Source organism: Nonomuraea sp. NPDC004186 (assembly GCF_053603495.1).
Genome location: NZ_JBSGFQ010000038.1, coordinates 1 through 54798 on the forward strand (window position 1 = coordinate 1; position 54798 = coordinate 54798).

Consider the following 54798-nt stretch of genomic DNA (forward strand, 5'->3'; position numbering starts at 1 on the left):
TGTGGCCGGTGTGCTGGGCGAGGTGAGCGTCAGCGCCGGCCGATCCAAGACCCGTATCGGGGCCCGTTACCGCCGCATCGCCCGGCGACGCGGTAAACCCAAAGCCCAGGTCGCATGTGGCAACACCATCCTGAGCATCGCCCACACCCTGCTGTCCGATCCTGCCCTCGACTACGAGGAACTGGGCGTCGACTACTACGACACCCGCGTACACCACAAACGGCAGATATCCAGCCATATCCGCGGGCTGCAACGCCTGGGCTACCGCGTCACCCTCGAACCCGTCGACACCGGCGGAGCGGCCGCCTGACACTCACAGCACTCCAACCGAAGAGTCAGACCCCGATCTCAGCGGCGTGAACGCCGCTGAGATGTTGCCACGCGTTGGCTAACGCCGTGTTTTCGGGCCAGAACCCGCAGGAAGTGCAGACCGGCGGGCGCCCTTATACGCGGGTGAAGGATTTTCCACCCGGGTGGAAGATCCTCCGCTCTGGATGCAAAACACCATACCCATGCCAGACCGATCGCTTTGTGCCGCGAGCCATTTCCGGGTTTCGGCCATCCGACCGCATGCCAGGCAAGGCCGGCAATACCGGAGGTATCCCGGACCTCAGCCGGCCATACGGCCCCTGCCTATTCCTCACACATAGGCTCGGTTGGTGCTGACCTTCGCCTTCGATGTCGGGGAAACCATCGTTCGCGACGACCGGCGACTGGGTGGACATCCCCGCCACACGCTGAGGCGGCGGGTGGTGAGCCGGTTCTCCGGACCTTGACGTGCAGCGTCGCAGCTTGCCATAGCCGTTCATCCAGGCATGAGGCCGTCTTCGCCCGGCGACGGCGCCATCAGCACGCCGCACCATGTGTCGGATCCAGCCGATAAGGTCCTCGCGTCCGGAACGGAACGTCATCGGAGAAGTGAATGATGGCCCGCCATACTCCGCCTCGGCCGGTAGCTGTGGAGGAACTCTTTCCCGAGCTGAAGCCGCTCGGCAGAAACGCGCTCCGGCTGCATCCGCGTGCGGGAAACCCGTCGTACGAGGACAGTTCTGTCGGAGGGCCGCTGAGGTGGCCGGCCGATGAGCCCTGGCCGTGGTGCGCCGAGGACCACTACTTCGACGACGGTCTGGAGGACGCCACCCGCCACGAGGCGGTGGTGCCCATGGTGCCGGTCGTGCAGCTCTACGCGGCGGACGCGCCCGGTGTGCCGTTCCCGCGGGGAAGCGATCTGCTCCAGGTGCTGTGGTGCCCGTTCAACCACGGGGAGGAGCCCGCCGAGCGCTGCCCCCTGCCGCAGGTGCACTGGAGGAACGCGGCTGACGTCCGCCGGGTGCTCGTCACACCCCCGGCACCCGCTGACGCTCTTGAGGGCCACGTTCCCATCCCCTGCGTGGTGCACCCGGAGCAGGTGACGGAGTACCCCGACTGGGACGACATACCGCAGGAAGTGCACAACGAGATCGACGACCGGCTGCGCCGGTTCGAGGAGACTGCCGGGTGGTCGTACTTCTACCACCTCAGTGCGGCCCCCGGAACCAAAGTCGGCGGTCATCCGCACGGATGGAACGGCCCGACGACCTGGCTCAGTTGCGAGAGGTGCGGGCAGCCCATCCAGCATCTTCTGACCGTGGCCTGTGATGAGTTCGACGGGGAGTCCTGGCGGACCTGGCTCCCGGTGGAGGACCGGCCCGACGACGACAGCGGGCCGGAGATCTACCTTTCGAGGTCCGAACGAGCCGAGGCCGCGCACAATCCGCCCGGCCTGATGGTGTCGGGCGGGGGCAGTGTCTACCTCTTCGAGTGTCGTTCCTGCCCCGATCGCCCAGTTGAGCACCTTTTCTATCTCAACTGAGCAAGACGAACAGGATTGGGCCTGCGCCCTCCGCCCGAGTTGGCCGCAATGCCCGCCAGAGCAGCCCGGTTCGGGCGGGTGGTGTCCTCGGGGCCAAAGATCCCGCCCTTTTCAGGTGGCGCGGAAGTCCGCGATGATCTCGTCGAGCTGGCGCAGGGCTCGCTCGACGCGTACGGGATCGGCGTAGTAGGGGTCGTCGGGCACCGGGAGCGACGACGCGAGGCCCCAGCCGCGGCCCCGTGCCCACGTGGCGTCGTCCACGCCGAGCGTCTCCCGGTAGACGTCCCGAGCCGTCGGAGGCAGGAACGTCCACGCGGGCAGCAGGTCCACGGCGGGATCGCCGACGGCGAGCGTGCCGAAGTCGATGATGGCGCTCAGCCTGCCCTCGACGGTCAGGAGGTTCCCGGGCGCGAGGTCGCCGTGGATCCACACCGGCGGGCCGCCCCAGGCGGGGGCCGCCAGAGCCGCCTCCCACACGGCCGTCACCGCGCCGGTGTCGACGAGCCCGCGTAGCGCTTCGATCTTGGGGCGTACGCGGGCCTCGACGGCCACCGAGTCGCGCTCGTCGCCCATCGGCACGCCCCGGAACGCGTTGCTCCACGAAGGCCCGGGGCCGCCGGCCGCGTCGATCCGCTGCAGCGCGTTCACGAACCCCGCCAGCTCCTTGGCCGCCTCGACGGGATCGGCGAGGTCTTCCGTGGTCTCACCAGGCAGCCACCGATAGACCGACCAGGGGAACGGGTAACCCTCGCCGGGCTGGCCCTTCGCGAGCGGCTCGGAGATCGGCAGCGGCAGGTGCGGGGCGAGCTGCGGCAGCCATTCGTGCTCGCGATCCACCTGGCCGACCCACCGGGGATAGCGCGGCAATCGTACGGACATGTCCGGGCCGAGCCGGAACGTCGTGTTGTCCATTCCGGACCGCGGCACGGGGGAGAGGGGCAGATCGGCCCACCGGGGGAACTGCGCCGCCAGCAGACGGCGTACGAGAGCCTCGTCGATCAGCAGGTCGTCAGGGTTGGGCGTCGACACGGACGGCTCCTTCTGATGGAGGAGTGCGAGCAAGCTCGGGAGGTTGTCAGGGGTGGGCGTCGACACGGACGGCTCCTTCTGATGGAGGAGTGCGAGCAAGGTCGGCAGGTTGTCAGGGTTGGGCGTCGATACGGACGGCTCTTTCCGGGGGAGAGGTGCGGGAAGGGCGCAAGACAGGGGCGAGCAACGTCAGCAGCACGACCACGCACGTGATCAGCGCGAACGCGGCGGGGTAGCTGAGCGCGCCCGCGACCCAGCCCGTCACGGCCGGGGCGATCAGGCCCGACAGGTACGTGATCGTCGCGACGCCCGCCACGCCCTCGCCCGGAGTCGTTCCCGCGTTGCCCGCCGCCGCGATCACGAGTGGCACGATAACCGCGATCCCCAGTCCGACCAGGGCAAACCCGGCGATACCGAGCGCGGGCGTGCGGGCCGCGACCACCAGGACGCCGCCGACCGCCGCCACGGCACCGCCGGCCCTGACCGTCGCCGCCGGACCGAGCCGGCGGATGACATGGTCGCCCAGCAGTCGCGCGCTCGCCATGCAGAGCATGAAGACGGTGTATCCGGCGGCGGCCAACCCGGGGCCGGCGTCGGTGACGGCGGTGAGGTAGACGGCGGACCAGTTCGAGCTGGCCCCCTCCGCGAACGTCGCGCAGAATCCGACCAGCCCGATCACCAGGATCCCTCGCGTGGGGAGCGCGAAGCGCCGTGGCGCAGGCGCGTCGCGTACGGAACCCGTCATCCCGCTGTCGGGGAGAAGACCGCGCCCGGCCGCCGCCCCGAGGCCGAGTAACGCGAGCGACATGACCCCGAGGTGGATTCGGGCGTCGATGCCCGCATGCGCGGCCAGGGCGCCGAGTCCGCCGGCGGCCAGGCTGCCGACGGACCACATGCCGTGCAGCCCCGACATGATCGAGCGGCCGAGATGCCGTTCGAGGAGGACGGCGTGCGCGTTCATGGCGACGTCGCACATGCCCGCCGACGCCCCGAACAGCAGGAACGCCCCGAACAGCCACACGGGCGACGGCGAGAGCGCGGGGAGGGCCAGGCCCGCGCACCACAGCGCGAGGAGGACGCGTGTGGCGGCGCGGTTGCCGAAGCGGTAGGCGAGGCGGCCGGCCATCGGCATGCCCACGAAGGCGCCGATCGACGGGCACAGCAGCGCGAGGCCGAGGGCGCCTGGGCTGAGGTGCAGGTGCTCCTGGATCCAGGGGATGCGCGTGGACAGGCTGCCGGCTACGGCGCCGTGCGCGACGAAGACGGCCGCGATGGCACGTTGATGGCTCATGGCCTGAAAATTATCAGGCAGGCTTCCTGATGAAAAGAGGTTTCAGGCAGGGTCCCTGATTATTATGAGGACCGTGAAGACCGCCACCCCCGCTCTGGCCCGAGCGATCAACGACCGGCTGGCCCTCGACCTGCTGCTGGAGCACGGCCCGCTGACCGCGCCGCAGCTCCGCACGCTGACCGGGTTGTCCAGGCCCACCGTGTCCGACCTGATCGAACGGCTCATGGCAGGCGGCCTCGTCGAGGTCACCGGCGAGAGCGGCGAGGACCGGCGGGGCCCGAACGCGCGCCTGTATGGACTGGTGGCGGACCGGGCCCACGTGGCCGGGGTGGACGTACGGCGCGACGCCGTCAACGTCACGGTCGCCGACATCACCGGGCGAGTGGTCAGCGAGGCCAGCACGACGATCGGCGCGAGAGCCGACCTGGCGGCCCTCATCGCAAAGGTGGTCGGGGGCGCGGTGGGGCGACGCGCGCTGGACACGGTCGTGGTCGGCGCGCCGGGGCTGGTCGATCCGCGTCACGGGGAGCTGGTGTCACCCAACGACGTGCCGGGGTGGCGGCCCGGCATGATGGGGTCCGTACGCGAGCGCCTGGGCGTGCCCGTGGTCCTGGAGAACGAGGTCAACCTGGCCGCCATCGCCGAGCTCCGCACCGGAGCGGCCGCCGGGAGCGAGGACTTCGTGCTCCTCTGGCTGGACGACGGAGTGGGAGCGGCGGTCGTGCTCGAGGGCCGGCTGCGCCGGGGTGCGTCGGGCGGCGCGGGGGAGATCGGGTTCCTGGAGGTCGGGGGCGTGGCGTTCTGCGAGCTGTTGAACGCCGAGATCATACGGAGGTTCGACCGGGACGAGCTCGCCCGGCGGATCGCCCAGGGTGCCTTCGCCTACGCCACCCTCCTCGACCCGGGGCTCGTCGTCCTCGGCGGGACGACGGGGCATGAGGATGGGGATGTGCTGGCCGAGCTGGTGGCCGACCACCTGCGCGCCCTGGCCCCGGCGCCGACCGAGGTCCGCGCCAGCACGGTCATGGGCAACGCGGTGCTCCAGGGCGCCGTGCTGACCGCCCTCGACCTGACCCGCGACCGCGTCTTCGGCTGACGCCTCTGCCATATCCCGCCTGATGGCCAGACTGCGGCCGCGTCTTTGGCTGACGAGGCCACATCCCGCCTGATGGTCAGCCCGCGACCGCGTCTTCGGCTGACGCCTCGTGTCCCGCCTGATGGTCAGAGCGCAGGCGCAGGATCGGGCCGCGTTTGCCGCGCGGGCCGTTGACCCACCGCGCCTCGCCCGGAAGGGCTGCCCCACCCCGAGGTACAGGACAAGGCGGGCGCTGGCGGTCCGGGCGGAGACCCCGGTCGAGGGTGCGTGGCAGTGGATCAGCGACCCATTGAACAGGCGGCTGTCAGGCGAGGGCGGTGATCAGGCCCATGGTCAGGGCCGTGCGCTCCGCGATGTGCTCCACCAGCACGTGCTCGTGCCGCGCATGCGCCCCGTCCCCCACCGCGCCCATCCCGTCCAGCACCGGCCGGCCCAGTGCCGAGACGAAGTTCCCGTCGCTGGCGCCCCCCACCGACACCTCGTCCAGCAGCCATCCGAACCCGGCCGCCACCTCCCGCGCCTCCTTGAACAGCCGCTGGGAGGCCGCGTTCGGCGTCATGGGCGGGCGGTTCCACTCCCCGGTGGCCGAGATGGTCACCCGGGGGTCCGACGCCTTCAGGCCGGCGAAGACGTCGTCGATGCGTCCCATCTCCGCCGGATCCGTGACGCGTACGTCGATTCCGCAGCTCGCGTCCCCGGCCGTCACGTTCCGCCCGGTGCCGCCGCTGATCAGGCCGACGTTCACGGTGGTGCCGCGCTCGCGGGATCCGGCCTGGGCCAGGGTGGTGACGATCTCGGCCAGGGCGTGGATGGCGCTCGCCCCCGCGTACGGGTCGAGCCCCGCGTGCGCCTCCACGCCGGTCACGCTCACGTTGAACAGCCCCACGCCCTTCCTGGCGGTCTTGAGCGCTCCCTCCTGGGATGCCTCGAAGACCAGGGTCGCCAGCGTGTCCTCGCTGGCCGCCTCGATGTGCGCGCGGGAGGCGGGGCTGCCGATCTCCTCGTCCCCGTTGAAGAGGTAGCGCACGCTCGGATGCGGCAGCCCGAGTTCGCGCAGCCCGCGCAGGGCCCAGATCGACTGGACGAGGCCCGTCTTCATGTCGAACACGCCAGGCCCCGTCGCCTTGCCGTCCACCACCGCGAACGGCCAGGCGGCCAGCGTCCCGGTCGGCCAGACGGTGTCGTAGTGGCTGAGCATGAGCACGGTGCCGGGCGCGGTGCCCCGGTAGGTCAGCTCCAGGATGTCGCCGTAGGACCCGCCGTCGTGCAGGACCTCCTCGTCCGGCGTCCCGAGGCGTTCGACGGCCCGGCCGCGGATCTCGCGCAGCCCCTTGACCAGCATGGCCTTGTCGTAGCTGTGGGTTTCCAGCTCCACCGTGGCCTTGAGGTCGTCGAGCATGGCCGGGAGGGCCTGCCGGGCCCAGTCGGTGATCAACACGAGGTCCTTTCTAAGGAATCGGCGCTCCGGGGCCGAGCGGGATGCCGAGCCACCAGAATGCGAAGAACAGCAGCGTCCAGACGACGAGCAGGGTGAACGAGAGCGGGATGGTCATCGAGGCTAGTGTGCCGATCCCGGCCGAGCGCCGGTAGCGCTGGAGGAAGCCGAGCGCCATCACGAAGTACGGGCTCATCGGCGTGATCGCGTTGGTGCACGAGTCGGCGATGCGGTAGAGGGCCTGGGTGTATTCGGGCGGAATGTTCAGCAGCATCAGCATCGGCACGAAGACGGGGCCGACGAGCGCCCACTGCGCGGACCCGCTGGTCACCACCAGGTTGATCAGGGTGACCACGACCAGGATGCCCAGGAACACCACGGGCCCGCTCACCCCGGCCGACTTCAGCAGGCCGGCCCCGTCGATCGCGATGATCTCGCCGATGCCGGTCCACTTGAAGTACGCCAGGAACTGCGAGATCGCGAAGAACAGCACCAGGATCGGCGCCATCTCGCGGAACCCGTGGGCCATGAAACCGGGGATGTCCCGGCTGCCGGTGATCGTCCCGGCGGCCTTCCCGTACGCCCACCCGACGGCCAGGAACGCCAGCGCGAGGAAGATCGCGATGGAGGTGAGCAGCGGCGACTGCACGATGCCGCCGTCCTTGCCGCGTAGCGGCGACCCGGCGGGCAGCACGGCCGCCACCACGGCGGCCACGTACACCACGAGCGCGATCAACGCGGCCCGCAGCCCCTTCCGCTCCGAGACGCTGAGCGCCAGCGCGCCCAGATCCTCGTCGAAGGAGGTGGAGGAGCCGGTGGAGCCGGTGGAGCCGGTGGAGCCGGGGGAGGCGGGGGAGGTGGAGGAGGTGGAGGAGGTGGAGGAGGTGGAGGAGGTGGAGGAGGTGGAGGAGGTGGAGGAGGCGGGGGAGGGCTCCGGGTCGATGGGCATCGACTCGACCCGGCGCGCCAGCACGCGCTCGGTGACCAGGGTGATCGTGGCGGCCAGCACCAGGGAGGAGGCCAGCGAGAAGAAGTAGTTGGCCAGCGGCGTGACCGTGTAGGCGGGATCGACGGTGTGCGCGGCGGCCGTGGTGAGCCCCGACAGGATGGCGTCGGTCGGCGTGATCAGCGGGCTGGCGTCGTAGCCCGCCGAGATCGACACGAACGCCACCACGATGCCCAGGATCGGGCTGCGCCCCACCGCGCGGAAGGCCAGCGCGCCGAGCGGGATGAGCACGACGTACGCGGCGTCGGAGGCCACGTGCGCCACCATGCCGGTGAACGCCAGCGCGAACGTCACCCACTTCGGCGACACCCTCGACACCCCGGAGCGCAGCACGGCGGCCAGCAGCCCCGAGCGCTCGGCGACCGCGACGCCGAGCATGACGACCAGGATCGTGCCGAGCGGCGGGAACGAGGTGTAGTTCGTGACCGCGTCGCCGACCATCATCCGGACGCCGTCGGCGGACAGCAGGTTCTTGGCCACGACGGTCTTGCCCGTCGCCGGGTTGACCGCCGACACCCCTGCCGCCGCCAGACCCCAGCTGACCAGCGCCAGTAACGCGGCCAGGATGACGAACAGCCAGAACGGATGGGGCAGCCTGTTGCCCAGCCGCTCGATCCCGCCCAGCACCCGGAGGAGGCCGTTCAGGGACCGCGAACCTGTCACCGTCTCGGACGCGCTCACGGGCACGCCTCCTTCCCGCATTTCGGTCAACCATTACACGCGGTAAGGAAGCGTCCTGACAAGAGTAAGGTCAAGAGACGGCGACAACCGGCTCCCGGAGCGGCAGCCGTACCTCGAACCAGGTCTCGCCCGGGACCGAGCGCACCTTGATCTCCCCGCCGTGCCGCCCGGCCACGATCCGGTACGAGATGTCCAGGCCGAGACCGGTGCCCTGACCCACGCTCTTCGTCGTGAAGAACGGCTCGAAGATCCGGTCCTTGATCGCCTCGGGCACGCCGGGGCCGGTGTCGCCGATCTCGACGATGGCCTCGTCCTCGTCGTGCGCCGTGCGGATCGTGAGCGTGCCCCCGTCGCCCATCGCGTCGAGCGCGTTGTGGATGAGGTTCGTCCAGACCTGGTTGAGTTCGCCCGCGTAGCAGGGGATGGGCGGCAGCGTGCGGTCGTAGTCGGTGGCCACCGTGATGCCCGGGGGGATCTTGCCGCGGAAGATCGCGACCGTGCTGTCGAGCAGGTCGTGCACGTCGGCCTGCTGGAACGGCGCCCGGTCCATCTGCGAGTACTGCTTGGCCGAGCCGATCAGCGACGTGATGCGCTCGGTGGCCTCGGTCACCTCGTTGAGCATCTGGGAGATCTCGATCGCCTTGGCCAGCCACTGGACCGCCGAGGGAGCGCGCTCCTCACCCACCTTGGTGCGGATCTTCTCCAGCGCCTCGGGCGTGAACCCGGCAATGACCAGCGCGGGAGCCAGGTCCCACGCGTCCTCGATGCCCAGCTCGTCGAGCGCGTCGCCCAGCTCGTCCTCGGCGTCGGACGCCTCCAGCGGGCTGCGCTGGGGCAGCTTGCCCAGGTTGTCCGTGCAGGACTCCTGCCACTCGATCATCATGCGCAGTTTCTCCGGCGGGATGCCCTCCTCGGCGAGCTGGGCGAGCTGGAGGCGCGAGGTCTTGATCAGCGAGCGCAGCTCGCTCGCGGCGCGCACCGCCGCGGCGGCCGGGTTGTTCAGCTCGTGCGTGAGCCCGGCCGTGATCGTGCCGAGCGCGGTCAGCCGCTGCCGCCGGTCGATGATCTCCCGCTGCATCCGGCCGCCCGACAGCATGCCGTCGAGCAGGTGCATCGCCATCGGGAACCACTCGGCCACGATGTAGGCGAACTTCTTGGCCGGCAGCATGAACATCCGCGTCGGCGCGGTGGTCCGCAGCGTGTGCTGGTACGTCTGCGGCGCCCGGTCGCCGAGGTAGGCGCTGGTGGCGCCGCCGTAGACGCCGGGCTGCGACGTGCGGGGCATCGCCACGGTCCCGGCGCTGACCGTCTCGCTGATCATCTGGATCTCGCCCTCGAGCAGCACCGCGAAGCACTCGGCCGGGTCGCCCTGCTGGAGGATCACCTCGTCCTGGCCGAACGTGCGCACCTGGCCGCTGTTGGCCAGCTTGGTGAGCTGCTCGTCGTTCAGCCGCTCGAAGAGGAAGAGTTTGCGCAGTTCATCGATGTCGATGTTGGTCATTGCTTCTCCAAGTAGCGATGCACGAGCGCGACGGCCATCGCGCCCTCGCCGACGGCGGAGGCCACTCTCTTGATCGAGTCGGCGCGTACGTCACCCGCGGCCAGCACCCCGGGCACGTTCGTCTCCAGGAAGTACGGCTCGCGCCGCAGCGGCCAGTTACGCGGCCGCTTCCCGCCCTGCACCAGGTCGGGCCCGGTCAGCACGAACCCCTTCTCGTCGCGTTCGACCGTCTCGCCCAGCCACGACGTGTACGGCTCGGCCCCGATGAACACGAACAGCCACTGCGCGTCGACCGTGCGCTGCTCGCCCTTGGTCGAGAGCGTCAGCCGCTCGAGGTGGTCGTCGCCTTCACCGCCGACGACCTCCGTCTGGAGGTGCACCTCGATGTTGGGGATCGCGGCGATCTGCTCGATGAGGTAGTGCGACATGGACTTCTCCAAACCGTCACCCCTCACCAACAAGTTGACCTTGCTGGCGAATCCCGACAGGTAGACGGCCGCCTGCCCGGCCGAATTGGCCGCGCCCACGATGTACACGTCGGTGTCCTGGCAGGACGGCGCCTCCGTCAGGGCGGCGCCGTAGAAGACGCCCCGGCCGGTGAACTCGTCGAGCCCCGGCGCGTCCAGCCGGCGGTAGGTGACGCCGGTCGCCAGGATCACCGCGTGCGCGGCGATCTCCCCGCCGTCCTTGAACCCGACCACCCGCGCCTGCCCGCGCGGCTCCAGCGAGACCACCTTGCGCGCGGTCAGCAGCTCCGCCCCGAACTTCAGCGCCTGCCTGCGCGCCCGGTCCGCGAGCTGCTGCCCGGAGACGCCGTCGGGGAAGCCCAGGTAGTTCTCGATCCTGGAGCTCTGCCCCGCCTGGCCGCCCGAGGAGTAGGCCTCGACCAGCACGGTCCGCAGCCCCTCCGAGGCGCCGTAGACGGCCGCGCCGAGCCCGGCCGGCCCGCCGCCGACCACGATCAGGTCGTAGAAGTCGGTGGCCGGCGTGGTCGACAGGCCCACCGCCGCCGCCAGCGTGGCCTGGTCGGGCGACTCCAGGGTGGTGCCCTCCGCGGTCACCACGAGCGGCAGGTGGCAGCCCTCGCCGGCCGCCTTCACCAGCTGCTCGCCCTCCGGGTCCTCCGACAGCATCCACCGGTACGGCACGTGGTTGCGGGCCAGGAAATCACGAACCTTGTACGACTGAGCCGACCACCGGTCGCCCACCACCCGCAGCTCGGAGCGCTCGATCCGGTCCGTGCGCATCCAGGCGTCGAGCTGGCCGTCGATCACCGGGTAGAACTTCTCCTCCGGCGGGTCCCACGGCTTGAGCAGGTAATGGTCCAGATCCACCACGTTGATCGCCTGGATCGCGGCGTCGGTGTCGGCGTAGGCGGTCAGCAACACCCTGCGCGCGTACGGATACAAGTCCATGGCGGCCTCGAGGAACTCCACGCCGTTCATCTGCGGCATGCGGTAGTCGGCCAGGATGGCCGCCACCTCGTCACCCCGCAGCCGCATCTCCCGGACGGCCTCGATGCCGTCCCGGGCCGCCTCGGCGCGGACAATCCGGTATTCCTGGCCGTAGCGGCGTCTCAGGTCGCGGGCCACCGCCCGTGAGACGCCCGGATCGTCATCAACGGTAACGATGACCGGCTTGTCCATGTCTTCTCCCCACTCGTCCCTACTGGAAGCATGTCATGTGCGGGGGAGTCGGTAGGCACTCGCTCATATCATGGTCGGATGCGTACACGCGATCGCATCATCGACGCCGCCGAGCAGGCGATTCGGGAGTTCGGCATCGCGGGTGCCACCACCAAGCGTATCGCCCAGCAGGCCGGCTGCTCCGAGGCGTTGCTCTACAAGCACTTCGCCGGCAAGGAGGCGCTGTTCCTCGCGGTCCTGCTGGAGCGGCTGCCCGCGCTCGGCCCCGCGCTGGAGCGGCTGCGGAGGAGCACCGGGCAGGGCGACCTGGCCGGCAACCTGGCCGAGTTCGCGCTGATGGCGCTGGAGTTCTACACCAAGGCCGCGGCCATCGCCTCCGGCCTGCTGGCCGACCCGTCGCTCATGGCGGGGTTCAGGGGCATGCTGGCCGCCAGCGACATGGGCCCGCACCTGCCGATCCGGGCGCTGGCCGAGATCCTCCGGGCCGAGCAGCGCGGCGGCCGGCTCGACGAGGGGATCGACGCCGACGCCGCCGCGTCGATGCTGATGGGCGCCTGCTTCCACCGGGCGAACCTGACGTACTACGTCGAGCTCCCGGAGGCGGACGAGCCCTGGGCCGCCGCGATCGCGCGCACGCTGGTGCGGAAGTGACGCCCGTTACGCGATGACGCGGCTCTCGCCGCCGTCCACCAGCATCGAGATCCCGTTCACGAACGAGGCCCGCTCGCTGGCCAGGAACGCCACCACGTCACCGACCTCCTCCGGGCGGCCGACGCGCCCGATCGGCACCGCCTCGCCCCGCCGGGCCAGCCCCTCCTCGTCGCCCGCCAGCGACCGCAGCCGATCGGTGTCGATCGGGCCCGGCATCACGTTGTTGACCAGCACGCCGTCGCCGGCGACCTCGCGGGCCAGCGTGCGCACGACGCCGGCCACGGCCGAGCGGGTGGCGTTGGACAGGGCCAGGCCGTCCAGCGCCTCGCGGGCCGACCTGCTGGTGATCGTGACGATGCGGCCCCAGCCGCGCGAGCGCATCTCGGGCAGGACCGCGTACAGCAGGCGTACGGTGCCGAGCAGGTTGCGCTGGACGGCGACGTCCCAGTCGGCCAGGCTCGTCTCGTCGAAGCGGCCGGACGGCGGCCCGCCGGAGCTGGCCACCAGGATGTCGATCGGGCCGAGCACGTCACGCGTCTCCTCGACCACCCGCCGGGCCGCGGCGGGGTCCTCCACGTCGGCCAGCACGGCGTGCACGACCTTGCCGTACTCCTGCAACTGCACGACCGCCTCCGCGAGCCGCTCCGGGTTGCGGGCGGCGACGCAGACGTCGCAGCCCTCCCGTGCCAGGCTCTTGGCGGCGGCGAGCCCGATGCCCGCGCTGCCTCCGGTGACGAGGGCGACCTTGCCCGAGATGCCGAGATCCATAGGGGCGACTATAGATCGTGCGGGAGTGTCGCGACCTCTGCGTCGGGGGTGACGCGGGTGAGCTTGTCGGGGTTGAGCAGGCCGTAGATGCGGGTGATGAGGCCGTCGTGGACGTCGATCAGCACGACCTGGCGGTTGCCCGCGACCCGGGTCCAGAGGGCCGGCTGGCCGTTGAGCTCGATCAGCCGGGAGTCGGCGAAGTCGTAGCGGCTGAGCAGGCCGTTGAGGAAGGCCACCACCTTGTGGCGCCCGAGGATCGGCCGCAGCGCGGCCCTGACCTTGCCGCCGCCGTCGTTGTAGGACACGACGTCCTCGTGCAGCAGCTCGGTGAGCGCCGCGAGGTCGCCGCCCGCCGCCGCGTCCATGAACTTCGTCAGCAGCTCGGTGTGGTCCTCGGCCGACGGGTGGAACCGGTCGCGCCCCTCGGCGAGCCGGACGGAGGCCCGGCGGTGCAGCTGCCTGGCGTTGGCCACGGAGATGCCGACGATCTCCGCGATCTCGTCGTACGGGAGCTCGAAGGCCTCCCGCAGCACGAACACCGCCCGCTCCGGCGGCGACAGCCGCTCCATCATGTGCAGGGTCGCGTACGAGACGGTGTCCCGCAGCTCGGCCGTGTCCAGCGGCCCCGCCTGCGCCGTCATCACCGGCTCGGGCAGCCACGGCCCCGTGTACGCCTCGCGCTTGACCCGCGCCGAGCGCAGCTGGTCGAGCGCCAGCCGCGAGACCACGGTCACCAGGAAGGCGCGCGGCTCCTTGATCTCGCTCCGGTCGGTGCCCTGCCAGCGCAGCCAGGCCTCCTGTACGACGTCCTCGGCGTCCCACATGCTGCCGAGCAGGCGGTAGGCCAGCCCGAGCAGCATGGGGCGGTGCTCCTCGAAGTCCACGATTGGCATCATGCCCGGTCACCGGCGAGGGGGCAGAAGTGGGGGCAGCCGACGGTCCATGGGTGGAAAAGCCGCGGTAAGCATGATGAGCTTGGCGGGTGGCGAGAAATCTGATCCTGTCAGGAGGCCCGTTCCACGACTTCGCCGCCACGTCGGCAGCGCTCGCGGGAGTGCTGGCCGAGGTGGGGGTCGAGTCGGAGATCACCGAGGACATCGCGGGCGCGCTGAGCGAGCCGTCGGAGGTCCAGCTCATCACCGTCAACGCGCTGCGCTGGCAGATGGACCACGACCGCTTCGCCGACCTGCGTGACGAGTGGCGCTTCGCCTTACCGGCGCAGGCCCGCACCACGCTCCTCGATCACCTCGACCGGGGCGGCGGGCTGCTGTGCATGCACTCGGCGTCGATCTGCTTCGACGACTGGCAGGGCTGGCCGCGCGTCCTGGGCGGCTGCTGGACCTGGCCCAAGTCCCACCATCCCCCGCTGGGGTGGACGGGCGTGCGGGTGCACGGCGATCACCCGGTGGTCGAGGGGCTGCGGGACTTCGACGTGGTGGACGAGGTCTACAGCGACCTCGACATCCTGCCGGACGTCGAGCCGCTGGCGTCCTCGAACGGCCAGCCGCTGGTCTGGGCGCGGCCGGTGCGGCGCGGCCGGGTGTTCTACGACGCGCTGGGCCACGACACCAGGTCGTACGACAACGAGGTGCACCGCGCGATGCTCCAGCGGGCCGCGCTGTGGCTGCTGAAGCGGCCCGTCACCATCACGGAGTGAACGACCAGCCGCTCCAGCGGGTCACGTCCACGAGGATCACCGGGCCGCCGGGCCGGTGCTCGCGATACTGGCCGTACTTGGCCGCCAGCGCGTCGAGCGCCGGCTCGCGCTCCGGCCCCTCCTCGACGACCGCGGCCAGGCCGTCGGCGCGGGCCCACCACAGCCGGGTCCAGTCGTCCTCGTAGTGGTCGGCCAGCAGGCTGACCCGCGGGTTCTCCCGGATGTTGCGCACCCGTCTCAGGTCGGTGGTGGTCTTCGGCTTGTGATCGATCGCGGTCACCACCCGGTCCGCGACCACGGCGAAGGTGACGGGCACCAGGTGGGGTGTCCCGTCGCCGCTCGCCGTGGCCAGCCGCGCCACCCGCTCGCCCCGGAACCTCGCGCGGGCCCGCTCGCCGTCCATGCGCCCCATTCTCACCGCCGGCGGATCGGTCCGGAACTTACAAGACCGCATGTCGCCGACGTGGGCACGATGAGTTCATGAACGTGAACCTTTCCGCGATCCCCGGCTTCCTCGCCGGGCACGCACGTGTTCTGGACCGCCGCCGCTACGACCTGCTCATGGGCGACGGCGACGCCGCCTCCGCGCTGGGCGCGCTGGAGGCCTACCGCAACCCCGACGGCGGCTACGGCTGGGGCCTGGAGCCGGACCTGCGCTCACCCGAGAGCCAGCCGGGGGCCGCGCTGCACGCCTTCGAGGTGTTCGCGGACGTCGCTCCCGTGACCTCGCCCCGGGCCGCGGCGCTGTGCGACTGGCTGGACTCGGTCACGCTGCCGGACGGCGGGGTGCCGTTCTCGCTGCCGCTCACCGTCGGCGAGGCCACCGCGCCCTGGTGGGCGGGCGGCGACGCGGACACCTCGTCCCTGCAGATCACCTCGATCTCGGCGGCCGCCGCCCACCGCGTCGCGGCCCATGACCCGGCCGTCGCCGCGCATCCGTGGCTGGAGCGGGCCACGCGCTACTGCCTCGACGCGATCCAGGAGCTCGACAAGGCGCCGCACGCGTACGTGCTGGCGTTCGCGGTGCGCTTCCTCGACGCCGTGTACGACACCCAGCCCAGGGCGGCCGACCTGCTCAAGCGGCTGGCCGCGTACATCCCCGCGGACGGGCGGGTGCCGGTCGAGGGCGGCACCGAGTTCGAGACGCTGCGGCCGCTGGACTTCGCGCCCCACCCGGGCGGGGCGGCCCGCGACCTCTTCGAGCCGGACGTGATCGCGGCGGACCTCGTACGGCTGGCGGGGCAGCAGAAGGACGACGGCGGATGGGAAGTGGACTACGCGCGCATCTCCCCGGCCGGGGCGCTCGACTGGCGCGGCGCCGTCACCGTGAACAACCTCGCACTGCTGCGCGAGAACGGCCTCGTCTAGGGGGACAGGCGGCGGGCCGACTCCGACTCCTGGGCCATGCGGCGCAGCGCCTCGAACGCCTTGCCGTACAGGACGGTGCCGAGCACCAGGGCCTCCACGGCGGCGTCGCGCGGGCCGTCGAAGGGGATGGTGTTCATCTCGACCTCGGAGACGAGCTTCTGCGCGATCTCGACGTACGGCTTCAGGTCGACGGGCAGGCCGAGCTGGCGCATCCGGACGATCGTCTGGGCCAGCTCGTCCCGGGCGGGGGCGGTGGGCGTGACGTCCCAGCCCTGGCCGGCGACGAGACGGTCCACCTCGTCGCGGGCGATCTGCCACTCCTCGCCGGGCTCGGGCTCGACCGTGGCGCTCAGGGCGTAGTGGGCGGTGCCGAGCAGCAGGTGCACGGGGAGCGACTCGTCCTCGACGGCCTCGATGATCTTCTTGATCGAGGCGACGGGGAGCCGGCCCACTTCGAGCAGGGCTCGGATCAGGCGGAGTCTGCGCAGGTGGGAATCGTCGTACTCGGCTCTGGTCGCGGCTGTCTGCTCGCCCGGGTGCAGCAGGCACTCGCGGAGGTAGTACTTGATCGTCGGAATGGCCACACCGGACTTGGCACTGAGTTCGGAGATGCGCATCGCTAGATAATAGCGCTATCCAGAGCGGGCGAGGTGCCGGGCGGCGCTGAGGAGCTCGTGGACGTCCGTCTGGCGGTTCCAGAGGAAGACCACCTCCAGCGGCGGCACGTCTTCTTTTATAGGGACAAATGCAAGTGTGTCGGGGATGGTGGTGCCCTCGTGGACGCACAACGCGTAGCCCGCGCCTTCCTCCACCATGTTGATGACCAGGTCGTGCGTGGCCGCGGCCGGGCCGAGGCGGGGGTGGAGGCGGTGCCGTACGAACCCCTCCAGGAAGCGGCGGGCCCCGGCGACCGCGTCGGACTCCGGCATCACCAGCGGCTCGCCCGCCAGGTCCGCCAGCGACAGCGCCTCGTACGACGCCAGGGGGTGATCGCGGTGGAGCAGGGCGCGCACCGGGAAACGGTGGACCAGCATGCGGGCCACCCCCCTGGGCAGCGAGCCCGGCGCGTAGCCGAGCCCTGCCTGCAGGGTGCCGTCCGCGATGGAGACGATCTGCTCGGCCGTCCCCATGGGGGCCACGCGCAGGTTGGAGGTCTGGAGCTGGGAGAGCAGCCGGGCCACCACGTCCGCCAGCCCGTCGGCCACGCCCAGGCGCGCGGTCGTGACCCTGTTCCTGGCGGCGGCCACGGCGCGGTCGAAGGCGTCGACCGCCACGGTGGCCTGGGCCAGGAAGGCTTCGCCCGCCTCGGTCAGCTGCACGCCGCTGGACGACCGGCTGAACAGCTCGACGCCGATCTCCTTCTCCAGGGCTCTGAGCTGCTCCGACAGCGTGGGCTGTGCGATGTGCAGCGCGGTGGCGGCGCGGCGGAGACTGCCCGCGCGGGCGATCGCCATCGCGTACCGGACGTAACGTAGATCCATCCCTCACCTCAGCGTGATGATGGGCTTATCGGTTGATCACTCCTCCGTATTACAAGAGGACCTGCCTCCCGTGAAGATATTCAGTTATCCACTGGTGGCGACATTTCCGGATTGGATGTGTTTGCCGAGCAAGCGCTTGTCTCCAGCTGCTGGCGCGGGCTAGCGTGCGTCTACAGAGCGGGCCATGGACGCGGGAGGCGGCGGATGCAGCCGTTTGCGGGGTTGGCGGCGGTGGCCGGGGTCGGGATGACGGCGCTGACCAGGGAGTCCGGGCGGAGCGAGCTGGAGCTGGCGGTCGAGGCGTGCCGGGCGGCGTGCGCGGACGCGGGCATCGGGCCGCGTGACGTGGACGCGGTGCTCAGCTACCACCTGAACGACTCCGCCCCCGTCGTCCAGGTCGCGCGGGCCCTGGGCATCGAGCGGCTCGGGTGGCACAACGACATCGCCGGGGGAGGCACGCAGGCGGCGTCGATCCTGGGCGACGCGGCGATGCTCATACACGCCGGGTTGGCGCGAAATATCGTGGTCTATCGGGCGCTCAACGGCCGCTCCGGCAAGCGCATGAACACCGTCTCCACCGGCCCCCAGGAGCGTTTCACGTACGGGCTGGCGGGCCCGATCCCGCTGTTCGCTCTGGCCGCGACCCGCTACCTGCACGACACGGGCCTCACGGAGGAGCACCTGCACGCGGTCGTCGCCCAGTCCAGGGAGAACGCCAAGGCCAACCCCCGGGCCCTGCGCCGCGAACCCCTGGAGCTCGCCGACTACCTCGCCCGGCCGTACGTGAGCACCCCCCTCCGCACGGTCGACTGCTGCCAGGAGACCGACGGGGCCTGCGCCCTCGTGGTCAGCGGCGTGCTCGACGGGCCGCGCGTGCGGGCGGTCGTCCGCGGAGGAGGCCCCGGCTGCTCGTCGATGGACCGCGCCCCGGACGTCACCGCGATCTTCTCGGCGTACGTGGCGCCCATGCTCTGGGAGGCGTCCGGGCTGCGGCCGTCGGACGTGGACGTGGCGCTGCCGTACGACGCCTACTCGTGGCTCGTGCCCCGGCAGCTGGAGGACTTCGGGCTGGTCGAGCGCGCGGACCTGGGGCCGTACCTGCTGGAGCGCCGGCACGCCTGGGTGAACCCGCACGGCGGGCTGCTCTCGGAGGGCTACGTGCACGGTCTGAACAACGTGGCCCAGGCCGTCAGGGAGCTGCGTGAGGGGCGTGAGGTGGCCCTCGTGACGGGGTTCGGGGGCAGCTACGGGAGCGCCGCCCTGCTCGTACGGTGAAAAATCGGCTGAAATGCTCATGAGGCCTCCGACATGTACGGGGTGATCCGATCCCGACGACCGAGGAGGCCGACCATGGGGACCGCCCGTGGATGACGACCGGAAAAACCGGTTCGAGGCCGTTTACCAGCAGACGTACGAGCACATACTCGGCTACGCCATGCGCCGCTGCGACTCGCCGGAGGACGCGGCGGACGTGGTCGCCGAGACGTTCGCGATCGCCTGGCGCCGCATGGACGCGCTGCCGCCGGGCGGCGCGTCCAGATTGTGGCTGTACGGGGTGGCCAGGAACGTGCTGGCCAACCACCGCCGCGGCCAGGCCAGGCACCGGAACCACAGCATGGAGCTCGACGCCGACCTCGCCGACCTGTACGCGCACTCGCCCGAGACCAGCGTCGAGCTGGGCGCGATCGCGCGGGCGTTCGAGCAGTTGTCCGAGGACGACCGGGAGCTGATCTCGCTGGTGGCCTGGGAGGGCCTGGACCGGGCCCAGATCGCCACAGTGCTCGGCTGCTCGCGCAACGCCGTCCGCATCCGCCTCCACCGGGCGCGCAAGCGCTTCTCCAAGGCGCTGGCCGCGGCGGGCGTGACCGTCAACTACCTGATCATGGAGTCCGCGTGAACGAGTTGCAGCACCTCGCCAGGGTCCGCGACGAGGAGCTGGCGGGCCAGGCGTCCGGCGCGGGGGCGCGGGCGCTCCTCTCCTCGATCACCTCCGAGGAGCCCGCCGCCGAGCCTGCCCGCCGTCGGGCCCCTCGGTGGCGTACCCGCCTGGCCGTGGGCGCCGTGGCCGTCACCGGGCTCGCCGCGGCCGCCGTGATCGCCCCCGCCGTCCTCGGCCCGCGCGGCCCCGCCACCTCCTACGCCAGCTCCGCCATCGACATCGAGCTGCGCGGCGACATGTACGTGGCCACCATCAAGGACCCGTTCGCCGACTACGCCAAGTACACCGAGGGCTTCAAGGCCGTGGGCCTGAACGTGAACCTGGAGGTCGTGCCGGTGTCTCCCACCCAGGTGGGCCAGATCACGGGCATGCGGCTGAGCGGTCGGCTGGCGCCCAACGGCCAGTCCATCACCAACGGCACGTCGCCCGAGGGCTGCGCGTTCGGCAGTGCGGGCTGCGCGATGACCGTCGAGGTGGCCCGCGGCTGGACCGGCTGGGCCTCGGTCCGGCTGGGGCGGGCGGCGCGGCCGGGGGAGAGGTACCAGAACTGGCGCTCGGCCATGAAGAAGGGCGAGATGCTGGCGGGCTACCGCGCCGACGGGAAGACCGTGGGCGAGGTCATGGCCGAGGTTCGCCGGCGCGGCCTCGAGGCGGTCTTCCAGATCATCACCCCCGCGCCGGACAACGACGGCTACGGGGTGGACCCGAAGCAGCAGTCGGCCGAGGTCGGCGACGACTGGATGGTCTGGGAGGTCCAGTCGGAGAAGGCCGGCGTCGTGCGCCTGATGGTGACCAAGGAACGACTGCCGAAGAACCCCGTCTACGGCGACACGAAGATCCTGGACGAGTAGCCGGGATCAGGTGGTGAAGGCGGCATGCCGGGCGCGTGCCTCGGCCTCCGGGAGCAGGTCCCGGGCCGCCAGCCAGGCCGCCGCCCCCGCCGGGTCCCCCGCCGTGACGGCGTCCGCCAGGAGGTCGTGGACCGCTCGCTGGATCGGGCCCTCCGACGTGAGCACGCCGCCTGCGAGCACGATGGGCAGGCCCGGCTCGTGCACCCGGGCCGCGGTGCCCGCCAGCCGGGCCGCGGCCTCGGCGACGAGGGCCCGCGCGACCGGGTCGCCCGCCTCGGCGGCCCGGCTGACGAGGGGCGCCAGCTCGGCGAGCGCCAGCGGCGGCCGGGCGTGCACCGCCGCCGCGAGCTGCGCGACCGGATCCTCGCCCACGCCTTCGGGCAGCAGCTGCCGGACGACGAGCTCCACCAGCAACCCGCCCCCGGCGCTTCGAGAGGTGAGGGCGGTGAGGGCGGTGAGGGCGCGGACGGTGGCGCGGGCGGCGGCGTGGCCGAGCCAGAAGCCCGAGCCCTCGTCCCCGAGCAGCCACCCGTACCCGTCGGCGGTCGCCGTCTGCTCGTGATCGGTAATTTTTGCCGCGATCGCCCCCGTCCCCGAGATCAGGACGGTGCCCGACGGCGAGGAGGTGCCGGCCGCGAACGCGGTCACGGTGTCACCGACGACCCGTACCGGCAGGCCCTGGGGGAGGAGCGGGCGCAGGACGCGCCCGGCCAGCTCCCGGCACGCCGCGGGATTCCCCGCCAGCCCCATCACCACCGTGCTGACGTGCGGTAACGAGGATGATGCCGCCTCCTGGACGGCGGCGGTCAGGTGCGCGCAGGCCCGGTCCATGCCGAGCGTCACCGGGTTGGCGCCGGGCGCGTGCCCTCGCCCGACCGGCGCCCCGTCCACCGTGAACAGCGCGGCCCGCGACGAGGTGCCGCCCGCGTCGACCCCGAGTACCAGCATGTCAAAAATTATTGCCCAAATGCCTTGACGACGCCAGATCCTGGTCATAATTTTCATCGCGTGGAACTACTCAACCGCATCGAGGCCGAGCAGCGCGACATGCCCGAGGCGCTGCGCAAGGTGGCCGAGGTGATCCTGGCCGCGCCCGCCGAGGCCGCCCGGCTGACCATCGTCGACCTGGCCGAGCGGAGCGGGACGTCCACGGCGACCATCACGCGCTTCTGCCGCGCTCTCGGCTTCACCGGGTACGCCGAGCTGCGCGTGGCCGTCGCCACCGAGACCGGCCGCAAGGCCCAGCAGACCTGGCACACCGACATCGGCCAGGAGATCCTCCCCGACGACAGCCTCGACAAGGTGCTCGGCGTCGTGTCCGGCAACGACATCCGTCTGATCCAGGAGACCGCCGACCAGCTCGACCTGGCCGTGGTGGACAAGGCCGCCCAGGCGGTGGCCAGGGCCGGGCGGGTGCTGCTGTTCGGCGTGTCGAGCAGCGCGGCGGTGGCCAGCGAGATGGAGTACCGGCTGCAGCGCATGCGCGTACCGACCTGGAGCAGGTCCGACGCCCACAGCGCGCTGACGGACGCCGCGCTGCTCGGACAGGGCGACGTGGCGATCGGGATCTCGCACAGCGGCCGGACGCGCGAGGTCATCGAGGTGCTCGCGGAGGCGAGCAGCCACGGCGCGATCACCGTGGCCGTCACCTCGCAGCCGCGCTCCCCGCTGGCCGAGGTGGCCGAGCTGGTGCTGACCACGGCCAGCCGCGCGACGAGCTTCCGGTCGGAGGGGTTCGCCGCGATCCACTCGCAACTCCTGGTGCTCGACGTCGTGTACGTGTCGGTGGCCCAACGCACGTACGAGCGCACCAGGCAGGCATTCGACGTGACTGTCCGGGCGGTGGCCGGACATCGGCTCCCGGAAGGGGATTTATGACAGTAGATCCAGCAAAGTTCGCTCAGCACATCGCCGACCTCGTCCGGACGATCCCGGAAGATCCGGAGATCGCCCGAGCCGCCGGCCTCTTCACCAAGGCGGTGAGCGCGGGCGGCGTCATCCAGGCGTTCGGCTCCGGCCACTCGGAGGCCGTCGCGATGGAGATCGCCGGCCGCGCCGGCGGCCTCGTGCCCACCAGCAAGCTCGCGCTCAGGGACCTCGTCCTGTACGGCGACGCCCCCCGCTCCGAGCTGGACCGCTACGACCTCGAACGCGACCCGTCCGTCGCCCGCGCCATCCTCGACCTGGCGCCCGTCCACCCCGGCGACCTGTTCGTCATCATCTCCAACTCGGGTGTCAACGGCGTGGTCGTCGAGCTGGCCACGCTCGTCAAGCAGCGCGGTCACGACCTGATCGCGATCACCTCGCGCGCCCACGGCGAAGCCGTCGCGTCCCGCCACCCCTCGGGCCGCAAGCTTCTCGACCTGGCCGACGTCGTCCTGGACAACCGGGCGCCCTACGGCGACGCCGTGCTCCCCCTGCCCGACGCGGGCGCCTCCGTCGGAGCCGTCTCCACCATCACCTCGGCGCTGCTGGCCCAGCTCGTCGTGGCCCAGACCGTACGCAACCTGCTCGAAGCGGGCGAGGTGCCGCCGGTCTACCTGTCGGCCAACGTCCCCGAGGGTGACGCCCACAACCTCAAGCTGGAGGCGCTGTACGCCGGTCGCATCCGGCGCGGCGCCTGAGTCCTCCGCAAGCTGTCACGAGCTCTGTTCGGCATGCCCGGATTCCGGGGCCGGACCTCGCAAGGAGAACCCCCCATGTACCGAAATATCGGAAAAGTTGTCCTCTCCTTAGCTCTCCCTCTCGTCCTCGTCGTCGTGGCCCTGGTCGCCCCGGCCAGCGCCCAGCAGTCCGTACGCCTCCAGTACCGCACCAGCGCTCCCGGAGCCACCACCGCCCAGGCCGAACCCTGGCTCCAGCTCTTCAACGACGGCACCACCACGATCCCGCTCAACCAGGTCAAGATCCGCTACTACCTGACCGGCACGGAGACCTACCGCTTCGCCTGCTCCTGGGCCGTGGTGGGCTGCTCGACGGTGACCGGGCAGTTCGTCCGCCAGTCGGGCGCCGACCAGTACCTGGAGGTCGGCTTCACCTCCGGCAGCCTGGCCCCCGGCGCGAACACCGGCGACCTGCAGCTGCGCTTCTACCGCGCGGACTGGCAGACGTTCACGCAGAGCGACGACTACTCCTACGGGTCCAATACCGCCTACACGAACTGGGACAAGGTCACCGTCCACGTCAACGGCCAGCTCGCGTGGGGGCGGCCGAACGGCACCGAGCCCAGCCCCACTCCCACTCCCACGGTCCCCCCGACGGGCTCGGCGGGGGTGCTGTTCGACGACTTCACGTACACGGGGTCGAGCGACCCGCGCCTCGCCCAGCGCGGCTGGACGGTGCGCTCCAGCTCCGGCGGCCCCGGCGTGCCCGGCGCCACCTGGTCGCCCTCGGCGGTCTCGTTCCCCGGCGGCCTGCTGACGCTCGACTCCACCACGAACGGCACCGCCGCCGGCACCGTCCAGACCGAGCTGTCCACCGCGAACCGCAAGTTCTTCGAGGGCACCTACGCCGCCCGGGTCCGCTTCAGCGACGCCCCGGCCAGTGGCCCCGACGGCGAGCACGTGGTGCAGACGTTCTTCACCATCACCCCGCTGCGCTACAACCTGGACCCCGACTACGGCGAGCTCGACTTCGAGTACCTGCCGAACGGCGGCTGGGGCGAGCCGTCCAACATCCTCTACACCACCAGCTGGGAGACCTACCAGGCCGACCCGTGGCAGGCCGTCAACACCCACACCGAGGAGCGCGCGAGCTTCGCCGGCTGGCACGACCTCGTGATCCAGGTCTCCGGCGGCCGGATCAGGTACTACGTGGACGGCCGCCTGTTCGCCGACCACGGTGACATCTACTATCCCGAGACGCCCATGTGGATCATGTTCAACCAGTGGTTCATCGATCTTCAGGCCGCCACGGGGACGCGTACGTACCGGCAGCAGGTGGACTGGCTCTACTACAGCAAGAACGAGGTCGTCCCGCCCGCCGACGTCACCGGCCGCGTCGCCTCCCTGCGCGCCGCCGGCACCGCCTTCACGGACACCGTCCCCAACCCGTGACAAGGATCGCCATGAAGAACCGCATCCTGGCCCTGGCGGCCGTGTTCGCGGTGGCCGCGTGCGGCGCCGCCGAGGAGCCCAAGACGTCCGCGGGCCCCGCCAGGCTGACCGTCTGGATCATGGACGGCAGCGTCACGCAGGACCTGCTGAAGAAGTTCGAGACCGAGTACGAGGCGGCGCACAAGGGCGTGGACCTCGACATCCAGATCCAGGCGTGGGACGGCATCGGCGAGCGCGTCACCGCGGCCCTGGCCAGCACCGACGCCCCCGACGTGATCGAGGTGGGCAACACCCAGGTCGCCCAGTACTCGGCCAGCGGCGGTGTCACCGACCTGACCGGCAAGGTCGCCGAGCTCAAGGGCGAGGACTGGCTGCCGGGCCTGGCCCAGCCGGGCAAGGTCGACGGCAAGCAGTACGGGATCCCCTGGTACGCCGCCAACCGCGTGGTCGTCTACAACAAGGACCTGTTCGCCGGGGCCGGCATCAAGGAGCCGCCGAAAACGCGGGATGAATGGCTAAATATCACCGCAAAACTAAATAAAAACGGAAATCAGGGCATCTATCTGACCGGGCAGACCTGGTACGCCCTGGCCGGCTTCATCTGGGACGAGGGCGGCGACCTGGCCGTCCAGGAGGGCGGCAAGTGGAAGGGCGCCCTCGACACCCCGCAGGCCCTGGCCGGCATGGACTTCTACAAGCGCCTCCAGGCCCTCGGCAAGGGCCCCAAGGACGCCGACGAGGCCAACCCGCCCCAGCACGAGGTCTTCGCCCAGGGCAAGGTGGCCCAGATCATCGCCGTCCCCGGCATCGCCGCCCGCGTCCTGGAGGTGGACCCCAAGCTGAAGGACAAGATGGGCTTCTTCACCATCCCGGGCAAGACGGCCGACAGGCCCGGCACCGTCTTCACGGGCGGCTCCGACCTGATCGTCCCGGCCGCGTCCAAGCGCCAGGAGGCGGCGTACGAGCTGGTCAAAGCCCTGTCCGGGGAGCAGTTCCAGACCGAGCTGGCCAAGACGATGAGCTTCGTGCCCAACCGCACCTCGCTGGCCGGCGTGCTGGACGGCGACGAGGGCACCGCGGCCATGGCGAAGGGCGCCGCGGGCGGCCGCGCCACCCCGAACACCCCCAACTGGGCCGCCGTCGAGGCCACCTCCGTGATCAAGCAGTACATGACCGCCGTGCTCACCGGCGCCGACCCCGCGACGGAGGCGAAGAAGGTCTCGGAGTCCATCACCACGACCCTGAACAGCGGGTCCTGAATGCGCGGCACCAGGAGCCCGTGGCCCTACCTGCTCATCGCGCCCACGGTGGCGGGCGGGGCCTTCCTCCTGCTCTACCCGATGCTCAAGGCCGCGGTGATCTCCTTCCAGCACTTCCGCATGGGGGAGCTGATCAGGGGCGGCGCGGCCTTCGCCGGTCTGGACAACTACGCCGAGCTGCTGGCCGGCGAGGAGTTCTGGCGGGTGCTGTGGCGTACGCTGGGGTGGACCGCGATCAACGTGGTGCTGATCGTGGTCCTGTCCACCGGCGTGGCGCTGATGCTCGCCCGCCTGCGCCGCGGGCTGCGCCTGGCCCTGATGAGCGCCCTCGCCCTGGCCTGGGCCACCCCGATCATCGCCGCCACGACGGTGTTCCAGTGGCTGTTCCAGTCGGAGCTCGGCGTGGTGAACTGGCTGCTGGTCGCGCTCGGGTTCGACTCCTTCCGCGGCTACCCGTGGTTCGCCGACGGCACGGCCACGTTCGCCGTGCTCGTGGTCCTCGTCGTGTGGCAGTCGGTGCCGTTCGCCGCTCTCACCCTCTACGCCGGGCTGACCACCATCCCGGTGGAGCTGTACGAGTCCGCCCGGATCGACGGCGGCACCGGCCGGCAGGTCTTCTGGAAGGTCACCCTGCCGATGCTGCGGCAGCTGTTCGCCCTGGTCGCCTCGCTGGAGGTGATCTGGGTGGCCAAGTGTTTCCCGCAGATCTGGGTGCTCAGCCAGGGCGGCCCGGACGGCGCCACGACCACCCTTCCGGTGTACGCGTTCAAGATCGCCCGGGTGCTGCACCGGTACGACCTGGGCTCGGCGGTCGCCATGCTCACCGTCGTCATCCTCGCCGTCGCCCTGGTCAGCAACCTGCGAAGGATGGTCCGCCAGTGAAGAGGCTGACGCTCAACGCGGCCGCGGTCGTCGTGCTCGTGATGACGATCTTCCCGGTCTACTGGATGTTCCTGACCGCGTTCAAGCCGACCGGGGAGATCCAGGCGGCCACGCCGACGTTCTGGCCGGCGCACCCGACCCTGGAGCACTTCGTGACGGCGGTGAACGCGCCGGGGTTCTGGACCTACTGGCGCAACAGCTTCGTCGTCACCGTGGTCGCGGTGCTGGTCGCGCTGGTGACGGCGCTGCTGGCGGCGTTCGCGGTGGCCAGGATGCGCTGGCGGGGGAGAGGGGCGTTCGTGATCGCGGTGTTCGCGGCGCAGATGGCGCCGTGGGAGGCGCTGCTGGTGCCGGTGTTCATCATCGCCAGGGACACCGAGCTGCTGGACTCGCTGGCGATGCTGACCGGCGTCTACTTCATGATCACGTTGCCGTTCACGATCGTGACGCTGCGCGGATTCCTGGCCGCGATCCCGCCGGAGCTGGAGGAGGCGGCGCAGGTGGACGGGTGCGGCCGCCTGGCCGCCTTCCGGCGGGTGGTGTTCCCGCTGCTGGCGCCCGGGCTGATGGCGACGTCGCTGTTCGGGTTCATCACGGCGTGGAACGAGTTCGCGTTCGTGAACGTGCTGATCATCAAGGACCAGGACAAGCGCACGCTGCCGGTGTGGCTGTCGTCGTTCCGCGACGTCTTCGGCACGGACTGGGGCGCCACGATGGCCGCCGCCAGCCTGTTCGCGCTGCCCGCGCTGCTGCTCTTCCTGTTCCTGCAGCGCCGGGTGGGCACCGGGATGACGGCGGGGGCCGTCAAGGGCTGACGGCGGTGAACGCGGCGTGCAGGGCCTTCGCGTCCGCCTCCGGGAGCAGGTCCCGGGCCGCCAGCCAGGCCGCCGCGCCCGCCGCGTCCCCCGCGGTCGTGACGTTCTTGTCCGCCAGCAGCTTCACCACCGCCTGGCGTACCGGACCCTCGCTGGTCAGCACGCTTCCGGCGAGCACCACCGGACCGGACACGTGTACGCGTCCGAGCGTGGCGACCAGGCGCTCGGCGGCCTCCCGCGTGACCTGGAGCGCCGCCTCGTCGCCTGCCTCGGCCGCCTGGCTGACCAGCGAGGACAGCGCGGCTAGCCGCATGTGGTCGGCCTGCGCCAGCCGTACGATGCGATCGGCGACGGCACGCGGCGCGGCGGGTCGGTCGTCGCCGAGGAAGTGCTCGACCACGAGCTCGGCCAACGCGCCGGTGGGCGGAGCGCCGCGGTCGAGGGCGCCGACCACCTCCTTGACGGCCTGGCGGCCGATCCAGAAGCCCGACCCCTCATCACCCAGCAGCCAGCCCAGCCCGTCGGCGATGGCGTCGAGCCGGAAGTCCACGATCCTGGCCGCCACCGCCCCCGTGCCCGACAGCAGCAGCGAGCCGTCGGGCTCCGGCGAGCCCGCGGCGTAGGCGATCGGCGTGTCGCCCATGTAGCGCGGCCCCTCCGCGATGCCGTGCCCGGCCCAGACCTTCGCCAGCTCGGGCACCATCTCCGCCACGTGCCCCGCCACCCCGGTCAGCGACGCCACGACCCGCCGGCCGTCATGCGTCCCCAGCGCCTCACCGAGCGCGGCGGCCACGTTGGCCACCGCCTTGCCCAGCCCGTGAGCAGTGGGATTGCCCGCGCCGGCCCGGGCGTAGCCGACCCTGGTGCCGTCGAGCGCGTGGACGGCGACCCGCGTGGACGTGGCCCCGGCGTCGACACCGACCACTAGCGATTCAGTCACGGTCCGAGTCTGGGGGTTGACGCGGACCGGAAGCAAGAATAATTTTCGCCAGAAGACCGGGTATTCGGAAGGAATATTCGTGACTTCAGGAGCGCTTGGGCGCGTCGAAACAGAACTACCCGGTTTGCCGGAAGCTTTGCGCAGGGTCGGCGAGGTGATTCTCGGCGATCCTGCCGAGGCGGCGCGTTCGACCATCATCGCGCTCGCCGAGCGGGCCGGCAGCTCGCCGGCGACCGTGACGAGGTTCTGCCGGGCGTTCGGCTTCTCGGGGTACGCCGAGCTGCGCGTCGCGCTCGCCACCGAGACCGGCCGGGCCGCGCAGGCGGGGTGGGGGGCGGGCGTCGGCCACGAGATCGGCCCCGACGACCCGCTCGACTCGGCCATCGAGGTGATGGCCGCCGCCGACGCCAGGCTCATCCAGGACACCGCCGCGCAGCTCGACCTCGACATCGTCGCCAAGGTGGCCGACGCGATCGTGGCCGCGCCGCGCGTGCTCCTGGTCGGCGTCTCCACCAGCGGCAACGTCGCGGCTATGTTCGAGGGCCGGCTGCGCCGCATCGGCGTGCCCGGCTGGAGCGCCGGCGACGCGCACGTGGCCCTGTCGGAGGCGGCCCTGCTCAAGGACGGCGACGTGGCCATCGGCATCAGCCACCGGGGCCGCACCCGCGAGGTCATGGAGGCGCTGGCCGAGGCCGGCAGCCACGGCGCGCTGACGGTCGCGGTCACCTCCTTCGCCCGCTCGCCGCTGGCCGAGCTGGCGGACCTGGTGCTGACCACGGCCAGCAGGGAGACCACGTTCCGGCTCGGCGGGCTGGCCGCCGTCCATTCGCAGCTGTTCGTGCTGGACGCCGTGTACGTGGCGGTGGCCCAGAGCACCTACGAACGCACCAACGAGGCGTTCGAGCGCACGATCAGCGCCGTGGAGAGCCATCGGGTGGAGAGAGGCTGAATGACGTACGCAACCGAGGTCCTCGATCTGGCACGCCAGGTCACGGAGAGCCAGGCCGAGCCGGTACGGGAGGCGGCCGCGCTGATCGTGGCCTCGATCCGGGCGGGCGGCGTGGTCAACGCGTTCGGCTCGGGGCACTCCGAGGCCATCGCCATGGAGATCGCCGGACGGGCCGGCGGCCTCGTCCCCAGCAACCGCCTCTCGCCCAGGGACCTCGTCCTGTACGGAGGCCACGCGCCCGGCGTGCTGACCTCCGAGCTGGAGCGCGACCCGGCCATCGCGCACGAGATCTACGACCTGGCGCCGGTGGCGCCGCAGGACGTGTTCGTGCTGATCTCCAGCTCCGGCGTGAACGGCACGGTCGTCGAGCTGGCCACGCTCGTCAAGGAGCGCGGGCACCCGCTGATCGCGCTCACCTCGGTCAAGCACAGCACTCAGATGACCTCGCGCCACCCGTCGGGCCGCAAGCTGCTCGACCTGGCCGACGTCGTGCTGGACAACGGGGCGCCGTACGGCGACGCCATTCTCGAGCTGCCCGGCGGCGGCACGTACGGAGCCGTGTCCACGGTCACCTCCGCGCTGCTCGCGCAGATGGTGGTCACCCGGGCGGTGGACGAGCTCGTGGCCATGGGCGAGACGCCCCCGATCTACATGTCGGTCAACGTGACCGGCGGCGACGAGCACAACAAGGCGCTGGAGAGCCGCTACGCAGGCCGTATCCGACGCGGATCATAGACAAGTCAGGAGCAGTCATATGCCCAACACCCCCCATATCAGCCGACGTGAGCTCCTTCGCGGCGCCGCACTCGTACCCGTGGCGGGGGCGCTGGCCGCCTGCGCCACGCCGGCCGCCAAGCCCACCGCGTCGTCCTCGGCGGCGCCGGTCGCGACCAGCGCGGCCAACCCGTTCGGCATGGCGGACAACAAGCCGCTGGAGGTGTGGATCTTCGACGGCGGCTTCGGCCAGGACTACGCCAAGAACATCCACCAGCCGCTCTTCAAGAGCAAGCACCCGAACGTCGAGATCAAGCACAGCGCGACCAAGGAGATCACCAAGGTCCTCCAGCCGCGCTTCGCCGGTGGCAACCCGCCGGACGTGATCGACAACTCCGGCGCCAACGCCATGGACTTCGGCGCGCTCGCCCAGGACGGCCAGCTCCAGGACCTCACCCCGCTGCTCGACGCGCCCAGCTGGGACGACCCGAACACCAAGGTCCGCGACACCATCGACCAGGCCGTCATCGACCTCGGCACGTACGACGGCACCTTCAGCGTGCTCGGCTACGTGAACTACATCTTCGGCATCTGGTATTCGCAGAAGGCCTTCCGCGACAACGGCTGGGAGGCCCCGAAGACCTGGGACGAGTTCCTCAAGCTCTGCGAGACCATCAAGAAGTCCGGCAAGATGGCGCCCTTCACCTATGCCGGGAAGTTCCCGCAGTACCTGTACGAGCCGCTGCTCACCATGGCCGCCAAGATCGGCGGCGCCGAGGTGCTCGTCAACATCGACAACCTCGAGGACGGCGCCTGGAAGAGCGACGCCATGAAGACCTCGGCCACCGCCTGGGCGGAGATCGGCGCCAAGTACCTCATGGAGGGCACCGCCGGCCTCGACCACGTGCAGACCCAGACGGCCCAGAACAAGTACAAGGTCGCCATGCTCCCCTCCGGCTCCTGGCTGGAGAACGAGCAGAAGACGACCACCCCGGCCGACTTCGAGTACGGGATGTTCCCGATCCCCGACTTCGGCAGCTCGGACAAGCTGCCGTACGGCACCCTGCACAGCCAGCCGAGCGAGAACTTCATCGTGCCCTCCAAGTCCCCCAACCCGCAGGGCGGCATGGAGTACCTGCGGGCCATGCTGTCGAAGAAGGCGGCGGGCGACTTCAGCGAGATGGTCAAGACGGTCTCCGTGGTCAAGGGCGCGGGCGAGGGACGGCAGCTGTCGCCGGGCGCCGAGAGCGCGACCAAGGCGTTCGCCGCCGCGGGCACGAACGTCGTCTACTACCGCTGGCAGACCTGGTACGCCCAGCTCAAGGACGAGGCCATCGCCGCCACCGGCGAGCTGATGACCGGCGGGCTCAAGCCGGACGCCTACCTCGAGCGCCTGCAGAAGAAGGCCGACGAGATCAAGAACGACTCCTCGATCAAGAAGTACAAGCGCTGATGATGTTCAACAGGTATCGCCGCGGGCTGTTCATCACCTCGTTCCTGGCAGCCCCGGTGATCCTCTACCTGGTCTACGTGATCTCGCCGTACATCCAGGCGTTCTACATCGCGATGACCGACTGGCGCGGCGTGACGGCCACGCCCACGTTCATCGGCCTGGACAACTTCAAGCGGCTCTTCAGCGACGGCACGTTCTGGAAGGCCGTCACGCACAACGGCGCGCTGCTCGTGCTGCTGCCGCTGATCACGATCGTCATCGCCCTGTTCTTCGCCTTCCTCCTCAACGTGGGCGGCGCGCAGGGCACGTCGGGGATCCGCGGGTCGAAGTTCTACCGCGTGGTGTTCTTCTTCCCGCAGGTCCTGGCCGTCGCGGTGGTGGCGGTGCTGTTCCAGCAGGTGTTCCGGCCGGACGGCAGCGGCATGCTGAACGGCCCGCTGATGGGGCTCGGGGTCAAGCCGATCGGCTTCCTGTCCGATCCCGACGTGGCGTTCTGGTCGGTGCTGGGCGTCATGGTGTGGCAGGCGGTCGGCTTCTACGTGGTGCTCTTCTCCGCCGGCCTGGCCTCCATCCCCAGGGACATGTTCGAGGCCGCGCAGATCGACGGGGCCGGCCGGGTGAGCCTGTTCTTCCGCATCACGCTGCCGCTGCTCTGGGACACCGTCCAGGTGGCCTGGGTCTATCTGGGGATCGTGGCGCTGGACGTGTTCGCGATCGTCTGGGTGATGACCGACCAGCACGGCGGCCCCGACTGGTCGACCACGGTCATGGCCGCCGAGATCTACCGCAACGCGTTCCAGTACTTCCGCTTCGGCTACGCCTCGGCGCTGGGCGTGATCATGTTCCTCTTCACCGTCGGCTTCGCGATCCTCTCGCTGCGCCTCTCGCGGCGCGAACGAATCGAGTACTGATGACAACGATGATCTCGTGGACGGCGGCGACGTCCCGGAAGATCGCCCGCCAGGAGCGCAAGCGGCGGCTCGGCCCGCTCGGCGTGCTGACGCATGTCGCGCTGCTGGTCTGGGCGCTGCTGGTGATCGTGCCGATCCTGTGGACGTTCCTGGCCTCGGTCAAGAGCGAGGACGAGATCTTCGGTGACGCCTGGTCGCTGCCGGCCACGCTGCACTGGGACAACTTCGCCAGGGCCTGGGAACAGGCGCACATCGGGCAGTACATGCTCAACAGCGTCATCGTCGTGGCGTTCAGCACGTTCGGGACGATGCTCATCGGGTCGATGGCGGCGTACGTGCTGGCGCGTTATCCCTTTCGCGGCAACCGGGCGATCTACCTGCTCTTCGTCTCGGGTCTGGCCTTTCCCGTCTACCTGGCCCTGACCCCGCTCTTCTTCGTCGTCCAGAACATGGGCAACGTGCCGCTCATCGGCCCCTTCATCGGCCTGAACACGCACGCGGGCCTGGTCCTGGTCTACATCGCGTACTCGATGCCGTTCACGGTCTTCTTCCTGTCGGCGTTCTTCCGCACGCTGCCCACGGCGGTGGGGGAGGCGGCGATGGTGGACGGCGCGTCGCACACCCGCGTCTTCTTCCAGATCATGCTGCCGATGGCCAAGCCGGGCATCATCAGCATCACGATCTTCAACATCCTGGGCCAGTGGAACCAGTACCAGCTGCCCCTGGTGCTGCTGCAGGAGCGCGACAAGTGGGTCCTCCCCATGGGCATCGCCGACATCTCCACCGCCGCCGGATACGACCAGGACTGGTCGGCCCTCTTCGCCGCCCTGACCCTGGCGATCCTGCCGATGCTGGCGGTCTACACGGTCTTCCAACGTCAGATCCAGAGCGGCCTGACCTCTGGAGCCCTCAAGTAGCGGGGGCTTAGGCTGCGGGGTGTGACTGGCGAAATCCGCGCGCTGCTGGCCCGCCATCTCCCCGACTATCGGGTGCGCTCCATCGATCGGCTGGGCCAGGGCCTCGACAACACGGTGTACGAGGTCAACAACGAGTTACTGGTACGGCGTAACAAGGCGACGACCCCCGAGGAGAACCACCAGGAGGTCGCCCGCCTGGCGGCCGTCAGGGAGCTGTCCCCGCTACCGGTCCCCGAGGTGGTCTTCGCCGACGACGAGTCGGGGGCGATCGCGTACAGCAAGCTCCCGGGCGAGCCCCTCAACCGGCACCCCGCCGCCGACCCCCGGCTCCTGGCCCAGCCCCTGGCCGAGTTCCTCAGCGCACTGCACGGCGCCTCTCCTGACAGGATGCGCGACCTCGCGCCGCTGGACACCTACCCGGCGCTGACCCTCCTCCAGGACGCCGAGCTCGACTACCGCGACGTCGAGGCCCACGTCCCGGAGGAACAGCGCCACCTGGTGGAGCGCTTCCTCCGGGAACCGCCGCCGGACGAGACCGGCGAGCTCCGCTTCTGCCACAACGACCTGGGCACCGAGCACCTGCTGGCGGACGCGGCCACCAGCACGATCACCGGCGTCATCGACTGGACCGACGCCGCCCTCACCGACCCGGCCCACGACTTCGCCCTGATCTACCGCGACCTGGGGCCGGAGATCTTCGAGCTGACGGTGTCGCACTACGCCTTCGCCCTGGACGAGGCGGACCGCGCCCGGGTCCTCTTCTACGCGAGATGTGCACTCATCGAGGACCTGGCGTACGGCCTGAGCACGGGCCCCCACCACTACGCCGAAGCCGCCCTGACCCACCTGGCCTGGACCTTCGGCTAGGCCACCCACCCGTCGCCCGATTCCGGGGTGGGCCTGCTGGAGCCCGCCCCGAGCGGTCCTCGCTTCGCTCGGGCTGTTCGCCTTGGGGGCGCGCCTGGCGGCGCGCACGGTCTTCGCCTGGGGCGCTTCGCGCTCAGAGAGCTCAGGCGTCGCCCCCAGTCGGGCCTGGTCCCGACCCCTGGAGGCCTTCGCTCCGCGAAGACGTCCTTATCCAGGCGCAGGCTTCGCCCGCGCATGCCGGCACCCGCCTCCAGAAATCTTTGGGAGAGCAGCCCTGAGGCGCGGATACCGAAGAATGGCATCTCGCTGGGCGAGCGGAAGAGGGAAGGCCGATCACGACGGGATACGGCCGAGCATCGGGAGGAGACGAGCCGCCGACTCTTGGAGGAGCAGGCTCTGACCACGGCGTCACGTCTGTTCCTCGCCTTGCTCAAGCACGACCCCGCCGCGCGCACGCTGGTCGTCGCCATGCCCGAGGTCTTTCCCTGGGTTCGCCACCTCACGGTGGACGAACTGCGCGCCTTCACCCTCGAACTGGTCGAGGCTCTTTCCGACGCTGCTGAGCTGGAAGTCGACACCACGACGCAGGAGGTCATCGCCGGGTGGCGGGCAACAGCCCGCATCAAGGCGGATCCCGCACGCTACGCCGAGGCTCGCAAGGCCATCACGGGCGACTTCGGGCCGGTTGAGGTTTCGGCGTGAGCCCCGAGGCGCGGCGACCGAGTGGCGGTGCCGCCCACGGATGATGAAGGTGAGGTGGGGACGGCGGCTCGGATTCGGCTGGGTGGGGGACGTCGGTCTGCGTTGCTTGGGGCGTGACACCGGTTCGCGATGAGCCCTGAGTCGGCTCGTTCCACCGGCTGACCGGATCGCCAAGGCGGCGGAGACGGGGCGTTCCAGGGGAGGGTGTGCTCCGCCGCCGGTCAGGCGGTGTCAGTCGTCCCAGCGTTGGGCGTTCTGGTCGTTCAGGGAGCCCGGGGGCTGGGGGATGACGCAGAAGGGCAGTCCGGCGGGGTCCTCCATGACGCACCAATGATCGTTGACCAGCCTCAGCCGTCGAGCCCCGAGGGCCTCCAGGCGTGTGGTCTCCGCCTCCAGGTCGTCGGTGTGGATGTCGAGATGCACGCGTGCGGGGCCCGTCCCGAGTCGTTGTACGAGCAGGGCGAACACGTCACCAGGTAAGAAAGCGCCGTGGTATTCCGGGTATCGCTCGAACCGGGTCAGCGTCTGACCGGTCGCCTCCTGCCAGAACGTCATTTCCTTGTCGTGATCACCCTCCGGGACGTCGATCACGACCTTGTAGAGCCTGCTGTAGTGCGTCATGCCCCCATCCTCCTGGACGGGGGGCATCCTCAGGGCCGGGTTCCTGCCGAGCGGCGGCATGGGCAGGCCGGCGCATATGGCTGCGGGCTCGGCGAAGGGGCGATTCGTGCAGGGAGTTCGGACGTGCTCCCAGTCGGGCGGCACGGCCGGGCTCCTGGGCGTCAGTGGCCGAGGAGGGCGAGCACTCCGGCGCCCAGCGGGCCGAGCCACTGGGCGATGCGGCCCAGGGCGTCGATCAACGTGGTGCCGGCGTCGGCGAGCGCTCCGGCGCGCTCCAGCCCCGAGGTGAGCTCCTGGAGGTGCCGGCCGGCCTGCTCCCTGTCAGGCGTCTCTCCGCCCACCGCGTCCTCGACCGCGGACAGTTCGCGCTCCGCGCTCCGGCGTTCGGCCGCGGACAGCCTCAGCTCGTCCAGGGCGCTCCTGATGGCGTCCAGGTCGGCGTGGAGGCCCTGGCCGGCGAGCTGGTGTCCCGCGACGCCGTGGATGTCCCGACCGGCGGTCTGGTGATGTCCGCCCACGTACTGTGTGCCGCTCCCGGCGTTCACCGGCCCGCTGACGTTCCTGAAACGGAAGGTCTCCCCCATAACCGTCACCTCTCCCTAGGGCCGCGGCCCGCGCCGCCGCCGTCTGCGCTGCTCCGCGCGCTTGCGCGCGGCCTTGGACATGGACGAGCCGATCCCCGCGAGCACCCCACCGGCCACGAAAAGACCGAAACCCGCCGGTGCCTGGGGAATGCCGGGAATCAACTCCTGTGTCATCGGGTTCGAGAAATCGTTGGAGGTCATGGCGCCGAAGATGAGGGATGACCAAATAGCGAACCCGGCGAGCGCGATCATCGTGCCGAGGACCAAGAGCACGCGCCCGAACCCTTTTCCCTGGAAGACTTCGTCGAACGGCTCATAATCGGCGTTGACTTGAACGTCATAATTGTCGCCATAAATGTCCCGGCCGGCGTTCTGGTGGTGCCCGCCCACGTACTGGATGCCGCTTCCCGCGTTCACCGGCCCGCGGACGTCCCCGAACTCGTAACCTGCCGACGGACCCGTCCCGGCAGGCTGGACGAACCGCAGCTCCGCGTACCCCATCCGCAGCTGGTCCCCGTCACGGAGCACTTGACCACCGGCGATCTTGTGGCCGTTGAGCCAGGTGCCGTTTCGCGACCCGAGATCGTTGATGACCACGTGGTCGCCGTTCCGGTCGAGCGACGCGTGCCGCCGGCTGACCCCGTCGACCTCCAGCAGGATCCCCGAACCCCGCATACTTCCGATCTCGGTGTGCCCGCCGGGAATGTCGAACCTGATCCCGGCCATTCCCCTGCTGACGACGAGCAGCTGGGGGTGAGAACCCATGCGCACCTCCCCATGGCGCCGGCCCCCGAATGACGAACAGCACAATCAAAGCAAATAATAAAGCCGGATTCGGCAGGTTTTTATAAGAGCCGCCGAATCCCCGCAATAGGACGGCTCCGAAATGCGGCGCATCGGTGCGGGTCCCTCGGCCCGGGTGAGCCACTCTCCGGCGGGAAAACCGTTCGCGGCGGTGTGCGGGGGCGTGGTTTGCTGCCGGGCATGACGTCGGCATGGGTAGGTCAGCTCGTACGGTTGCGCGCTGTCGAGCCCGAGGACTGGGAGGCGTTCCACTCCTTCGACGAATACTCCGACGCGGTCAGGAGCGGAGAGCACCTCCACCCGCCGCAGTCGGCGGCGCGGGCCAGGAAGTGGGCCGCCGAGCTGGCCGAACGGACCCAGGGCCTGGACGACGTGCGCCTGGTGATCGCCACCCGGGACGGGAACACCCCGGTCGGCATGATGAACACGCACAGCGTCGACCGGGTGCACGGCACCTTCGCGTACGGGATCGGCATCGGGACGCCCCACCACCGCAAGGGGTACGCCGGTGAGGCCGTCGTCCTGCTCCTGAGGTACATGTTCTTCGAGCGCCGCTTCCAGAAGGCCGAGGCGGGGGTCTACGGCTCCAACGAGGCGTCGCTGGCGCTGCACCGGCGGCTGGGGTTCGTCGAGGAGGGCCGCCGGCGCAGGTGCCACTACGCCAACGGCCGTTACGACGACGAGGTCCTGTTCGGCATGACGATCGAGGAGTTCACCGAACGCCACGCCTCTTAGCGAGCGTCAAGGTCCGCACGGACCCGGCGGGTGGCCGTGACCACGTTCGCCAGCGACGCCTCGACCTGCTCGTACGTCCGGGTCTTCAGCCCGCAGTCCGGGTTGACCCAGACCCGCTCCACCGGCAGCGCCGCCAGCGTCCGGCGCAGCAGGTCCTCGACCTCCGAGGCCGCGGGCACCCGCGGTGAGTGGATGTCGTAGACGCCGGGCCCGAGCCCTCGCCCGAAGGTCCCGACCGTGGCCAGGATGCGCGCGCCCGAGCGGGCCGACTCGATGGTGGTCACGTCGGCGTCCAGGCCGTCGATGGCGGCCAGGATCTGGTCGGCGTCCGAGTAGCACAGGTGGGTGTGGATCTGCGTGCGGTCACCGGCCCCCGACGTGGCCCGGCGGTACGCGGCCACCGCCCACTCCAGGTAGTCGGCCTGCGCGGCCCGCCGGAGCGGGAGCAGCTCGCGAAGGGCGGGTTCGTCCACCTGGATGACCGAAACCCCGGCCGCCTCCAGGTCGCGAACCTCCTCCCGGACGGCGTCCGCCACCTGGAACACGACGTCGCGCAGCGGCAGGTCGTCGCGGACGAAGGACCAGGCCACGATGGTGACGGGTCCGGTCAGCATGCCCTTGACCGGCTTGTCCGTGAGCGACTGCGCGTACCTGGCCCACCGCACCGTGATCGGCGACGGGCGGCCGACGTCCCCGTGCAGGATCGGCGGCCGGGTGCAGCGGGAGCCGTACGACTGGACCCAGCCGTTCCTGGTGACGGCGAACCCGTCGAGGTGCTCGGCGAAGTACTGCACCATGTCGTTGCGCTCCGGCTCCCCGTGTACGAGGACGTCGAGCCCGAGGCGCTCCTGGACCCGGATGACGCGCTCGATCTCGGCCTCGACCTGCCGCTCGTAGTCGGCCTGCGAGAGCGTGCCCGAAGCGAGCGCGGCCCGGGCGGCGCGCAGCGAGCCGGTCTGCGGGAACGAGCCGATCGTGGTGATCGGCAGCGCGGGCAGCCGCAGGTGCTCGGCCTGCGCCGCCGCCCGCACCGCGTACGGGCTGCGCTCCTCCGGCACCACGGGCGCGGGCAGCGCCACGGAGGGCGCGGTGTGCGGCGCGTTCCGCAGCGGGGACCGCGCGAGCGCCACCACCTCCGCCACCTTCTGCTCGGCGAACGCCAGCCGCCCCTTCAGCGCGGGGTCCAGCTCCGGCTCGGCCTCCACGTCGTAGGGGACGTGCAGCAGCGAGCACGACGTGCTGACCACCACCTCCGAGGCGCGTACGGCGCCCAGGGCGGCCAGGGCGCGACCGGGCGAGGTGCGCCACACGTCGCGCCCGGACACCACGCCCGCCACCACGGTCTTGCCGGTCAGGTCGAGCGCGGGCACGGCGCCGCGGACGAGGTCGATCCCGATGGCCTCCACCGGGGTCTCGGCCAGGACCGGGAGGGCCTCTCCGAGGTCGCCGAAGTAGGAGGCCACGAAGAGCCCGGGCCGGGTGGTGAGGGAGCCGAGCCGCGAGTAGGCGGCGCGCACGGCGGCCAGCTCTTCGGCGGTCCGGTCGCCGACCAGCGCGGGCTCGTCGAGCTGGACCCACGAGACCCCCTCGGCGGCCAGCGCGGACAGCAGTTCCTCGTAGCAGGCCAGCACGTCGTCCAGCCGGTCCAGCGCCGAGCCCAGCAGCAGGAACGTCACCGGCCCCACCACCACGGGCCGCGTCTCGTACCCGAGCGCCCGCGCCTCGCGCACCTCGGAGAGCGGCTTGGCCGCGTCCAGCTTGAACACGGTGTCGGGGCCGATCTCCGGCACGATGTAGTGGTAGTTCGTGTCGAACCACTTCGTCATCCGCAGCGGCGCCAGCCCCTCGGTGCCCCTGGCCATCGCGAAGTAGGGGTCGCCGGCCTCGCGGTAGCGCGCGGGCACCGCGCCCAGCAGCACCGCCGTGTCCAGCACCTGGTCGTACAGCGAGAACGTGTTGGACGGCAGCCCTTCCAGCCCCAGCTCGGCGAGCCTGCGCCAGGTCCGCTCCCTGATCTCGGCCCCCACCCGCTCGAGGTCCGCCCGGCTGGACCGCCCGTCCCAGTACGACTCCAGAGCCCGCTTCAGCTCCCGCCGCGGCCCGATCCTCGGATATCCGAGCACCGTGGTCCTGGGGAATGTGGACATGTCTCTGGCTCCCTTGATCTCGTTCGGCTGATCGCAGGCATCCTGCCGAGCACTCGGGAGCTCGTGCATCATGGATTGGTGCTGCTTATGCTCAAGGAGATGCACTGCTTCGCCAGGGTCGCGGAGCGGCTCAGCTTCTCCAGGGCGGCCGCCGACCTGGGGATGTCCCAGCCCGCCATGAGCCAGGCCATCACCCGGCTTGAGCGCGCCGCCGGGGTCAGGCTCTTCGAGCGGACGGCCCGCGACGTGCGGCTCACGGCGGAGGGCAAGGCGCTGCTGCCGTACGCGGAGCGGGTGATCGAGGCGGTCTGCGTCTTCGAGGCCGAGTCGGCCCGGCTGGCCAGGCCGACCATTCATCTCGCTTATCCACCGCTCGTCGGGACGCTGGCGGCGCGGATCGTCAGGCGGCTGGCCGGTCGCACTCCGGCGATCGGCGTGGAGCTGCGGGCGGCGGGCCGGGGCGCGGCGGTGCGGGCGCTGGCGGACGGCGAGGTCTCGGCCGCGATCCTGGCCACCCCGGCGCCGGCGCAGTTCGTGACGGCGGCCAGGTTTCACGTCACGGTCGACCACCTGGCCGTGCCCGCGGGTCACCGGCTGGCCTCCAGGACCAAGGTGACCCCTGGCGAGCTGGGCGGGCAGGTGCTGCTCACGCCGGGCAGCCGCCCGTGGCCGGGGCTGCCGGGGCGTTCGCGCATGGCGGCCGACGACGACTTCGCGGCCGCGCTCGACCTCGTGGCCGCGGGCGCCGGGCTGCTGCCGATCCCGCAGCTCCTGGTCAGGACCATCAGGAGGGACGACGTGAGCTTCGTGCCGCTCGACGCCGGCGACCTGCGCATCACGTACGCGCTGGCCTGGTCGAAGGAGCGGGTGACGCCGGAGCTGATGGCTCTGGTGCAGGCCGTCCAGGACGCCCTGTGGACTAGGTGAGGGGGAGGTTCTTGAGCGCCTCGCGGCGGCTCAGGCCCGTGATGCCCTTGGCGTTGACGTAGCGGAGCACTTCGTCGGGGTTGGTCTTGGCGTATTCGCGTAACGCCCAGCCGATCGCCTTGCGTGCGAAGAAGTCGTTGTCCGACAGGCTCGGATCGATGCACGCGTACAGCAGGGCCGTGTCGGTGCGCTCCTTGAACCGGTTCTGGCTGAGGATCGCGGTGCGCCGCTTCCACAGGTCGCGGTCGTGCGCCCACTCCAGCATGAGCGGCCGCATGGAGTCGGGGTAGGTGGTCAGCAGCCCGCCGACGCGGTGAGTGGCGAGCTCGTCGACGAGGTCCCACCAGGCCCCGGTGACGATCATCTCCTCGTACATCGGCACCGTGTAGAGGGTCTGGTAGTCGCGGTAGAGGTGGTAGCCGGACAGCTCGACGGCGGCGTAGCGCTCCTCACGGTATTCGGCCTCGCGCCACAGCGCCAGCACGGCCCGCCGCCACTCCGGCGCGGTGTCCAGCCGGTGCTCGGCGAACACCCGCCGCAGCGCCGCCCGCCTGCGCACCGCCTGGACGCCGAGGAACGGCATCGTCGACTTCATGTACGTGCGCATCGCCTCGGCCTTGCCGGGCTCCGCCGCCCCCTGCAGTGCCAGCCGCACTGCCTTGCCGAGGCTCATCCCTTTTGCGTGGTGCGCTCGCCGGTGGCGAGGCCGTCGAAGAGCACGGTGATGTAGTGCTCGGCCAGCCCGGCCGTGTTGAGCCTGCCGCCGGGACGGAACCAGCGCACCGCGACCCAGATCGTGTCGCGGATCATGCGGTACGTCAGCTTCGGATCGACGTCGGTCCGGAACAGCCCGGCCGCCTGGCCCGCCTTGATCTGCGTCACCCAGATCTGCTCGACCTCGTCCTCGGCCTTGACCAGGTAGTTGAACCGCTCGAACTGCCGCAGGTAGTTCCAGTCGTTCTGCATGACGGTGATCGCGGCGCGGTGCGGTTCCAGCGTGCCGAACCCGATGCGGACCATCTCCGACAGCACCGTGCGGGCGTCTGCGCTCGTGTCGATCGCCGCGCGGTAGCGGGCGATGAGGTCGTCGAGGAAGGTGGAGAGCACCTCGTCGACGATCGTCTCCTTGGAGTCGAAGTGGTGGTAGAGACTTCCGGAGAGGATGCCTGCCTCGTCGGCTATCTCACGTACTGTCGTGGCCTGGAAGCCCTTGCGTGCGAAGAGCTCAGCGGCGAGCTTGACGAGGTGGTCGCGGCGCTCGGAGGCGGACCCCGAGCTCGCGCGCTGGCGCTTGGCCGGGGTGGTCGTGGTGCCGGAGTTCTTACGCGTGGTCACGACACCATTATGAGCCCTCGCACAATCGCTTGTTCACCTAACTGACGCAGCTCATGCGGCATTCCGTGCTCTACCAAGCGCTTGCTACGATGCGATGATGGTCAACGAGGCGTACATCGTCGGAGCCGTCCGTACCCCCGTCGCGCGCAGGAACGGCGGGCTGGCCGCGGCCCACCCCGCCGACCTCGGCGCGCACGTGCTCAGGGAGTTGATGCAGCGGGCGGACGCCGATCCGGCGGCCGTCGACGACGTGATCTTCGGCTGCGTGGACACGATCGGCCCGCAGGCCGGGGACGTCGCCCGCACCTGCTGGCTCGCGGCCGGGCTCCCCGAGGAGGTGCCCGGCGTCACGGTGGACCGCCAGTGCGGCTCGTCCCAGCAGGCGCTGCACTTCGCCGCCCAGGCTGTGCTGTCCGGCACGAGCGACCTGGTGGTGGCCGGCGGCGTGCAGAACATGAGCATGATCCCCATCTCGGCCGCGATGCTCGCGGGCCGTGCCTTCGGCCACGAGACGCCGTTCGGGGGGTCCAAGGGCTGGGCCGGGCGGTACGGCACGCAGGAGGTCTCCCAGTTCGCGGGGGCCGAGCAGATGGCCGCCACCTGGGACCTGTCGCGCGAGGAGATGGAGCGGTACGCGTACGAGTCGCACCGCCGGGCCCTGCACGCCGTCGACGCCGGGCACTTCGTGCGCGAGATCGCCCCCTACGAGGGCGTGACCACGGACGAGTGCCCGCGCCGGGACACCACGATCGAGCGGATGGCCGGGCTCAAGCCCCTGGTCGAGGGCGGCCGGCTCACCGCGGCCCTGGCGTCCCAGATCTCCGACGGCGCGGCCGCCCTGCTCGTCGCCTCACCCAGGGCCGTACGGGAGCACGGCCTGATCCCGCGCGCCCGCGTGCACCACCTGTCGGCCCGCGGCGCCGACCCGATCGTGATGCTCTCCGCCCCCATCCCGGCCACCGCCCGCGCCCTCGGCATGACGGGCCTGTCCATCGGCGACTTCGACGCGATCGAGATCAACGAGGCGTTCGCGCCGGTCGTCCTGGCCTGGATCAAGGAGACCGGCGCGGACCCCGCCAAGGTGAACCCGAACGGCGGCGCCATCGCGCTCGGCCACCCGCTCGGCGCGACCGGCGCCGTGCTGGCGGTGAAGCTGCTGCACGAGCTGGAGCGCACGGGCGGACGGTACGGTCTGCAGACCATGTGCGAAGGAGGAGGGCAGGCGAACGTCACCGTCATCGAGCGCCTGCCTTCCTGAAAGAAGGTGCTGACGTCAGAAAATGACTCTAGCAAATAGGAAACTTTCCTATTAGATTTCGGGTCATGCCCTTGAGCGGTGACCTGCTTCGCCTTGCCGACGCCGTCCTCTTTCCCGGTTTCACCGGGCACACGCCTCCCGACTGGCTGCGCCGCCGGCTCGGCCAGGGGCTGGCCGGCGTGGCGCTGTTCTCGCGCAACATCGCCGACCCGGCTCAGGTGGCCCGGCTGACCGCCGCGCTGCGCGCGGAGAACCCGTCGGTGCTCGTCGGCACCGACGAGGAGTCGGGGGAGGTCACGCGACTGGAGGTGGCCACGGGGAGCAGCCGCCCCGGAGGGTACGCGCTGGGCGTCGTGGACGACGTGGCCCTGACCGAGGCCCTGGCCAGAGACCTCGGCGGCGACCTGGCGGCGGCGGGCATCACGCTCGACTTCGCCCCCTCGGCCGACGTGAACTCCAACCCGGACAACCCGGTCATCGGCCTGCGGGCCTTCGGCGCGGACCCGGTCCTGGTCTCCCGGCACACCAGGGCGTTCGTCCGCGGCCTGCAGTCGGCGGGCGTGGCCGCGTGCGCCAAGCACTTCCCCGGGCACGGGGACACCTCGGTCGACTCGCATCACGGCGTGCCCGTGGTGGCCGACGGGATCGAGGACGCGCTGCTCCCTTTCCGGGAGGCGATCAAGGAGGGCGTCAAGGCCGTCATGACCGGCCACCTCCTCGTGCCCTCGTACGACGCCGAGCTGCCCGCCACGCTCAGCCCCAAGGTGCTCACCGGGCTGCTGCGGGAGGAGCTCGGGTTCGAAGGAATGATCATCACTGACGGCATCGAGATGGCCGCGGTGGCGGGGGCGTACGGGATCGGGGGCGCCTCCGCCCGTGCCATCGCCGCCGGGGCCGACGCGATCTGCGTCGGCGGCGAGCGGGCCGACGAGGCCACCGCGGCCGGCATCCGCGACGCGATCGCCACGGCGGTGACCCAGGGACTGCTGCCCGAGGAACGGCTGGCCGACGCCGCTCGTAGGGTCCGCGAGCTGGCCTCGTGGGCCGCCTCCTCGGGCAGCCAGGCGTCCCGCGACGGCTCCGTGAACAGCTCCGTGGACGGCTCCGTGGGCCTGGCCGCCGCGCGCCGGGCGGTCCGGATCACCCGCCGGTCCACCGCCCCCGTGCTGCCGCTGACCTCGCCCGCGTCCGTGGTGGAGCTGGCCCCCACGATGAACCTGGCCATCGACGGGAACACGCCGTGGGGCGTCGGGCAGCCGCTGGCCCGCCTGCTGCCGGGCACCGCGGTGACCCGGCTGGCGGTGGGGGACTCGACGGGTTCGGCGCTGGAGCGACTGCTCGGGGAGGCCGCCGGGCGGCCGCTGGTGATCGTGGTCCGGGACGTGCACCGGCACGCCTGGCAGGAGCAGGCGCTGCGGCACCTGCTCAGCGCCCGGCCCGACGCCGTGGTGGTGGAGATGGGGCTGCCCGAGCGCTCGGACCTGGGCGCCGTGCACATCGCCACGTACGGCTCGGCCCGGGTCTGCGGGCAGGCGGCGGCGGAGGTGCTCACCGGTAGGCTCTGATCCCGTGAACTTCGACGGCGAGGATCTTTCCCGCAAGGCGCTGGCCGATCGGCTTCCGGCGGACGAGACACATGTCTTCCGTGAGTGCGACCTGACGGAGACCGACCTGTGGGGCGCACCGCTGGCGGGGGCCAGGTTCGAGTCGTGCGTGCTGGACCAGACCGACTTCCGCAAGGCCGACCTCGACGGGGCCTCGTTCACGGGCGGGGGCGGGATGCGGACCCGCTTCAACGACGCCGACCTCATCGACGTGACGTTCACCGACGTGGACCTGTCCTCGGCGCAGTTCGGCGGCGCGCTCCTCACGGACGTCTCGTTCACGGGGTGCCGCATGATCGGCGCCGCGCTGACGGGCTCGCGCGGCACCGGCTTCAAGATCGCCCGCTCCAACCTGACCCTGGCCAACCTCGGCGGGTGCTCCCTGCGCGCGGAGGTCATCGAGGGAGTCCGCTTCGACGACGCCGACCTGTCGGGGTGCGACTTCACGGAGGCCACGTTCAGCGACTGCCGGTTCATCGGGTCGCGCCTGCTCCAGACCAAGTTCAACAAGGCCGATCTGCGCGGCGCGGACCTGGGCGAGCCGGACGACGCGAAGCTGCGGGCGTTCGCGGGCGCGATCATCAACCAGACCCAGGCCAACGCCATCCTGGCCGCCCGCGGCATCACCGTGCTCTAGCCTCGGGCGCCCCGCTCATCGCTCATTCGGCTGCCGATAGTCAGATCATCGATATATATTGATCATATGAAATCCATGCAGGAGCCCACGTTCCTGATCCTGACCGCGCTGGCGGCCGGGCCGCAGCACGGGTACGGCGTCATCACCGACGTGGAGCGCATCTCCGACGGACAGGTCCGCCTGCGCGCCGGCACCCTGTACGCCGCCTTCGACCGCCTCCAGGCGGAGGGCCTCATCGAGGCCGACCGGGAGGAGATCGTGGACGGGCGGGTACGCCGCTACTACCGGCTCACCGGCGACGGCGCGGCCAGGCTGGCGGCCGAGGCCGAGAGGCTGCGCAGGCACGCCCGGGCGGCCACCGCGCGCCTGCGCGCCGCAGGGGCGGGAGGCGTGGCATGAGCCCGTTGGAAGCCCGCTACCGCCGCCTCCTGGCCTGCTTCCCGCGCGATCACCGGGAGCGGCACGAGGAGGAGATGATCGGCGTGCTGCTGGCCGGAGCGCGGCCCGGCCAGACCCGCCCGCATCCCGCCGACGCGGCAGACCTGCTGTGGGGGGCGCTGCGCGTGCACGTCCGGCGGGCGTTCGGCGCGGTCTCGGCTCCCTCCTGGCGGGACGGGGTCGCGCTCGCCGCGGCGCTGTGGCCGTTGCTGATGCTGACGGCGGCGCTGGCGACGGCGCTGGTGGACGGCCTCCCAGCCCTGGAGACCGCATGGAATTACGGTGTCGCCGTCCTGACCGGACCCGCCGCGACCCGGCACCTGGCCCAGCCGGTCGCCATCGCGGCCGTGCTCGCACTGGCCGTGTTGTCCGGCCGCAAGTGGGTCGCCGCGCTCGGCGCGGTCATGCTCGTGGTGGGTATCGCGGACCCCTGGAGCGGGATGCTTCCGCGCCTCGACGTCCTGTCGGTGCCGAGCGGCCGGGTCCTTCTGGTGCACCTGGCGACGCCGAACGTCGGCCCGATCGTCGTGGCGCACGTGGCGGCGGTCGTCATCGCCTTCATGCCCGCGGCGCACCGCGCCCTCCTGGCCATCCCCCGGCGCACCTTGCTGCTCTGGGCGCCGCTCGCGCTGGCGGGGCTGACCGCCGGCAAGGCCATCGTGCGCTGGGTGGATGTGATCGCCCATCAGGACGTCGTGGTCTGGAAACCGGTGCCCTGGCTCGTCGTGGTCTCACTGGCCGCCGGGTACGCGTGCCGCTCCGCGGTGGGGCGACGGGCGGCGCTGGTGCTGTTCCTGCCCGCGGCCGCCCTCGGCGACCTCGGGGACCTGCTGTGGATACCCACCTCCACGGTCCTGGCCCAGCTCGGCTGCGCGGCCCTGGCCTTCGCCGCCGGCGCCACCCTGAGCCGCCGCCGCAGCAGTCTGGCCACCGGCGGCGTCACCGCGGTCTGAGCCCGGCCGCGCCCGCCGCTCTCCGGAGTGCGGTCAGGACGCCTCCATCGTGCGGCCCAGATGGGTCAGGGCGGTCTCGGCGTCGGCCATGATGCGCTCGATCAGCTCGCGGCAGGACGGCAGGTCGTCGATCACGCCCACCACCTGGCCCGACGCCATCACCCCGAGGTCCGCCCGGCCCTCCACCATCGCGGCCCGCAGCAGCACCGGCGTGTTGGCCGCCTGCAGGACCTGGGCCCAGGTCAGGTCGCGCGCCTGCCTCATCCGGCGGCCCTCGCGCAGCATCTCGCCCCACGACAGCCCCGACAGCCGCTTGAACCTGGCCCCGTTCACCACCGCCCTGACCAGGCGCGAGCGCTCCAGCGACGCCACGAACGGGGTCAGCAGGACCCGGTGGGGCACCCCGTCCACCCTGGTCGTGACGACCGTGTCCCGCGTCGCCAGATAGAGCTTCTTCACCTCGTCGGGCACGGGGGAGTCGCTCGTCAGCAGGAACCTGGTCCCCATGGCGATCCCGCAGGCCCCGTACGCCAGCGCCGCCACCAGCCCCCGCCCGTCGAAGAAGCCTCCGGCCGCGATCACCGGGATGTCCACCGCGTCCACGACCTGGGGCAGCAGCAACGTCGTGGCGACGGAGCCGGTGTGGCCGCCGCCCTCGCCGCCCTGGACGATCACCGCGTCCACGCCCCAGCCCGCCACCTTCTCCGCGTGCCGGCGCGCCCCGACCGACGGGATCGTGACCACGCCCGCGTCCTTGAGCCGGGCGATCAGGTCCCGCTTGGGCGCCATCGCGAACGACGCCACGCGCACGCCCTCCCCGATCAGCACCCCGATCCGCTCGGCGGCGTCGTCGGCGTCGGATCGGAGGTTCACCCCGAACGGCGCGTCCGTGCGCTCCTTCACCCGCCTGATCGCGGCGGTCATCTCGGCCACGGACATCGTCGCGGCGCCGATCACGCCGAGCCCGCCGGCCTGCGAGGTGGCCGCCGCCAGCCGGGCGCCCGCGACGTACCCCATGCCGGTCTGCACGATCGGGTGGCGGCACCCGACCAGGGACGTCAGCGCGGTCCTCACGCCGGCTCCCGGTCCCGCAGGCGCTCGGGGTCGAGCCGGTCCAGGACCTCCAGCTCCTCGACGGTCGGCCCGCGCGTCCGGGGCACGTTGTCGGGAATGTCCAGCTCGAAGCCGGTCGCCGCCACGACGTCGTCCACCTCGACCCCCGGGTGCACCGACACCAGGCGCATGGTCCCGCCGGGGGTGCGGAAGTCCAGGACGGCCAGGTTCGTCACGACGCGGCGCAGGTCGAAGGCGCCCCTGTCGGTCCCGACCCCGCTGACCATGTCCACCGAGGGCACGAACACCCGGGGGGAGTGGCGGGGGATCCAGTAGCTGGTGGGGTCGCAGCGGGTGTTCCCCGGGGCGCCCCGCACGCCCAGCAACTGGGCCTTGGGGCGGGCCCAGTCGCCGATGCAGGAGATGTTCGTGTTGCCGTACCGGTCGATCTGGCTCGCTCCGAGCATGACGTGCCGGCGCCCGTTCAGCACCAGCCACAGGTGCTCGCGGAACGGCAGCCACCCCTCCACCACCCCGGGCGCCCCGCCCAGCGCGGGCACGTCGCCGGTGAGCAGGCAGGTGCCGTCGTGCGTGAGCAGCTCCGGCTCGAACGTCAGCCGCGCCAGCCGCGCCGCCAGCACCGTGACCGGCCCGCCGATGCCCGCCGCCAGGATCTCGCCGTCACCCCGGAACGCCTCCGCGCACGCCACCACGCACACGTCAGCCCTGCTGCTCATCGAACTCCTCCCAAGGCGTCTCCACGTAGCGCCGCTGCAGCGCCTCGTCGCGCCCGTAGTCGGGCTCGCACGCGGTGAACCCCGCCCCGCCCGGCGCCTCCACCACCCCCGCCACCATCGACCGGCTGATCAGCAGCGACTGCACGGGCCCTTCCTTGAGCAGGTTCTCCACGACCCGCTCGCACGAGACGTAGCACCGCCGCGCCGCCTTGGCGTAGAGGTCGTCGAAGTACGGGTCGGTCCCCAGGTACTGGGCGTTGCCCCGCGCGTCGGCCCGGTTCAGGTGGACGAGCGCCACGTCCATGGTCAGCGCGGGCACCGCGACCAGCTCCTCCCCGTCCGCGTACGGCGACCGCACCGTCCGCAGCCCGGGGTTGACGCGCAGCACGTCCGACCCCAGCCCCGCCCGCGTCGGCAGGAACGGCAGCCGGTGCGCCGCCGCGAGCAGCCCGAACATGAACATCCCCTCGTCGTACTCCACGAACTCGATCTCCCCGGCCTGCCTGGCCCGCCGGAAATGGGGCTCCAGGGGGATGGAGTCGAGCGTCACGAACGGGGCCACGACCCTGCGCACCTTCCTCGCCGCGCACAGCATGCCCACGTCAGGGCCGCCGTACGAGACGATCGTGAGGTCGGTGGCGGGGGAGCGCAGGAGGGCGCGGACGAGGGCCATCGGCTTGCGCCGCGAGCCCCAGCCGCCGATCCCGATCGTCATCCCGCTCTCGACCGTGCCCGCGACCTCCTCGGCCGACATCAGCTTGGTCACGTGAATCGCTCCCTGTGCCGGTCTCCGGCGCCCATCAGGTTCAGCTCGAAGGTGAAGCCCTGCTCGAAGCGGTAGCTGCGCTTGACGTCCACGGGGTCGATGCCGTTGAGGGACTCCTTGGCGCGGCGGATCACGTACGGGTCCTTCGCGGCGATCTGCCCCGCCACCTCCAGCGCCGCGTCACGCAGCTTGTCGCGCGGCGCCACCTCCAGCACCGACCCGAACGCGTGCAGCTCGGCCGCCGTCACGTTCCTGCACGTGTAGACCATGGCCCGCATCAGGTGCTGCGGCACCAGCCTGGCCAGGTGCGTGGCCGCGCCCAGCGCTCCCCTGTCCACCTCGGGCAGCCCGAAGTACGCGTCCTCGCCGGCCACCACGATGTCGGCGTTCCCCACCAGGCCGACGCCGCCGCCCAGGCAGTGGCCGTGCACCGCCGCGATCACCGGCACCGCGCACTCGTAGACCGCCGCGAACGCCGCGTAACACGCCCGGTTGACTCCGACCAGCGCCTCGTACCCCTCGGCGTCCCGCAGCTCCTTGATGTCGACCCCGGCGTTGAACCCGCGCCCCTCGGCCCGCAGCACCACCACCCTGGTCTCCGGGTCCTCCCCGGCCCGCCGGAGGGTCCAGGCCAGCTCCTCCCAGCCGCGCACGGTCAACGCGTTCACCGGTGGCACGTCCATGACCACCTCGGCGATCGGCCCGGCCCGCAGAGTGATCCCCATGAGACTCCCTGGTTGCACCTAACGCTTGCTTGGTACGGTAGCACCCGTGACCGTGACTTACGACTACGCGGGCAGGGCCGTCCTGGTGACCGGCGGCACCCAGGGCATCGGCGCGGGGATCGCGCGCGCCTTCCGGGAGGCGGGCGCCGACGTGACGGTCTGCGCCCGGCGCGAGCCGGCCGCCCCGGCGCCGGGGATCCGGTTCGCGCGGGCCGACGTGCGGGTGGCCGAGGACGTGGAGCGGCTGATGTCCGGGTTCGACCGGCTGGACGTGGTGGTCAACAACGCCGGCGGCTCGCCGTACGCGCCGCTCGACGGCACCTCGCCGCGCCTGCACGCCCGGGTCGTCGAGCTCAACCTGACGGCCCCGCTGCTGGTGTCGCAGTTCGCGTACCCGCTGCTCGCCGCCGCCGGCGGGGCGATCGTGATGATCGGCAGCGCCAGCGGCGCCCGCCCCTCGCCCGGCACCTCCGCGTACGGCGCCGCCAAGGCCGGGCTGCACCACCTGGCCCGCTGCCTGGCCGCCGAGTGGGCCCCGGAGGTGCGCGTCAACACGGTCGTCGTCGGCCTCGCCGCGACCGAAAACGCCGCCTCCCATTACGGCGGGCAGGAGGACGGGATGGGGGCGGCCATCCCGTCGGGCCGGATGGCGACGCCCGCCGACGTGGCGGCGGCCTGCCTGTGGCTGGCCGCGCCCGGCTACGTCACGGGCGCGGAGGTACGGGTGGACGGCGGCGGCGAGATCCCCGCCTGGCGGCACCTGGCCTCCAGCGACATTTCCTGATATCTCTGCATGATCCTTCTGGGAGGTCTGTGTGGGAATCTGTGCTGGCCGCGTGGTGATCGTGACGGGCGCCGGACGGGGGATCGGGAGGGAGCACGCGCTGGAGTTCGCCCGGCAGGGCGCCCGCGTCGTGGTGAACGACCTCGGCACGGGCCCCGGTGGCGAGGGCGCCTCGGGAGGCCCCGCGCTGGAGGTGGTCGCGGAGATCGAGGCGCTCGGCGGCCAGGCGGTGGCCAACTGCGACGACGTGTCCGACTGGGGCGGCGCGGCCCGGCTGGTCAAGACCGCCGTCAGCGCGTACGGCCGCCTCGACGTCCTGGTGAACAACGCGGGCTTCGTCAGGGACCGGATGCTCGTCTCCATGACCGAGCAGGAGTGGGACGACGTCGTCCGCGTCCATCTCAAGGGTCACTTCCTGCCGTTGCGCCACGCGGCGGCGTACTGGCGGGAGAGCGCCAAGGCGGGCGAGCGCGTCACGGGGCGGGTGATCAACACCTCGTCCGGCGCGGGCCTGCTGGGCAGCGTCGGCCAGGCCAACTACTCGGCCGCCAAGGCGGGCATCGCCGCGCTGACCCAGGTGGCCGCGGCCGAGCTGGGCAGGTACGGCGTGACGGTGAACGCCGTCGCCCCCGCCGCCCGCACCCGCATGACCGAGGAGGTGTTCGCCGCGACCATGGCCAGGCCGGAGTCCGGCTTCGACCCCATGGACCCGGCCAACGTCGCCCCGCTCGTCGTCTGGCTCGGCTCCGAGGGGTCGGGTCATGTGACGGGGCGGGTGTTCGAGGTGGAGGGCGGCTCGATCGCCCTGGCCACGGGCTGGCGCCACGGCGAGCGGGCCGAGCGCGGCGCCCGCTGGGACCCCGCGGCCGTCGGCGACGCGGTCGCCGGGCTCCTGGCCGCCGCCCCGTCGCCGGAGCCCGTGTACGGGACGTGAGCCGGACGGGTCAGCGCATGGCCGAGCGGGCGGTCGGGCGGAGCAGGATGCGCTCGGGGGCGGCCGTCAGGCGGGGCTTCAGCATCGGGAGGTCCACCTCCCGCTCGTCCTCGGCCGGGTCGAAGCGGGCGAGCCACACGAACACGTTCTCCCCGGTCCGGATCGGAAGGCGGGGGAAGTTGTTCTCCGAGTGCTCCGTCTCCAGGCACGCGACGGGGGGCACCCCGGCCTCGGCCAGCACGGGCGCGACCTCACGGGCGAAGAAGGCGGAGAAGCCGTCCTCGACGTGGTAGATCGTGGCGGCGTACAGGGACTTCGGCAGCTCGGTCGCGCCCGCGGGCGGCCGCTCCCAGGCGGGCGGCTCGGCCCCCACGGAGTGCAGGAGGAGCACGTCGTCGCTGTCGATCATGGTGGCGTTGGCGGCGTCCCGGTGGGCCTGCCACACGGGACCGCCGTAGAAGGCCTCCAGCGCGTCCTTGCGCGCCGCCATGGACGGGAACGCGCGGAGCCAGGCGAACCGGTCGGGCGCGCCCTCGTCGCGGAAGGTGCCGGTGACCCGCATGCCCGTCGCCTCCTGGGTCTCCACGAATTCGCGCTCGAACAGCTCGATCAAGGTGTCCCGCTGCCCGGGCAGCAGCGTGTATTGGCGTAGTTCGAAGATCATGCGGCGGACGTTAGGGCAGGGTCACTGACGTCTTCTGTCAGCGTATTGGGCGAATAATATTCTGGTAACTCATAGCTACCGATCGACAACTCACGGTTATATGCTCGCTGTGACCTTGATCTCCTGCGGTCAAGAAAGGTCAAGGGGGCGGCGCGCCCGTGCTCGCCGGCCCTGAACCCTACCGGCGAAGGAGCAGAAGTTGATCAAAAGAGTGTGCGCCGCCGCAGCCGTGCTGGCCGCGGCCGTCGGCGGCGCACTCCTGGCTGCCCCGGCTCACGCCGACGACGACTGGTTGGGGCCGCTGAGCGGCGACACCCGCGCCGGTAACTGGAGCGGCAACAGCGACTCGTCCCAGTCCGGAAACAACTTCGGGAACGTCACCGGCGTCAACCGCGGCAGAGAGTTCTCGACCAACGTCAACAACGTCAACGGCATCGCGCCGACCGCCACCAACGGCGGCATCACGGTGACCTACATCTTCTACTGACCGGCTGACGTCCAAAGCCAACACGATCTGAAAGGACCATGACCATGGTGAAGAAGCTCTGCGTGACCGGTCTCGTCGCCGCCGCCGCTGCCGGGGTGACCCTGCTGGCGGCCCCCGCGTACGCGGACGTCAACGCGGGTAACTCCAGCTCCAACCGCAGCTCCTCGCAGTCGGGCAACAACTTCGGCAACGTCGTCAGCAGCAATGTGAGCGGCCGCGGCGCGACCAGCGTCAACAACGTCAACGGCAACGCCGCGACCGCCGCCAACCGCAGCATCGTGGGCATCGAGGACATGGTCGAGATCGACTAGCCGAGAGGCGCACACCAGCCCCGGACCAGGTCGATCTCGTGGAGAAGGCGCTCGCCGCCGTACCTCAGCCCCTTCTCCACGCCAGGGTCGACCTGGTCCGGCTATCCGGGGGCGAGCCCGGCCGAGTCCTTCACCCACAGGCGCAGCAGTCCCCTGAAGTGCTCGACGAAGCGGTCACGCTCATGGGCCGGGTACGTGGCGGTCACGGTGTCCACCAGTAACCGGTCGAACTCGGCCCCGGCCACCCACTCCAGCACCACCTCGTCGAGGTGCGGCAGGCGGTCCTGGCAGAAGTCGTGGTAGCGCTCGGTCTCGAAGTACGCGTCGGCCAGCCGGCGGTATTCGGCCAGCCGCTCCTCGTACGTCCCCGCCACGGAGAAGTAGTCGTGCGTCTCCAGGTCGATGCGCGGCCTGCGCCGGGTGGCCACGCAGAACACGCTCCACTTCACCAGCGTCTTGATCGCCCAGGGGAAGTAGTAGTGCAGGCTGGTCAGCGCCACGTCGGGGCAGGCGTTGGCGTAGTCGATCGGGTGCACGTCAGAGCCCTTGACCAGGGTCTCGCAGGAGTTGAACTCCCACCGGAAGAACGCGTTCACCAGCTTCCCGATCGTCACCACCTCCTCGCCCACGGACGGCGACAGGAACGCGTGGTCGACGACGTAGCGGGCGTGCATCGGCTCCTCGGGCCTGAAGCGCATGACCATGGTCTCCGCGCCGATCGACAGCGACCTGGCGAACGCGTCGTACCCGTCGATGGCCTGCTGGAGATGCATGAGCATCTCGCCGCTCTGGTCGTAGGCCCGGTGCAGTTCGTCCCGGTCGCGCACGAGTGAGACGCCGCGCCAGGCCCCGCCGTCGTAGGGCTTCATGAACAGCGGGTAGCCGATCCGCTCCGCGACCTCGTCCAGGTCGAAGGGCTCGTTGTAGCGGGTCGCCGTGTAGGCGTACCGCGCGTTGTCGACCGGGTTCTTGAACGGGACCAGCACCGTCTCCGGCACCTTGAGCCCGAGCCGCATCATCGCGCAGTACGCCGTGTGCTTCTCCATCGACTGGAACGTGAACGGGCTGTTCAGGAGGTAGACGTCGTCCATCATGGCGACCTTCTTGAGCCACTCGCGCGGGTGGTAGTACCAGTACGCCAGCCGGTCGATCACCAGCTCGTGACGCGGCTTCGCGCGCAGGTCGAACGGCTCGATCGTGAGACGCTCCACGTCGAACTCGCCCACCCCCTTGATGGGCCCGAGCCGCCGCAGCACCGTCTCGAACGCCGACGGCCAGTCCTCCTCGGTCCCCAGCAGCAGCCCGATCAGATGTCGCACGACGCCCCTCCTGTCTGACCGCCCGCTCGGCGGCCGGGGTCAGACGCCAGGGAGCCGGCCGTTGCGGAACAGGTCGACGAACCGTTGATGGTCTTCCCGGGCCTGTGCCCCGTACCGGTGGGCGAAATCCACCAGCATCCCGATAAATCCGGGTTTGTCGTTGCCGATGACCGCCACGATCGCCTCCTCCGTCGAGAAGTCGACCAGGTCGTGACTGGACTCGTCGTCGGCCACCGAGTGCATGCGCGCCACCGCCCGC

The 54798-nt window shown here is 70.9% G+C and carries 59 protein-coding genes (1 of these 59 only partly in view); 33 read left to right on the forward strand and 26 right to left on the reverse strand.

The window, feature by feature from the left end:
- Together ACWEPL_RS28470 and ACWEPL_RS28475 are read left to right on the forward strand one after the other, a co-directional pair.
- On the forward strand, nt 1-310 hold a 310-nt coding region (locus tag ACWEPL_RS28470), incomplete at its 5' end, for a hypothetical protein (protein WP_452437949.1).
- A 648-nt stretch (nt 311-958) separates the two neighbouring features.
- Nucleotides 959-1852, forward strand: coding sequence for a DUF1963 domain-containing protein (locus tag ACWEPL_RS28475; RefSeq protein WP_452437950.1), 894 nt, complete (start codon nt 959-961; stop codon nt 1850-1852).
- 111 nt (nt 1853-1963) lie between these two features.
- Here ACWEPL_RS28475 and ACWEPL_RS28480 read toward each other — a convergent pair whose 3' ends face one another.
- Both ACWEPL_RS28480 and ACWEPL_RS28485 read right to left on the reverse strand, forming a co-directional pair.
- Nucleotides 1964-2881, reverse strand: coding sequence for an aminoglycoside phosphotransferase family protein (locus ACWEPL_RS28480; RefSeq protein ID WP_452437951.1), 918 nt, complete (start codon nt 2879-2881; stop codon nt 1964-1966).
- A 112-nt stretch (nt 2882-2993) separates the two neighbouring features.
- The gene (locus tag ACWEPL_RS28485) at nt 2994-4172 is read right to left on the reverse strand and encodes an MFS transporter (RefSeq protein WP_363967838.1); all 1179 of its coding nucleotides are present in this window, start codon (nt 4170-4172) and stop codon (nt 2994-2996) included.
- A gap of 73 nt (nt 4173-4245) precedes the next feature.
- On the opposite strand from ACWEPL_RS28485, the gene ACWEPL_RS28490 reads away from it, so the two are divergent.
- The gene (locus ACWEPL_RS28490; RefSeq protein WP_452437952.1) at nt 4246-5268 is read left to right on the forward strand and encodes an ROK family transcriptional regulator; all 1023 of its coding nucleotides are present in this window, start codon (nt 4246-4248) and stop codon (nt 5266-5268) included.
- Nucleotides 5269-5572: 304 nt separating this feature from the next.
- Here ACWEPL_RS28490 and ACWEPL_RS28495 read toward each other — a convergent pair whose 3' ends face one another.
- From ACWEPL_RS28495 to ACWEPL_RS28510, 4 genes are all read right to left on the reverse strand, one after another.
- Nucleotides 5573-6667: a M20 family metallopeptidase gene (locus ACWEPL_RS28495; protein WP_452438006.1), complete on the reverse strand. Its 1095-nt coding sequence runs from the start codon at nt 6665-6667 to the stop codon at nt 5573-5575.
- Nucleotides 6668-6716: 49 nt separating this feature from the next.
- Nucleotides 6717-8390, reverse strand: coding sequence for an AbgT family transporter (locus ACWEPL_RS28500; RefSeq protein ID WP_452437953.1), 1674 nt, complete (start codon nt 8388-8390; stop codon nt 6717-6719).
- Nucleotides 8391-8460: 70 nt separating this feature from the next.
- Entirely contained in the window at nt 8461-9891 is a 1431-nt protein-coding gene (locus tag ACWEPL_RS28505; protein ID WP_363967830.1) for an ATP-binding protein, read from the reverse strand.
- Nucleotides 9888-11537 carry an FAD-dependent oxidoreductase gene (locus ACWEPL_RS28510; RefSeq protein ID WP_364240387.1) on the reverse strand — a complete coding sequence of 550 codons (1650 nt, stop codon included), beginning with the start codon at nt 11535-11537 and terminating at the stop codon, nt 9888-9890. Before ACWEPL_RS28510 ends, ACWEPL_RS28505 begins: the two co-directional genes overlap by 4 nt.
- Before the next feature lie 78 nt (nt 11538-11615).
- Here ACWEPL_RS28510 and ACWEPL_RS28515 point away from each other — a divergent pair, with 78 nt between their 5' ends.
- Nucleotides 11616-12188, forward strand: coding sequence for a TetR/AcrR family transcriptional regulator (locus tag ACWEPL_RS28515; RefSeq protein WP_363967826.1), 573 nt, complete (start codon nt 11616-11618; stop codon nt 12186-12188).
- A 6-nt stretch (nt 12189-12194) separates the two neighbouring features.
- Here ACWEPL_RS28515 and ACWEPL_RS28520 read toward each other — a convergent pair whose 3' ends face one another.
- Together ACWEPL_RS28520 and ACWEPL_RS28525 are read right to left on the reverse strand one after the other, a co-directional pair.
- Complete coding sequence (locus tag ACWEPL_RS28520; RefSeq protein WP_363967824.1) at nt 12195-12956, reverse strand: SDR family oxidoreductase; 762 nt, start codon at nt 12954-12956, stop codon at nt 12195-12197.
- Nucleotides 12957-12964: 8 nt separating this feature from the next.
- Complete coding sequence (locus ACWEPL_RS28525) at nt 12965-13840, reverse strand: RNA polymerase sigma-70 factor (RefSeq protein WP_452437954.1); 876 nt, start codon at nt 13838-13840, stop codon at nt 12965-12967.
- A 98-nt stretch (nt 13841-13938) separates the two neighbouring features.
- Here ACWEPL_RS28525 and ACWEPL_RS28530 point away from each other — a divergent pair, with 98 nt between their 5' ends.
- Nucleotides 13939-14613 carry a ThuA domain-containing protein gene (locus ACWEPL_RS28530; protein WP_363967822.1) on the forward strand — a complete coding sequence of 225 codons (675 nt, stop codon included), beginning with the start codon at nt 13939-13941 and terminating at the stop codon, nt 14611-14613.
- Here ACWEPL_RS28530 and ACWEPL_RS28535 read toward each other — a convergent pair.
- Nucleotides 14603-15016: a TIGR03668 family PPOX class F420-dependent oxidoreductase gene (locus ACWEPL_RS28535; protein WP_350724515.1), complete on the reverse strand. Its 414-nt coding sequence runs from the start codon at nt 15014-15016 to the stop codon at nt 14603-14605. The two genes, ACWEPL_RS28530 and ACWEPL_RS28535, sit on opposite strands and share 11 nt — an antisense overlap.
- A 77-nt stretch (nt 15017-15093) precedes the next feature.
- On the opposite strand from ACWEPL_RS28535, the gene ACWEPL_RS28540 reads away from it, so the two are divergent.
- Entirely contained in the window at nt 15094-15981 is an 888-nt protein-coding gene (locus ACWEPL_RS28540; RefSeq protein WP_452437955.1) for a hypothetical protein, read from the forward strand.
- Here ACWEPL_RS28540 and ACWEPL_RS28545 read toward each other — a convergent pair.
- Both ACWEPL_RS28545 and ACWEPL_RS28550 read right to left on the reverse strand, forming a co-directional pair.
- Nucleotides 15978-16598 (reverse strand): MerR family transcriptional regulator, encoded by a 621-nt coding sequence (locus ACWEPL_RS28545; protein WP_452437956.1) that lies wholly within the window; start codon nt 16596-16598, stop codon nt 15978-15980. The two genes, ACWEPL_RS28540 and ACWEPL_RS28545, sit on opposite strands and share 4 nt — an antisense overlap.
- 15 nt (nt 16599-16613) lie before the next feature.
- Nucleotides 16614-17462, reverse strand: coding sequence for a LysR family transcriptional regulator (locus ACWEPL_RS28550; protein ID WP_363967814.1), 849 nt, complete (start codon nt 17460-17462; stop codon nt 16614-16616).
- A 204-nt stretch (nt 17463-17666) separates the two neighbouring features.
- Between ACWEPL_RS28550 and ACWEPL_RS28555 the strand changes: the two genes are divergently transcribed.
- From ACWEPL_RS28555 to ACWEPL_RS28565, 3 genes are all read left to right on the forward strand, one after another.
- Nucleotides 17667-18737: a thiolase C-terminal domain-containing protein gene (locus ACWEPL_RS28555; protein ID WP_452437957.1), complete on the forward strand. Its 1071-nt coding sequence runs from the start codon at nt 17667-17669 to the stop codon at nt 18735-18737.
- Nucleotides 18738-18825: 88 nt separating this feature from the next.
- Entirely contained in the window at nt 18826-19359 is a 534-nt protein-coding gene (locus ACWEPL_RS28560; protein WP_363967810.1) for an RNA polymerase sigma factor, read from the forward strand.
- Nucleotides 19356-20252 carry a hypothetical protein gene (locus tag ACWEPL_RS28565; RefSeq protein WP_452437958.1) on the forward strand — a complete coding sequence of 299 codons (897 nt, stop codon included), beginning with the start codon at nt 19356-19358 and terminating at the stop codon, nt 20250-20252. The genes ACWEPL_RS28560 and ACWEPL_RS28565 overlap by 4 nt, the downstream gene beginning before the upstream one ends.
- 6 nt (nt 20253-20258) lie before the next feature.
- Here ACWEPL_RS28565 and ACWEPL_RS28570 read toward each other — a convergent pair whose 3' ends face one another.
- Nucleotides 20259-21200: an N-acetylglucosamine kinase gene (locus ACWEPL_RS28570; protein WP_452437959.1), complete on the reverse strand. Its 942-nt coding sequence runs from the start codon at nt 21198-21200 to the stop codon at nt 20259-20261.
- A 60-nt stretch (nt 21201-21260) separates the two neighbouring features.
- Between ACWEPL_RS28570 and ACWEPL_RS28575 the strand changes: the two genes are divergently transcribed.
- The 6 genes from ACWEPL_RS28575 to ACWEPL_RS28600 all read left to right on the forward strand — a co-directional run bounded on the left by ACWEPL_RS28575 (nt 21261) and on the right by ACWEPL_RS28600 (nt 27263).
- Nucleotides 21261-22130 carry a MurR/RpiR family transcriptional regulator gene (locus ACWEPL_RS28575; protein ID WP_355201494.1) on the forward strand — a complete coding sequence of 290 codons (870 nt, stop codon included), beginning with the start codon at nt 21261-21263 and terminating at the stop codon, nt 22128-22130.
- Nucleotides 22127-22876, forward strand: a complete 750-nt coding sequence (locus tag ACWEPL_RS28580) for an SIS domain-containing protein (protein WP_350724531.1) — start codon at nt 22127-22129, stop codon at nt 22874-22876. Before ACWEPL_RS28575 ends, ACWEPL_RS28580 begins: the two co-directional genes overlap by 4 nt.
- A gap of 75 nt (nt 22877-22951) precedes the next feature.
- Nucleotides 22952-24307 carry a cellulose binding domain-containing protein gene (locus tag ACWEPL_RS28585; RefSeq protein WP_452437960.1) on the forward strand — a complete coding sequence of 452 codons (1356 nt, stop codon included), beginning with the start codon at nt 22952-22954 and terminating at the stop codon, nt 24305-24307.
- Between the two features lie 11 nt (nt 24308-24318).
- Complete coding sequence (locus ACWEPL_RS28590) at nt 24319-25566, forward strand: extracellular solute-binding protein (RefSeq protein WP_452437961.1); 1248 nt, start codon at nt 24319-24321, stop codon at nt 25564-25566.
- Entirely contained in the window at nt 25567-26448 is an 882-nt protein-coding gene (locus tag ACWEPL_RS28595; protein WP_363967799.1) for a carbohydrate ABC transporter permease, read from the forward strand.
- Nucleotides 26445-27263: a carbohydrate ABC transporter permease gene (locus ACWEPL_RS28600; protein ID WP_363967797.1), complete on the forward strand. Its 819-nt coding sequence runs from the start codon at nt 26445-26447 to the stop codon at nt 27261-27263. The genes ACWEPL_RS28595 and ACWEPL_RS28600 overlap by 4 nt, the downstream gene beginning before the upstream one ends.
- Here the strand turns inward: ACWEPL_RS28600 and ACWEPL_RS28605 are convergent.
- Nucleotides 27253-28203, reverse strand: coding sequence for an N-acetylglucosamine kinase (locus tag ACWEPL_RS28605; RefSeq protein WP_452437962.1), 951 nt, complete (start codon nt 28201-28203; stop codon nt 27253-27255). The two genes, ACWEPL_RS28600 and ACWEPL_RS28605, sit on opposite strands and share 11 nt — an antisense overlap.
- A gap of 79 nt (nt 28204-28282) precedes the next feature.
- On the opposite strand from ACWEPL_RS28605, the gene ACWEPL_RS28610 reads away from it, so the two are divergent.
- The 7 genes from ACWEPL_RS28610 (at nt 28283) to ACWEPL_RS28640 (ending at nt 34716) form a co-directional block, all read left to right on the forward strand.
- Entirely contained in the window at nt 28283-29152 is an 870-nt protein-coding gene (locus ACWEPL_RS28610; RefSeq protein ID WP_363967793.1) for a MurR/RpiR family transcriptional regulator, read from the forward strand.
- A complete protein-coding gene (locus tag ACWEPL_RS28615; protein WP_350724543.1) occupies nt 29153-29887 on the forward strand; it encodes an SIS domain-containing protein in 735 nt (244 codons plus the stop codon).
- A 19-nt stretch (nt 29888-29906) separates the two neighbouring features.
- The gene (gene ngcE / locus ACWEPL_RS28620) at nt 29907-31319 is read left to right on the forward strand and encodes an N-acetylglucosamine/diacetylchitobiose ABC transporter substrate-binding protein (protein WP_363967791.1); all 1413 of its coding nucleotides are present in this window, start codon (nt 29907-29909) and stop codon (nt 31317-31319) included.
- The gene (locus ACWEPL_RS28625) at nt 31319-32230 is read left to right on the forward strand and encodes a carbohydrate ABC transporter permease (RefSeq protein WP_452437963.1); all 912 of its coding nucleotides are present in this window, start codon (nt 31319-31321) and stop codon (nt 32228-32230) included. The genes ngcE and ACWEPL_RS28625 overlap by 1 nt, the downstream gene beginning before the upstream one ends.
- Nucleotides 32230-33147, forward strand: coding sequence for a carbohydrate ABC transporter permease (locus ACWEPL_RS28630; RefSeq protein ID WP_363967787.1), 918 nt, complete (start codon nt 32230-32232; stop codon nt 33145-33147). The genes ACWEPL_RS28625 and ACWEPL_RS28630 overlap by 1 nt, the downstream gene beginning before the upstream one ends.
- A gap of 21 nt (nt 33148-33168) precedes the next feature.
- Nucleotides 33169-34014: a phosphotransferase family protein gene (locus ACWEPL_RS28635; protein WP_452437964.1), complete on the forward strand. Its 846-nt coding sequence runs from the start codon at nt 33169-33171 to the stop codon at nt 34012-34014.
- A gap of 381 nt (nt 34015-34395) precedes the next feature.
- Nucleotides 34396-34716 carry a hypothetical protein gene (locus ACWEPL_RS28640; RefSeq protein WP_452437965.1) on the forward strand — a complete coding sequence of 107 codons (321 nt, stop codon included), beginning with the start codon at nt 34396-34398 and terminating at the stop codon, nt 34714-34716.
- A gap of 231 nt (nt 34717-34947) precedes the next feature.
- Here ACWEPL_RS28640 and ACWEPL_RS28645 read toward each other — a convergent pair whose 3' ends face one another.
- From ACWEPL_RS28645 to ACWEPL_RS28655, 3 genes are all read right to left on the reverse strand, one after another.
- Nucleotides 34948-35337 carry a VOC family protein gene (locus ACWEPL_RS28645; protein ID WP_452437966.1) on the reverse strand — a complete coding sequence of 130 codons (390 nt, stop codon included), beginning with the start codon at nt 35335-35337 and terminating at the stop codon, nt 34948-34950.
- 161 nt (nt 35338-35498) lie between these two features.
- Nucleotides 35499-35921 (reverse strand): hypothetical protein, encoded by a 423-nt coding sequence (locus ACWEPL_RS28650; protein ID WP_452437967.1) that lies wholly within the window; start codon nt 35919-35921, stop codon nt 35499-35501.
- Nucleotides 35922-35936: 15 nt separating this feature from the next.
- Nucleotides 35937-36647, reverse strand: a complete 711-nt coding sequence (locus ACWEPL_RS28655; protein ID WP_452437968.1) for an FHA domain-containing protein — start codon at nt 36645-36647, stop codon at nt 35937-35939.
- Nucleotides 36648-36905: 258 nt separating this feature from the next.
- Here ACWEPL_RS28655 and ACWEPL_RS28660 point away from each other — a divergent pair, with 258 nt between their 5' ends.
- Nucleotides 36906-37460: a GNAT family N-acetyltransferase gene (locus ACWEPL_RS28660; protein WP_452437969.1), complete on the forward strand. Its 555-nt coding sequence runs from the start codon at nt 36906-36908 to the stop codon at nt 37458-37460.
- Here the strand turns inward: ACWEPL_RS28660 and metE are convergent.
- Nucleotides 37457-39607, reverse strand: a complete 2151-nt coding sequence (metE, locus tag ACWEPL_RS28665; RefSeq protein ID WP_452437970.1) for a 5-methyltetrahydropteroyltriglutamate--homocysteine S-methyltransferase — start codon at nt 39605-39607, stop codon at nt 37457-37459. The genes ACWEPL_RS28660 and metE overlap by 4 nt on opposite strands.
- A gap of 87 nt (nt 39608-39694) precedes the next feature.
- Between metE and ACWEPL_RS28670 the strand changes: the two genes are divergently transcribed.
- A complete protein-coding gene (locus ACWEPL_RS28670; RefSeq protein WP_363967882.1) occupies nt 39695-40534 on the forward strand; it encodes a LysR family transcriptional regulator in 840 nt (279 codons plus the stop codon).
- Here ACWEPL_RS28670 and ACWEPL_RS28675 read toward each other — a convergent pair.
- On the reverse strand, nt 40527-41207 hold the full coding sequence (locus ACWEPL_RS28675) for a DNA alkylation repair protein (protein WP_350724563.1): 681 nt from the start codon (nt 41205-41207) through the stop codon (nt 40527-40529). The genes ACWEPL_RS28670 and ACWEPL_RS28675 overlap by 8 nt on opposite strands.
- A complete protein-coding gene (locus ACWEPL_RS28680; RefSeq protein WP_363967771.1) occupies nt 41204-41869 on the reverse strand; it encodes a TetR/AcrR family transcriptional regulator in 666 nt (221 codons plus the stop codon). The genes ACWEPL_RS28675 and ACWEPL_RS28680 overlap by 4 nt, the downstream gene beginning before the upstream one ends.
- A 94-nt stretch (nt 41870-41963) precedes the next feature.
- On the opposite strand from ACWEPL_RS28680, the gene ACWEPL_RS28685 reads away from it, so the two are divergent.
- From ACWEPL_RS28685 to ACWEPL_RS28705, 5 genes are all read left to right on the forward strand, one after another.
- Nucleotides 41964-43127, forward strand: coding sequence for an acetyl-CoA C-acetyltransferase (locus ACWEPL_RS28685; RefSeq protein ID WP_452437971.1), 1164 nt, complete (start codon nt 41964-41966; stop codon nt 43125-43127).
- 65 nt (nt 43128-43192) lie between these two features.
- Nucleotides 43193-44692, forward strand: a complete 1500-nt coding sequence (locus ACWEPL_RS28690; RefSeq protein ID WP_452437972.1) for a glycoside hydrolase family 3 protein — start codon at nt 43193-43195, stop codon at nt 44690-44692.
- A gap of 4 nt (nt 44693-44696) precedes the next feature.
- A complete protein-coding gene (locus tag ACWEPL_RS28695; protein WP_350724569.1) occupies nt 44697-45368 on the forward strand; it encodes a pentapeptide repeat-containing protein in 672 nt (223 codons plus the stop codon).
- A 66-nt stretch (nt 45369-45434) separates the two neighbouring features.
- Nucleotides 45435-45767: a PadR family transcriptional regulator gene (locus ACWEPL_RS28700; RefSeq protein WP_363967765.1), complete on the forward strand. Its 333-nt coding sequence runs from the start codon at nt 45435-45437 to the stop codon at nt 45765-45767.
- A complete protein-coding gene (locus ACWEPL_RS28705; RefSeq protein ID WP_452437973.1) occupies nt 45764-46759 on the forward strand; it encodes a hypothetical protein in 996 nt (331 codons plus the stop codon). Before ACWEPL_RS28700 ends, ACWEPL_RS28705 begins: the two co-directional genes overlap by 4 nt.
- A gap of 33 nt (nt 46760-46792) precedes the next feature.
- On the opposite strand, the gene ACWEPL_RS28710 is transcribed toward ACWEPL_RS28705, so the two are convergent.
- The 4 genes from ACWEPL_RS28710 to ACWEPL_RS28725 are packed head-to-tail and all read right to left on the reverse strand — an operon-like array spanning nt 46793 to nt 50040.
- Entirely contained in the window at nt 46793-47833 is a 1041-nt protein-coding gene (locus tag ACWEPL_RS28710) for an NAD(P)H-dependent flavin oxidoreductase (RefSeq protein WP_452437974.1), read from the reverse strand.
- Nucleotides 47830-48549 (reverse strand): CoA-transferase subunit beta, encoded by a 720-nt coding sequence (locus ACWEPL_RS28715; protein WP_452437975.1) that lies wholly within the window; start codon nt 48547-48549, stop codon nt 47830-47832. Before ACWEPL_RS28715 ends, ACWEPL_RS28710 begins: the two co-directional genes overlap by 4 nt.
- Nucleotides 48533-49303 carry a CoA transferase subunit A gene (locus tag ACWEPL_RS28720; RefSeq protein ID WP_452438007.1) on the reverse strand — a complete coding sequence of 257 codons (771 nt, stop codon included), beginning with the start codon at nt 49301-49303 and terminating at the stop codon, nt 48533-48535. The genes ACWEPL_RS28715 and ACWEPL_RS28720 overlap by 17 nt, the downstream gene beginning before the upstream one ends.
- Nucleotides 49304-49311: 8 nt before the next feature.
- The gene (locus tag ACWEPL_RS28725) at nt 49312-50040 is read right to left on the reverse strand and encodes an enoyl-CoA hydratase family protein (protein ID WP_355201536.1); all 729 of its coding nucleotides are present in this window, start codon (nt 50038-50040) and stop codon (nt 49312-49314) included.
- Nucleotides 50041-50086: 46 nt separating this feature from the next.
- On the opposite strand from ACWEPL_RS28725, the gene ACWEPL_RS28730 reads away from it, so the two are divergent.
- A complete protein-coding gene (locus ACWEPL_RS28730) occupies nt 50087-50824 on the forward strand; it encodes an SDR family oxidoreductase (protein WP_452437976.1) in 738 nt (245 codons plus the stop codon).
- A gap of 31 nt (nt 50825-50855) precedes the next feature.
- Nucleotides 50856-51758 carry an SDR family oxidoreductase gene (locus ACWEPL_RS28735; protein WP_452437977.1) on the forward strand — a complete coding sequence of 301 codons (903 nt, stop codon included), beginning with the start codon at nt 50856-50858 and terminating at the stop codon, nt 51756-51758.
- Between the two features lie 10 nt (nt 51759-51768).
- Here the strand turns inward: ACWEPL_RS28735 and ACWEPL_RS28740 are convergent, their stop codons facing one another.
- Nucleotides 51769-52422: an NIPSNAP family protein gene (locus ACWEPL_RS28740; RefSeq protein WP_363967756.1), complete on the reverse strand. Its 654-nt coding sequence runs from the start codon at nt 52420-52422 to the stop codon at nt 51769-51771.
- 199 nt (nt 52423-52621) lie between these two features.
- On the opposite strand from ACWEPL_RS28740, the gene ACWEPL_RS28745 reads away from it, so the two are divergent.
- Both ACWEPL_RS28745 and ACWEPL_RS28750 read left to right on the forward strand, forming a co-directional pair.
- A complete protein-coding gene (locus ACWEPL_RS28745; protein WP_363967754.1) occupies nt 52622-52909 on the forward strand; it encodes a hypothetical protein in 288 nt (95 codons plus the stop codon).
- A gap of 44 nt (nt 52910-52953) precedes the next feature.
- Nucleotides 52954-53220: a hypothetical protein gene (locus ACWEPL_RS28750; RefSeq protein ID WP_350724587.1), complete on the forward strand. Its 267-nt coding sequence runs from the start codon at nt 52954-52956 to the stop codon at nt 53218-53220.
- A gap of 101 nt (nt 53221-53321) precedes the next feature.
- Here ACWEPL_RS28750 and ACWEPL_RS28755 read toward each other — a convergent pair whose 3' ends face one another.
- Nucleotides 53322-54539, reverse strand: a complete 1218-nt coding sequence (locus tag ACWEPL_RS28755; RefSeq protein ID WP_363967752.1) for an ATP-grasp domain-containing protein — start codon at nt 54537-54539, stop codon at nt 53322-53324.
- Between the two features lie 39 nt (nt 54540-54578).
- Nucleotides 54579-54798: the 3' end of a DUF2252 domain-containing protein gene (locus ACWEPL_RS28760; protein ID WP_452437978.1), read on the reverse strand. Its footprint extends 1076 nt past the window's final position; only the last 220 of its 1296 coding nucleotides appear in the window; its start codon lies beyond the right edge, outside the window; it ends in the stop codon at nt 54579-54581.

What these genes read in the sequence shown, in the direction of transcription:
- ACWEPL_RS28485 (WP_363967838.1), bottom strand. Translation starts at nt 4,172, where the DNA reads ATGAGCCATCAACGTGCCATCGCGGCCGTCTTCGTCGCGCACGGCGCC.
- ACWEPL_RS28495 (WP_452438006.1), bottom strand. Translation starts at nt 6,667, where the DNA reads ATGCTCGACGACCTCAAGGCCACGGTGGAGCTGGAAACCCACAGCTAC.
- ACWEPL_RS28505 (WP_363967830.1), bottom strand. Translation starts at nt 9,891, where the DNA reads ATGACCAACATCGACATCGATGAACTGCGCAAACTCTTCCTCTTCGAG.
- ACWEPL_RS28510 (WP_364240387.1), bottom strand. Translation starts at nt 11,537, where the DNA reads ATGGACAAGCCGGTCATCGTTACCGTTGATGACGATCCGGGCGTCTCA.
- ACWEPL_RS28515 (WP_363967826.1), top strand. Translation starts at nt 11,616, where the DNA reads ATGCGTACACGCGATCGCATCATCGACGCCGCCGAGCAGGCGATTCGG.
- ACWEPL_RS28520 (WP_363967824.1), bottom strand. Translation starts at nt 12,956, where the DNA reads ATGGATCTCGGCATCTCGGGCAAGGTCGCCCTCGTCACCGGAGGCAGC.
- ACWEPL_RS28535 (WP_350724515.1), bottom strand. Translation starts at nt 15,016, where the DNA reads ATGGACGGCGAGCGGGCCCGCGCGAGGTTCCGGGGCGAGCGGGTGGCG.
- ACWEPL_RS28540 (WP_452437955.1), top strand. Translation starts at nt 15,094, where the DNA reads ATGAACGTGAACCTTTCCGCGATCCCCGGCTTCCTCGCCGGGCACGCA.
- ACWEPL_RS28545 (WP_452437956.1), bottom strand. Translation starts at nt 16,598, where the DNA reads ATGCGCATCTCCGAACTCAGTGCCAAGTCCGGTGTGGCCATTCCGACG.
- ACWEPL_RS28550 (WP_363967814.1), bottom strand. Translation starts at nt 17,462, where the DNA reads ATGGATCTACGTTACGTCCGGTACGCGATGGCGATCGCCCGCGCGGGC.
- ACWEPL_RS28555 (WP_452437957.1), top strand. Translation starts at nt 17,667, where the DNA reads ATGCAGCCGTTTGCGGGGTTGGCGGCGGTGGCCGGGGTCGGGATGACG.
- ACWEPL_RS28570 (WP_452437959.1), bottom strand. Translation starts at nt 21,200, where the DNA reads ATGCTGGTACTCGGGGTCGACGCGGGCGGCACCTCGTCGCGGGCCGCG.
- ACWEPL_RS28580 (WP_350724531.1), top strand. Translation starts at nt 22,127, where the DNA reads ATGACAGTAGATCCAGCAAAGTTCGCTCAGCACATCGCCGACCTCGTC.
- ACWEPL_RS28585 (WP_452437960.1), top strand. Translation starts at nt 22,952, where the DNA reads ATGTACCGAAATATCGGAAAAGTTGTCCTCTCCTTAGCTCTCCCTCTC.
- ACWEPL_RS28590 (WP_452437961.1), top strand. Translation starts at nt 24,319, where the DNA reads ATGAAGAACCGCATCCTGGCCCTGGCGGCCGTGTTCGCGGTGGCCGCG.
- ACWEPL_RS28595 (WP_363967799.1), top strand. Translation starts at nt 25,567, where the DNA reads ATGCGCGGCACCAGGAGCCCGTGGCCCTACCTGCTCATCGCGCCCACG.
- ACWEPL_RS28615 (WP_350724543.1), top strand. Translation starts at nt 29,153, where the DNA reads ATGACGTACGCAACCGAGGTCCTCGATCTGGCACGCCAGGTCACGGAG.
- ngcE (WP_363967791.1), top strand. Translation starts at nt 29,907, where the DNA reads ATGCCCAACACCCCCCATATCAGCCGACGTGAGCTCCTTCGCGGCGCC.
- ACWEPL_RS28625 (WP_452437963.1), top strand. Translation starts at nt 31,319, where the DNA reads ATGATGTTCAACAGGTATCGCCGCGGGCTGTTCATCACCTCGTTCCTG.
- ACWEPL_RS28630 (WP_363967787.1), top strand. Translation starts at nt 32,230, where the DNA reads ATGACAACGATGATCTCGTGGACGGCGGCGACGTCCCGGAAGATCGCC.
- ACWEPL_RS28645 (WP_452437966.1), bottom strand. Translation starts at nt 35,337, where the DNA reads ATGACGCACTACAGCAGGCTCTACAAGGTCGTGATCGACGTCCCGGAG.
- ACWEPL_RS28650 (WP_452437967.1), bottom strand. Translation starts at nt 35,921, where the DNA reads ATGGGGGAGACCTTCCGTTTCAGGAACGTCAGCGGGCCGGTGAACGCC.
- ACWEPL_RS28655 (WP_452437968.1), bottom strand. Translation starts at nt 36,647, where the DNA reads ATGGCCGGGATCAGGTTCGACATTCCCGGCGGGCACACCGAGATCGGA.
- ACWEPL_RS28660 (WP_452437969.1), top strand. Translation starts at nt 36,906, where the DNA reads ATGACGTCGGCATGGGTAGGTCAGCTCGTACGGTTGCGCGCTGTCGAG.
- metE (WP_452437970.1), bottom strand. Translation starts at nt 39,607, where the DNA reads ATGTCCACATTCCCCAGGACCACGGTGCTCGGATATCCGAGGATCGGG.
- ACWEPL_RS28670 (WP_363967882.1), top strand. Translation starts at nt 39,695, where the DNA reads ATGCTCAAGGAGATGCACTGCTTCGCCAGGGTCGCGGAGCGGCTCAGC.
- ACWEPL_RS28675 (WP_350724563.1), bottom strand. Translation starts at nt 41,207, where the DNA reads ATGAGCCTCGGCAAGGCAGTGCGGCTGGCACTGCAGGGGGCGGCGGAG.
- ACWEPL_RS28685 (WP_452437971.1), top strand. Translation starts at nt 41,964, where the DNA reads ATGATGGTCAACGAGGCGTACATCGTCGGAGCCGTCCGTACCCCCGTC.
- ACWEPL_RS28690 (WP_452437972.1), top strand. Translation starts at nt 43,193, where the DNA reads ATGCCCTTGAGCGGTGACCTGCTTCGCCTTGCCGACGCCGTCCTCTTT.
- ACWEPL_RS28700 (WP_363967765.1), top strand. Translation starts at nt 45,435, where the DNA reads ATGAAATCCATGCAGGAGCCCACGTTCCTGATCCTGACCGCGCTGGCG.
- ACWEPL_RS28705 (WP_452437973.1), top strand. Translation starts at nt 45,764, where the DNA reads ATGAGCCCGTTGGAAGCCCGCTACCGCCGCCTCCTGGCCTGCTTCCCG.
- ACWEPL_RS28715 (WP_452437975.1), bottom strand. Translation starts at nt 48,549, where the DNA reads ATGAGCAGCAGGGCTGACGTGTGCGTGGTGGCGTGCGCGGAGGCGTTC.
- ACWEPL_RS28720 (WP_452438007.1), bottom strand. Translation starts at nt 49,303, where the DNA reads ATGTCGGCCGAGGAGGTCGCGGGCACGGTCGAGAGCGGGATGACGATC.
- ACWEPL_RS28725 (WP_355201536.1), bottom strand. Translation starts at nt 50,040, where the DNA reads ATGGGGATCACTCTGCGGGCCGGGCCGATCGCCGAGGTGGTCATGGAC.
- ACWEPL_RS28740 (WP_363967756.1), bottom strand. Translation starts at nt 52,422, where the DNA reads ATGATCTTCGAACTACGCCAATACACGCTGCTGCCCGGGCAGCGGGAC.
- ACWEPL_RS28750 (WP_350724587.1), top strand. Translation starts at nt 52,954, where the DNA reads ATGGTGAAGAAGCTCTGCGTGACCGGTCTCGTCGCCGCCGCCGCTGCC.